At 63.6% G+C, this 55,357-nt stretch carries 57 protein-coding genes (1 of these 57 cut by a window edge); 30 read left to right on the top strand and 27 right to left on the bottom strand.

Annotated features, from left to right (window positions below):
* Positions 1–437: 437 nt before the first annotated feature.
* The 9 genes from V2I08_RS06260 to V2I08_RS06300 all read left to right on the top strand — a co-directional run bounded on the left by V2I08_RS06260 (position 438) and on the right by V2I08_RS06300 (position 9,599).
* On the top strand, positions 438–989 hold the full coding sequence (locus tag V2I08_RS06260; protein WP_349634341.1) for a tail tape measure protein: 552 nt from the start codon (positions 438–440) through the stop codon (positions 987–989).
* Positions 989–3,319: a DUF2460 domain-containing protein gene (locus V2I08_RS06265; RefSeq protein WP_349634342.1), complete on the top strand. Its 2,331-nt coding sequence runs from the start codon at positions 989–991 to the stop codon at positions 3,317–3,319. The genes V2I08_RS06260 and V2I08_RS06265 overlap by 1 nt, the downstream gene beginning before the upstream one ends.
* Positions 3,316–4,131 (top strand): DUF2163 domain-containing protein, encoded by an 816-nt coding sequence (locus V2I08_RS06270; RefSeq protein ID WP_349634343.1) that lies wholly within the window; start codon positions 3,316–3,318, stop codon positions 4,129–4,131. The genes V2I08_RS06265 and V2I08_RS06270 overlap by 4 nt, the downstream gene beginning before the upstream one ends.
* Positions 4,128–4,532 carry a peptidoglycan endopeptidase gene (locus V2I08_RS06275; RefSeq protein WP_349634344.1) on the top strand — a complete coding sequence of 135 codons (405 nt, stop codon included), beginning with the start codon at positions 4,128–4,130 and terminating at the stop codon, positions 4,530–4,532. The genes V2I08_RS06270 and V2I08_RS06275 overlap by 4 nt, the downstream gene beginning before the upstream one ends.
* A gap of 67 nt (positions 4,533–4,599) precedes the next feature.
* Positions 4,600–6,798, top strand: coding sequence for a phage tail protein (locus tag V2I08_RS06280; RefSeq protein WP_349634345.1), 2,199 nt, complete (start codon positions 4,600–4,602; stop codon positions 6,796–6,798).
* A 35-nt stretch (positions 6,799–6,833) separates the two neighbouring features.
* Positions 6,834–7,331 carry a DUF2793 domain-containing protein gene (locus V2I08_RS06285; protein ID WP_349634346.1) on the top strand — a complete coding sequence of 166 codons (498 nt, stop codon included), beginning with the start codon at positions 6,834–6,836 and terminating at the stop codon, positions 7,329–7,331.
* 200 nt (positions 7,332–7,531) lie between these two features.
* The gene (locus tag V2I08_RS06290) at positions 7,532–8,617 is read left to right on the top strand and encodes an OmpA family protein (RefSeq protein ID WP_349634347.1); all 1,086 of its coding nucleotides are present in this window, start codon (positions 7,532–7,534) and stop codon (positions 8,615–8,617) included.
* Between the two features lie 221 nt (positions 8,618–8,838).
* Positions 8,839–8,979, top strand: coding sequence for a hypothetical protein (locus tag V2I08_RS06295; RefSeq protein WP_349634348.1), 141 nt, complete (start codon positions 8,839–8,841; stop codon positions 8,977–8,979).
* Between the two features lie 77 nt (positions 8,980–9,056).
* The gene (locus V2I08_RS06300) at positions 9,057–9,599 is read left to right on the top strand and encodes a superoxide dismutase family protein (RefSeq protein ID WP_349634349.1); all 543 of its coding nucleotides are present in this window, start codon (positions 9,057–9,059) and stop codon (positions 9,597–9,599) included.
* 20 nt (positions 9,600–9,619) lie between these two features.
* Here V2I08_RS06300 and thpR read toward each other — a convergent pair whose 3' ends face one another.
* Positions 9,620–10,159: an RNA 2',3'-cyclic phosphodiesterase gene (thpR, locus tag V2I08_RS06305; RefSeq protein WP_349634350.1), complete on the bottom strand. Its 540-nt coding sequence runs from the start codon at positions 10,157–10,159 to the stop codon at positions 9,620–9,622.
* Between the two features lie 139 nt (positions 10,160–10,298).
* Here thpR and V2I08_RS06310 point away from each other — a divergent pair, with 139 nt between their 5' ends.
* On the top strand, positions 10,299–11,048 hold the full coding sequence (locus V2I08_RS06310; protein ID WP_349634351.1) for a Bax inhibitor-1/YccA family protein: 750 nt from the start codon (positions 10,299–10,301) through the stop codon (positions 11,046–11,048).
* Between the two features lie 115 nt (positions 11,049–11,163).
* Here the strand turns inward: V2I08_RS06310 and V2I08_RS06315 are convergent, their stop codons facing one another.
* Complete coding sequence (locus tag V2I08_RS06315) at positions 11,164–11,790, bottom strand: glutathione S-transferase family protein (RefSeq protein WP_349634352.1); 627 nt, start codon at positions 11,788–11,790, stop codon at positions 11,164–11,166.
* 224 nt (positions 11,791–12,014) lie between these two features.
* On the opposite strand from V2I08_RS06315, the gene V2I08_RS06320 reads away from it, so the two are divergent.
* The 5 genes from V2I08_RS06320 to V2I08_RS06340 all read left to right on the top strand — a co-directional run bounded on the left by V2I08_RS06320 (position 12,015) and on the right by V2I08_RS06340 (position 14,838).
* Complete coding sequence (locus V2I08_RS06320; protein WP_349634353.1) at positions 12,015–12,473, top strand: helix-turn-helix transcriptional regulator; 459 nt, start codon at positions 12,015–12,017, stop codon at positions 12,471–12,473.
* Between the two features lie 79 nt (positions 12,474–12,552).
* Positions 12,553–12,900: a hypothetical protein gene (locus V2I08_RS06325; RefSeq protein WP_349634354.1), complete on the top strand. Its 348-nt coding sequence runs from the start codon at positions 12,553–12,555 to the stop codon at positions 12,898–12,900.
* A 50-nt stretch (positions 12,901–12,950) separates the two neighbouring features.
* The gene (locus tag V2I08_RS06330) at positions 12,951–13,379 is read left to right on the top strand and encodes a hypothetical protein (protein ID WP_349634355.1); all 429 of its coding nucleotides are present in this window, start codon (positions 12,951–12,953) and stop codon (positions 13,377–13,379) included.
* Positions 13,376–13,813 (top strand): response regulator, encoded by a 438-nt coding sequence (locus tag V2I08_RS06335; RefSeq protein WP_349634356.1) that lies wholly within the window; start codon positions 13,376–13,378, stop codon positions 13,811–13,813. Before V2I08_RS06330 ends, V2I08_RS06335 begins: the two co-directional genes overlap by 4 nt.
* A 35-nt stretch (positions 13,814–13,848) precedes the next feature.
* Positions 13,849–14,838 (top strand): threonine/serine dehydratase, encoded by a 990-nt coding sequence (locus tag V2I08_RS06340; protein WP_349634357.1) that lies wholly within the window; start codon positions 13,849–13,851, stop codon positions 14,836–14,838.
* 14 nt (positions 14,839–14,852) lie between these two features.
* On the opposite strand, the gene V2I08_RS06345 is transcribed toward V2I08_RS06340, so the two are convergent.
* From V2I08_RS06345 to V2I08_RS06370, 6 genes are all read right to left on the bottom strand, one after another.
* A complete protein-coding gene (locus V2I08_RS06345) occupies positions 14,853–15,548 on the bottom strand; it encodes a tRNA (guanine(46)-N(7))-methyltransferase TrmB (protein WP_349634358.1) in 696 nt (231 codons plus the stop codon).
* Between the two features lie 40 nt (positions 15,549–15,588).
* Complete coding sequence (locus V2I08_RS06350) at positions 15,589–15,984, bottom strand: MAPEG family protein (protein ID WP_349634359.1); 396 nt, start codon at positions 15,982–15,984, stop codon at positions 15,589–15,591.
* Positions 15,985–16,062: 78 nt separating this feature from the next.
* A complete protein-coding gene (locus V2I08_RS06355) occupies positions 16,063–16,776 on the bottom strand; it encodes a TorF family putative porin (protein ID WP_349634360.1) in 714 nt (237 codons plus the stop codon).
* 7 nt (positions 16,777–16,783) lie between these two features.
* Positions 16,784–17,194, bottom strand: coding sequence for a hypothetical protein (locus V2I08_RS06360; RefSeq protein ID WP_096061985.1), 411 nt, complete (start codon positions 17,192–17,194; stop codon positions 16,784–16,786).
* Between the two features lie 110 nt (positions 17,195–17,304).
* The gene (gene mfd, locus V2I08_RS06365; RefSeq protein WP_349634361.1) at positions 17,305–20,781 is read right to left on the bottom strand and encodes a transcription-repair coupling factor; all 3,477 of its coding nucleotides are present in this window, start codon (positions 20,779–20,781) and stop codon (positions 17,305–17,307) included.
* Between the two features lie 110 nt (positions 20,782–20,891).
* Positions 20,892–21,158: a succinate dehydrogenase assembly factor 2 gene (locus V2I08_RS06370; RefSeq protein WP_349634362.1), complete on the bottom strand. Its 267-nt coding sequence runs from the start codon at positions 21,156–21,158 to the stop codon at positions 20,892–20,894.
* An 86-nt stretch (positions 21,159–21,244) separates the two neighbouring features.
* Between V2I08_RS06370 and recG the strand changes: the two genes are divergently transcribed.
* The 3 genes from recG to V2I08_RS06385 all read left to right on the top strand — a co-directional run bounded on the left by recG (position 21,245) and on the right by V2I08_RS06385 (position 24,971).
* On the top strand, positions 21,245–23,305 hold the full coding sequence (gene recG / locus V2I08_RS06375) for an ATP-dependent DNA helicase RecG (RefSeq protein WP_349634363.1): 2,061 nt from the start codon (positions 21,245–21,247) through the stop codon (positions 23,303–23,305).
* A gap of 75 nt (positions 23,306–23,380) precedes the next feature.
* Positions 23,381–23,650, top strand: coding sequence for a hypothetical protein (locus V2I08_RS06380; protein ID WP_349634364.1), 270 nt, complete (start codon positions 23,381–23,383; stop codon positions 23,648–23,650).
* Positions 23,651–23,882: 232 nt separating this feature from the next.
* Entirely contained in the window at positions 23,883–24,971 is a 1,089-nt protein-coding gene (locus V2I08_RS06385) for a mechanosensitive ion channel domain-containing protein (protein ID WP_349634365.1), read from the top strand.
* Here V2I08_RS06385 and V2I08_RS06390 read toward each other — a convergent pair.
* Complete coding sequence (locus tag V2I08_RS06390; RefSeq protein ID WP_349634366.1) at positions 24,943–25,296, bottom strand: PilZ domain-containing protein; 354 nt, start codon at positions 25,294–25,296, stop codon at positions 24,943–24,945. The genes V2I08_RS06385 and V2I08_RS06390 overlap by 29 nt on opposite strands.
* Before the next feature lie 77 nt (positions 25,297–25,373).
* Positions 25,374–26,591 (bottom strand): tyrosine--tRNA ligase, encoded by a 1,218-nt coding sequence (tyrS, locus tag V2I08_RS06395; RefSeq protein WP_349634367.1) that lies wholly within the window; start codon positions 26,589–26,591, stop codon positions 25,374–25,376.
* A 128-nt stretch (positions 26,592–26,719) separates the two neighbouring features.
* Between tyrS and V2I08_RS06400 the strand changes: the two genes are divergently transcribed.
* Positions 26,720–27,805: an anhydro-N-acetylmuramic acid kinase gene (locus V2I08_RS06400; protein WP_349634368.1), complete on the top strand. Its 1,086-nt coding sequence runs from the start codon at positions 26,720–26,722 to the stop codon at positions 27,803–27,805.
* A 41-nt stretch (positions 27,806–27,846) separates the two neighbouring features.
* Here the strand turns inward: V2I08_RS06400 and V2I08_RS06405 are convergent, their stop codons facing one another.
* The gene (locus V2I08_RS06405; protein ID WP_349634369.1) at positions 27,847–28,815 is read right to left on the bottom strand and encodes a hypothetical protein; all 969 of its coding nucleotides are present in this window, start codon (positions 28,813–28,815) and stop codon (positions 27,847–27,849) included.
* Between the two features lie 125 nt (positions 28,816–28,940).
* Complete coding sequence (locus V2I08_RS06410) at positions 28,941–30,116, bottom strand: VWA domain-containing protein (protein WP_349634370.1); 1,176 nt, start codon at positions 30,114–30,116, stop codon at positions 28,941–28,943.
* Positions 30,117–30,275: 159 nt separating this feature from the next.
* Here V2I08_RS06410 and V2I08_RS06415 point away from each other — a divergent pair, with 159 nt between their 5' ends.
* On the top strand, positions 30,276–31,640 hold the full coding sequence (locus V2I08_RS06415; protein WP_349634453.1) for a methyl-accepting chemotaxis protein: 1,365 nt from the start codon (positions 30,276–30,278) through the stop codon (positions 31,638–31,640).
* On the opposite strand, the gene V2I08_RS06420 is transcribed toward V2I08_RS06415, so the two are convergent.
* The 8 genes from V2I08_RS06420 to V2I08_RS06455 all read right to left on the bottom strand — a co-directional run bounded on the left by V2I08_RS06420 (position 31,628) and on the right by V2I08_RS06455 (position 40,483).
* A complete protein-coding gene (locus tag V2I08_RS06420) occupies positions 31,628–32,485 on the bottom strand; it encodes a DUF817 domain-containing protein (RefSeq protein ID WP_349634371.1) in 858 nt (285 codons plus the stop codon). The two genes, V2I08_RS06415 and V2I08_RS06420, sit on opposite strands and share 13 nt — an antisense overlap.
* A 41-nt stretch (positions 32,486–32,526) precedes the next feature.
* A complete protein-coding gene (locus tag V2I08_RS06425; protein WP_349634372.1) occupies positions 32,527–33,561 on the bottom strand; it encodes a hypothetical protein in 1,035 nt (344 codons plus the stop codon).
* 128 nt (positions 33,562–33,689) lie between these two features.
* A complete protein-coding gene (locus tag V2I08_RS06430; protein WP_037477788.1) occupies positions 33,690–34,535 on the bottom strand; it encodes a MoxR family ATPase in 846 nt (281 codons plus the stop codon).
* Positions 34,536–34,622: 87 nt separating this feature from the next.
* Positions 34,623–35,303, bottom strand: coding sequence for a DUF6975 family protein (locus V2I08_RS06435; RefSeq protein WP_349634373.1), 681 nt, complete (start codon positions 35,301–35,303; stop codon positions 34,623–34,625).
* A 141-nt stretch (positions 35,304–35,444) separates the two neighbouring features.
* Positions 35,445–37,502, bottom strand: coding sequence for an RNA polymerase sigma factor RpoD (gene rpoD / locus V2I08_RS06440; protein WP_037473480.1), 2,058 nt, complete (start codon positions 37,500–37,502; stop codon positions 35,445–35,447).
* A gap of 112 nt (positions 37,503–37,614) precedes the next feature.
* Positions 37,615–39,519, bottom strand: coding sequence for a DNA primase (gene dnaG, locus V2I08_RS06445; protein WP_349634374.1), 1,905 nt, complete (start codon positions 39,517–39,519; stop codon positions 37,615–37,617).
* A 64-nt stretch (positions 39,520–39,583) separates the two neighbouring features.
* Complete coding sequence (locus V2I08_RS06450; protein WP_349634375.1) at positions 39,584–39,985, bottom strand: endonuclease domain-containing protein; 402 nt, start codon at positions 39,983–39,985, stop codon at positions 39,584–39,586.
* 45 nt (positions 39,986–40,030) lie between these two features.
* Positions 40,031–40,483 carry a GatB/YqeY domain-containing protein gene (locus V2I08_RS06455; RefSeq protein WP_349634376.1) on the bottom strand — a complete coding sequence of 151 codons (453 nt, stop codon included), beginning with the start codon at positions 40,481–40,483 and terminating at the stop codon, positions 40,031–40,033.
* Positions 40,484–40,643: 160 nt separating this feature from the next.
* Between V2I08_RS06455 and carA the strand changes: the two genes are divergently transcribed.
* The 3 genes from carA to V2I08_RS06470 are packed head-to-tail and all read left to right on the top strand — an operon-like array spanning position 40,644 to position 42,960.
* Positions 40,644–41,822 carry a glutamine-hydrolyzing carbamoyl-phosphate synthase small subunit gene (gene carA / locus V2I08_RS06460; protein WP_349634377.1) on the top strand — a complete coding sequence of 393 codons (1,179 nt, stop codon included), beginning with the start codon at positions 40,644–40,646 and terminating at the stop codon, positions 41,820–41,822.
* Entirely contained in the window at positions 41,819–42,187 is a 369-nt protein-coding gene (locus V2I08_RS06465) for a ribonuclease E inhibitor RraB (protein ID WP_349634378.1), read from the top strand. The genes carA and V2I08_RS06465 overlap by 4 nt, the downstream gene beginning before the upstream one ends.
* A complete protein-coding gene (locus V2I08_RS06470) occupies positions 42,184–42,960 on the top strand; it encodes a hypothetical protein (protein ID WP_349634379.1) in 777 nt (258 codons plus the stop codon). The genes V2I08_RS06465 and V2I08_RS06470 overlap by 4 nt, the downstream gene beginning before the upstream one ends.
* A gap of 187 nt (positions 42,961–43,147) precedes the next feature.
* Here V2I08_RS06470 and V2I08_RS06475 read toward each other — a convergent pair whose 3' ends face one another.
* Entirely contained in the window at positions 43,148–43,501 is a 354-nt protein-coding gene (locus V2I08_RS06475; protein ID WP_349634380.1) for an endonuclease domain-containing protein, read from the bottom strand.
* Between the two features lie 64 nt (positions 43,502–43,565).
* On the opposite strand from V2I08_RS06475, the gene carB reads away from it, so the two are divergent.
* The 3 genes from carB to V2I08_RS06490 all read left to right on the top strand — a co-directional run bounded on the left by carB (position 43,566) and on the right by V2I08_RS06490 (position 48,121).
* Positions 43,566–46,901 carry a carbamoyl-phosphate synthase large subunit gene (gene carB / locus V2I08_RS06480; protein WP_349634381.1) on the top strand — a complete coding sequence of 1,112 codons (3,336 nt, stop codon included), beginning with the start codon at positions 43,566–43,568 and terminating at the stop codon, positions 46,899–46,901.
* 79 nt (positions 46,902–46,980) lie between these two features.
* Positions 46,981–47,457 carry a transcription elongation factor GreA gene (greA, locus tag V2I08_RS06485; RefSeq protein WP_349634382.1) on the top strand — a complete coding sequence of 159 codons (477 nt, stop codon included), beginning with the start codon at positions 46,981–46,983 and terminating at the stop codon, positions 47,455–47,457.
* A gap of 25 nt (positions 47,458–47,482) precedes the next feature.
* Positions 47,483–48,121: a rhomboid family intramembrane serine protease gene (locus tag V2I08_RS06490; protein ID WP_349634383.1), complete on the top strand. Its 639-nt coding sequence runs from the start codon at positions 47,483–47,485 to the stop codon at positions 48,119–48,121.
* A gap of 55 nt (positions 48,122–48,176) precedes the next feature.
* Here V2I08_RS06490 and V2I08_RS06495 read toward each other — a convergent pair whose 3' ends face one another.
* The 5 genes from V2I08_RS06495 to V2I08_RS06515 all read right to left on the bottom strand — a co-directional run bounded on the left by V2I08_RS06495 (position 48,177) and on the right by V2I08_RS06515 (position 50,465).
* Positions 48,177–48,401: a DUF4170 domain-containing protein gene (locus V2I08_RS06495; RefSeq protein ID WP_349634384.1), complete on the bottom strand. Its 225-nt coding sequence runs from the start codon at positions 48,399–48,401 to the stop codon at positions 48,177–48,179.
* 103 nt (positions 48,402–48,504) lie between these two features.
* Complete coding sequence (locus tag V2I08_RS06500; RefSeq protein WP_349634385.1) at positions 48,505–49,080, bottom strand: hypothetical protein; 576 nt, start codon at positions 49,078–49,080, stop codon at positions 48,505–48,507.
* A complete protein-coding gene (locus V2I08_RS06505; protein ID WP_349634386.1) occupies positions 49,073–49,396 on the bottom strand; it encodes a hypothetical protein in 324 nt (107 codons plus the stop codon). Before V2I08_RS06505 ends, V2I08_RS06500 begins: the two co-directional genes overlap by 8 nt.
* Positions 49,393–49,797: a hypothetical protein gene (locus V2I08_RS06510; protein ID WP_349634387.1), complete on the bottom strand. Its 405-nt coding sequence runs from the start codon at positions 49,795–49,797 to the stop codon at positions 49,393–49,395. Before V2I08_RS06510 ends, V2I08_RS06505 begins: the two co-directional genes overlap by 4 nt.
* Positions 49,798–49,862: 65 nt before the next feature.
* On the bottom strand, positions 49,863–50,465 hold the full coding sequence (locus tag V2I08_RS06515) for a hypothetical protein (RefSeq protein WP_349634388.1): 603 nt from the start codon (positions 50,463–50,465) through the stop codon (positions 49,863–49,865).
* A gap of 242 nt (positions 50,466–50,707) precedes the next feature.
* Here V2I08_RS06515 and eno point away from each other — a divergent pair, with 242 nt between their 5' ends.
* From eno to V2I08_RS06535, 4 genes are all read left to right on the top strand, one after another.
* Positions 50,708–51,982 (top strand): phosphopyruvate hydratase, encoded by a 1,275-nt coding sequence (eno, locus tag V2I08_RS06520; protein WP_349634389.1) that lies wholly within the window; start codon positions 50,708–50,710, stop codon positions 51,980–51,982.
* 76 nt (positions 51,983–52,058) lie between these two features.
* Complete coding sequence (locus V2I08_RS06525) at positions 52,059–52,370, top strand: septum formation initiator family protein (RefSeq protein ID WP_349634390.1); 312 nt, start codon at positions 52,059–52,061, stop codon at positions 52,368–52,370.
* 136 nt (positions 52,371–52,506) lie between these two features.
* A complete protein-coding gene (gene pdhA, locus V2I08_RS06530) occupies positions 52,507–53,580 on the top strand; it encodes a pyruvate dehydrogenase (acetyl-transferring) E1 component subunit alpha (RefSeq protein ID WP_349634391.1) in 1,074 nt (357 codons plus the stop codon).
* The gene (locus V2I08_RS06535) at positions 53,580–54,950 is read left to right on the top strand and encodes a pyruvate dehydrogenase complex E1 component subunit beta (RefSeq protein WP_349634392.1); all 1,371 of its coding nucleotides are present in this window, start codon (positions 53,580–53,582) and stop codon (positions 54,948–54,950) included. The genes pdhA and V2I08_RS06535 overlap by 1 nt, the downstream gene beginning before the upstream one ends.
* Before the next feature lie 37 nt (positions 54,951–54,987).
* Here V2I08_RS06535 and V2I08_RS06540 read toward each other — a convergent pair whose 3' ends face one another.
* On the bottom strand, positions 54,988–55,357 hold the 3' portion of the coding sequence (locus V2I08_RS06540) for a TadE/TadG family type IV pilus assembly protein (protein WP_349634393.1). Its footprint extends 296 nt past the window's final position; the window shows 370 of its 666 coding nt (coding positions 297–666); its start codon lies off the right edge, out of view — the gene reads right to left on this strand; it ends in the stop codon at positions 54,988–54,990.

Raw genomic sequence — 55,357 nt, forward strand, 5'->3', positions numbered from 1 at the left:
GGCGGCACGTCCTTATGGCCGCTGCACAGCGAGCAGGAACACGGGCGGCAATGCGTCGAGGCATTGCGCCCGACCGCGCGCGGAGAGTGCTCCGGCGCGGTGAGACCGCGCGACCACAGCCCCATGATCCGGCGCGCCTGCGCCTTCATGCGTTCTTCGTCCTGTCTGCGCCGTGCCCGCATGGTGTCCGTCCTATGGCTTCCGTTCTCGCCCGTTCGCTCGCCTTGTAGCGCCATGCCGAGTCGCCGCAACCGCATTTGCGGCGACTCGGCATTTCGGCCACTATGACTCAGGAAATGATCTGTTTGGGTAGAATCTCCTGCACAGTTCCTGCACAGGTAAAAACAGCCTATTTTCCTGATTGTATATCAATGTCTTAGGAATATACCTCTATCCCCGCCGGGGAGAAGGTTTTATTTTTTTAATGGGAGGCGCTGGTGGACGAGGAAATCGAGACGCTGGTGGTGCGGGTTCGGGCGGATAGGCAGGGGTTGATCCGCGATGTCGAGGCGATGCGGGCGGGGTTGGAGGGGCCGCTGGGCGAGGGGGCCGAGCGGGCCGGGCGGCGGATCGAGCAGGGGCTGATGCGGGCGGTGCGGACCGGCAAGTTCGGGTTCGAGGATTTGCGGCGGATCGCGCTGTCGGTGCTGGACGAGATTGCGGCGGGTGCGGTGCGTGGCGCGGTCGGCGGCGGTAGTAGCGGCGGCGGACTGGTGAGCCTGGGCGCGTCGCTGCTGACGGCGGCGCTGGGGTTGCCGGGGCGGGCGATGGGCGGGCCGGTGGCGCCGGGGCGGGCCTATATGGTGGGCGAGCGCGGGCCGGAAATGTTCGTGCCGACGAGCAGCGGGCAGGTGGTTGCGGGCGGCGGCGGCGCGCGTGACGTGCGGGTGAGCATCGCGGTCAATGGGCGCGGCGGCGAGAGCGAGCCGCGCTTGCTGGCGCGCAGCGCGCGGCAGGTGGCGCGGGCGGTGAAGGGGGTGCTGGGCTGATGGCGGGACTTGATTATTGGCTGGCGGACGCGCAGCGGGGGCAGGAGACGCGCTGGATCAAGCGGTTCGCGCCGACGCATTGGACCGTCAACTTTCCGCGGCCGATGATGGCGAGCGTCGTCACGACTGCGGCGGATGCCGTGCGGGTGGATGTGGTTTTCTATGGGTCGGGCGATCTGGCGGGGTTGATCTGGGACGCGGTGGATGGGTGGAGCCATCCGCTGTTGGCCTATGAGACGGCGCGCGATTTTCGCGACTGCGTGTTGCGGTTCCGCTGGCGCAGCGGGGGCGTGCGCAAGCTGGACGAGACGCATGGGCCGACGCTGACGATCGAGGGGCGGGACGCAAGCGGGGTGGCGCGGGCCTGGTATGTGCGTTTGTGGAATTATGCGAATGGCGGGCCGGAAGATGCGGAAATACTGCTGGATTTTGCCGCGTTGGAGGGTGGCTATCTGTTGCCGGACGAAAGCGATCCGGTGTGGGCTGGGGATATCGACCGGATGTTTATCTCGCTGGTGCCGCCCGATTATGATGCGGGGGCGACGCCCTTTGCCGGGGCGCAGGAGGGTTGGGCCGAACTGACCGGGATGCATTGCGACGGGGCGGGGTCGGTGCTGGTGGTGGGCGATGTCATGCTGCCCGAACATGGGCTGTCCATGGCGACAGGCTATGACGATTGTTTCAACCAGACGCCGCAGCGGGTGGTCGAGGCGATCCATGCGCTGGGCTATCGCGGGGCGATCAACCATTATGTGGGGATGAGCCATTATTTCCGGCTCGAACGGGTGGGCGAGGGGCTATATGTCAGCCTGACCGGGGGCGCGCTGAATGCGCCCTGCGCGGCGTGGCACCGGGACTTTGCGGCGCAGGCGAAGCGGCTGGGCTTCGATGTGATCTGGTCGCTATCCTATGAATTGTTCGATGCGCATTGCTGGAACGACTGGAAGCAGCGGGCGGGCAATGGCGACCCGGCGCTGACCGGATGGGAGCCGCCATCGACCTTGCTGTCGCCCGCGCATGGCGGGGCGATGTCTTATCTGCAGGCGGTGGCGCTGGCCTTTATTTCCATAGGGTTGGCGGCGGAATTGCCGATCCTGTTTCAGGTGGGGGAGCCATGGTGGTGGGTGATGCCTGCCGATGGGCGGATATGCCTGTATGACGACGCGGCGCGGACGGCCTTTGGCGGCGATCCGGTGGCGATTGCCGATGTGCGGGGGGAATTGGATGCCGCTCAATGCGCGTTGCTGGATCAGGCGGGCGCGGTGCTGGCGGCATCGACGGCGGCGCTGTGCGCGGCGGTGAAGGCGGCGGTGCCAGGGGCGGTGACGCATTTGTTGGCCTATCTGCCGACGATCCTCGACCCGCAGGCGCCGGAGGCCAAGCGGGCGAACATGCCGCTGGGCTGGGCCGCGCCCGCGTTCGATGTGCTGCAACTGGAAGATTATGACTGGGTGACCGAAGGGCGGCCCGCGCGGACGGCGCAGGGGGTGGCGCTGGCGACGGCGCGGCTGGGCTATCCGGTGGAGGAGCAGCATTATCTGTCGGGCTTCGTGCTGATGCCGGAACAGGCGGGGCAATGGCGGGAGATCGTGGCGGCGGCGCAGGCGTCGGTGGCGCGGGGGAGCGCGGCGACCTTTATCTGGGCGCTGCCGCAGGTGTGCCGCGATGGCCTGACGCTTTTCAGGCAGGACGGGGAGGATGCGATGCAAGCCTTTGACGATGTGGTCTTTCCTTTGGGGATAGGGCGGGAGGCGAGCGTGTCGCCTGCCTTTTCGACGCAGATCGTGGAAAGCCCGTCGGGGCATGAGCGGCGCAGCAGCGATTGGGCCGATGCGCGCCTGTCCTTCGATGCGGGGCCGGGGGTGCGGAGCGAGGCGGATATTGCCACGCTGATCGCCTTCTTTCGCGCGCGGCGTGGTGCGGCGCGAGGGTTCCGCTTTGCCGATCCCTATGATGACCGCAGCGGCGCGCCGGGGAGCGTGCCGGGGCCGCTGGACCAGAGGTTGGGGATGGGCGACGGGGTGCGGACGAGCTTCCAACTCATGCGCTATTATGGCGTGGGTGACGAGGCGCAGGGGCGGATCATCACCCGGCCGGTGGCAGGGACGATCCGGGTGGCGGCCGATGGGGTCGAGATGAGCAGCGGGTGGAGCCATGCCGGGCTGGGGGTGATCGCGTTCGACGAGGCACCGGCGGACGGCGTGCTGCTGACCGCCGGGTTCCGCTTCGATGTGCCGGTGCGCTTTGCCGAGGACCGGATCGACATCAACCGCGCGACCTTTGCGGCGGGGGAAGCGCCGTCGGTGCCGTTGGTGGAGATACGCGAATGAGCGTGGGAGAGATGTTGGGGCAACCGCTTTGCACCCTGGCCTTTTGCTGGCGGGTCGAGCGGCGCGACGGGGTGACGATCGGGCTGACCAGCCATGATCGCGACCTTATTATCGGCGGGCTGCTGTACCGCGCCGCGCCGGGGATGACGCCATCGGCGATCCGCAGCGGCATCGGGCTGGACGGCGAGGATAGCGATGTCGGCGGGGCGCTGACGAGCGAGGCGATCAGCGAGGCGGACCTGATGGCGGGGCGCTGGGACGGGGCGGCGCTGGAGTTGCGGCTGACGCAATGGGAGGAACCGGGCGCGCTGTGGCTGTTGCTGGCATCGGGCGAGATGGGCGCAGTGGCGCGCAAAGGGGCGGCTTTTACCGCCGAACTGGTCGGTGCGGCGGCGGTGCTGGGGGCGGCGGTGGTGCCATCGACCGCGCCCGATTGCCGGGCGCGGCTGGGCGACCGGGCGTGCCGGGTGGATATGGCCGGGCGGCGACGGGTGGTGACGGTTGCGGGTGTGGCGGATGCTGTGGTGGCGATCGGCGGGCTGGCGGCGGGGGACTATGGTTTTGGCACGTTGCGCTGGCTGGGCGGGGCCAATGCCGGGCTGACGCAGGGGGTGGCGGATAATGATGCGGCGGGGGTGACGCTGACCGATCCGCCTGCCTTTGGCGTAGAGCCTGGGACACTGGCGCTGCTGACGCAGGGGTGTGATCGGCAATTAGCGACCTGTGCCGGGCGCTTTGGCAATGCGGTCAATTTTCGCGGCGAGCCTTATTTGCCGGGGATGGACCTGTTGACGCGCTATCCCGGCGCATGAGTGGGGCTGACCGGATCGTCGCGGCGGCGCGGGCGATGGTGGGGGTGCCGTTCCGGCTGCATGGGCGCAGCGACGCGGGGGTGGATTGCGTCGGGCTGGCGGTATTGGCGCTGGGACAGGATGGGGCTGGGCCGGTCGCTTATGGGTTGCGAAGCGGGGATGTCGGGCTGGCCGAGCGCTGGCTGGGTGCGGCGGGGCTGGTCCGGGTGGACAAGGGCGCGCCAGGCGACCTGGCGCTGGTGCGACCGGGGCCGTTGCAACTGCATCTGATGATTTTGGTGCCGGGCGGTTTTGTCCATGCGCATGCGGGGTTGCGGCGGGTGGTGGAGATGCCGGGGGCTTCGCCCTGGCCGGTGATGGGCTGGTGGCGGGCCGATGTGGGGCGCGCAACGATAGGGTGACACCCCTCCGTCTGGCCTGCGGCCAGCCACCTCCCCTGCCAGGGGAGGATTTTTAAGGGAAATCATTATGGCGACGGTGGTGCTGACGGCGGTGGGGACAGCGTTGGGCGGGCCGATCGGGGCGGCGATCGGCGCGGTGCTGGGCAATGTGATCGACCGGGAAATATTGTTCAAGCCCAAGGGGCGCGAGGGGCCGCGCCTGTCCGATTTGCAGATCCAGACATCGACCTATGGCGCGCAAATCCCGCGCCTGTTCGGGACGATGCGGGTGGCGGGGACGGTGATCTGGGCCACCGATCTGAAGGAAGTGCGCAGCAAGAGCGGCGGCGGCAAGGGGCGGTCGAGCGTGGCCAGCTATAGCTATAGCGCGAGTTTCGCGGTGGCCTTGTCGGCGCGGGCGATCGGGTCGATCGGGCGGATCTGGGCCGATGGCAATTTGCTGCGCGGGGTGGCGGGGGATTTCAAGACCGAGCTGTCGGCCTTTCGCGTGCATGGGGGCGGCGAGGATCAGGCGGTCGATCCGCTGATCGCGTCAGCGCAAGGGGTGGCGATGACGCCCGCGCATCGGGGGATGGCCTATGTGCTGTTCGAGGATCTGGCGCTGGCCGATTATGGCAATCGCATTCCGTCGCTGACGTTCGAGGTGGTGGCGGAAGCCGGGCCGGTGTCGGTGGGGGCGATTGCCTCCGATTTGAGCGACGGGGCGCTGGGCGGTGAGGGTCTGCCGGAGGTGGCGGGCTTTGCGGCGAGCGGCGGGGATGTGCGCGAGGCGATTGCGACGCTGGCCGAGGTGCATGGGCTGGCGTTGCAGAGCGATGCGGGCGGATTACGGCTGACGGCGGCGGGCAGCTTGGCGAGTGGGCATGTCGATGCGACAATGCTGGCGCGGCGGGTCAATGGACGGGCGATGGACGCGATCGAGCGGTCGGCGGCGGCGGCCGAGACGGTGCCGGTGGCGCTGTCGTTGCGCCATTATGATGGTGCGCGCGATTATCAGGCCGGGGTGCAGCGGGTGATGCGGCCGGGGCCGGGGCGGGTCGAGCGCGGCGTCGAACTGCCGGCCGTGCTGGAGGCGGGCGCGGCGCGGGCGCTGGCGGGCGCGCGGTTGCAGGCGGGATGGGCCGGGCGGGCGACGATGACATTGCGGTGCGACTGGTCGGCGCTGGGGCTGGCGGTGGGCGCGGTGGTCAGTGTGGACGATGCGCCGGGACTGTGGCGAATCGAGGAGCGGGAATGGGAGGGCATGGCGGTGCGGCTGGCGCTGCGCCGGGTGCCGGGGGCCGGGCCAGTGATGCCGGGCGCGGCGTCGTCCGGCGCGATCGTGCGGCAGGTGGATGCGCCGCATGGGGCCACGCACTTGGTTCTCGCTGAATTGCCGCCGGTGCGCGAGGGGCTGGCCGACGGGCCGTTGATCGTGGCGGCGGCGAGCGGGGGCGCGGGGTGGCGCAGCGCGGCGCTGTTCGTGATGAGCGGGACGGGGGAGGCGGTGCCGATCGGGCCGAGTGCGCCGCGCGCGGTGGTCGGCGTGGCGGAGACGGCCTTGCCGGTCGGAAGTGCGACATTGGTGGATGCGCGCCATGCGCTGACGGTGGCGTTGCTGGCCGATGATATGGATGTGTTTCCGACCGATGAGGCCGGGTTGGCGCAGGGGCGGAACCTGTGCCTGGTCGGGCGGGAGTTGATGCAGTTTGCGGGCGTCGAGGCGCTGGGGGCTGGGCGGTTCGTGCTGAGGGGGTTGCGGCGGGGGCTGCGCGGGACCGAATGGGCGATGGCGGTGCATGAGGCGGGCGAGCCTTTCCTGCTGATCGAGGAGGATCGGCTGGTCGAGCCGCTGACGGCGCTGGGCGGGCAGGGCGAGATCGGCGCGATGGTCGAGATGCGCGCGGTGGGGCGCGGTGATGCGGTGCCGGTGGCGGCGGCGCTGACGATCGGCGGTGATGCGGTGATGCCGCCGTCGCCGGTGCATCTGGCCGCGCGAGCGACGGTGGACGGCTGGGCGTTTGGCTGGACACGGCGGAGCCGCAACGGGTGGCGCTGGGTGAGTGGGGGCGACGTGCCGCTGGGCGAGGAGAGTGAGCGCTATGCGGTGACGGTGCTGGACGGCGGGGCAGTGGTGCGCGCGGCGGAAAGCGCGACGCCGCAATGGCAGTATGCGGCGGCGATGATCGCGACGGACGGGGTGGCAAGCCGCGCGTTGGTGCTGGAGGTGCGGCAGGTGGGGACGCTGGCGACCGGGCGGGCGGCGCGGGTCGATTTTACCGCCTGATTAGAGATGGTTGTTAGTGTATCGGGAGACGGGATATGGACGGGACGCCGCGATGGGCCTTGCCCTTTTTGTTCGCCGGGCAGGCGCAGAAGGAAATGTTCCACAATGAGGCGCTGGTGCGGATCGACGCGCTGGTTCACGGGGTGGCGCAGAGCGCGGACCTGGCCAGCCCGCCGGTTGCGCCGGAGATCGGCCAATGCTGGATCGTTCCCGACGGGGCGACGGGGGCGTGGGACGGGAATGACGGGGCGGTGGCGTTATGGACCGACGGCGGATGGCGCTTCATCGCGGCAAAGGCGGGATTGCGGATGCTGGTGGCGGATCGCGATCATGCACTGCAACATGATGGCAGCGTCTGGCGCGGCAGTGCCGAGCGTAGCGATGGCCTCTATATTGACGATGTAAAAGTCGTCGGCGCGCGGCAGCCGGGAATCGCTGCGCCGACCGGAGGCGTAACGATTGACAGCGAAGCGCGTAATAGCATCGCGCTGATGCTGACTGCTTTGCGGGCACATGGCCTCATTCTTTCGTAATTCTGTCATAATTGTATTTTTATGTTGGGCCGCCCCGCTATTAGCAGTAGGGGAGTGATGAATAGCCTGAATCGCGAACGAAGAGCGTGCTACTGCGCTATTTTTGCAACGGTTTCTCTATTTGTGGACTTGCCATGAAACCTTCTTCCCGATACAGGGTTTCAGCAGTCCTTCGTGACACTTTTGAAAGGGGAATTCAGATGCGGAAGCTTGCCCTCGCGGCTGCTCTTGCTACCACTGTCCTGGCCACCCCGGCCATGGCACGTGATAATAGCTGGTATATTGGCGTGGACGCCGGTGTGCTGCTGGTCGAAGACCAGAACATGACCTTCTCGGCTGTACCTCCCGGCGGTCGCGCCGGTCCGTCGATCGACTATCATAAGGGTTATGACGTCGACGCCAACATCGGTTACGACTTTGGTGGTTTCCGCCTGGAGGCCGAAGCGGCCTACAAGCGCGCCAAGATCGATCTCGACAAGATGGGCCCGGTTGGCCAGCGTTTCGGCGGTGCCACTTCGGCTCTGTCGTTCATGCTGAACGGCTTGCTGGACTTTGGTCCCGATGATGGCCTGCAGGGCTTCGTCGGCGGTGGTGTTGGCGTTTCGCGCGCCAAGGTTGCCTCGGACATCGTCAATGACAGCGACACGGGTTTTGCATGGCAGGCTCTGGCCGGCGTGCGTTACCCCGTCACCAACAATGTCGACGTTTCGCTGAAATATCGTTTCTTCAACCAGGACGATATCAAGCTGATCCCGGCATATCAGAGCGTGTACGGCCAGGCCGGTTCGACCGCAGACACCAAGCTGCGTACGCACAGCCTGCTGCTCGGCCTGACCTACAACTTCGGTTCGCCGGCTGAAGCGGCTCCTCCGCCGCCCCCGCCGCCGCCCCCGCCGCCCCCGCCGCCGCCTCCTCCGCCGCCTCCGGTCGCGGAATGCAGCCCCGGACCGTACATCGTGTTCTTCGAATGGGACAAGTCGGACGTCACGCCTGACGCCGCCACCATTCTGGACAACGCGGTTTCGGCCTACAGCAACTGCGGCAGCGCCCAGGTCATGCTGGCCGGTTATGCGGATAAGTCGGGTTCGGCCGCTTACAACGTTGGTCTGTCGCAGCGTCGCGCTGACAGCGTGAAGGCTTATATGGCTTCGAAGGGTATCCCTGACGGCGTCATGATGACCCAGGCGTTCGGTGAAACGAACCCCCGCGTCGAAACCGCCGACGGCGTTCGCGAACTGCAGAACCGTCGCGTGGAAATCACCTACGGTCCCGGTTCGGGCATGTAAGATTTTCCGTCCTTCGGGATGGAGAATGGATGAGGGGCTGGTCGCAAGACCAGCCCCTTTTTCTTTGTGCTTGTGGCAGGACCGGGTGACGATCTTCGGAGGAGGGCGGATGCCGCGCACTCTGTAAGGCTCGATGACATGCGATCCCTTCCCCCGGTCCCGCGTCCGCGATCACGAGCCGAGTTCAATCCAACCCGCTTGAGCAGCGGACGCACGCCGATGTGCTGGCGATACCGGACCAGCTTGCGGGCGCTGTCGTCCATCCGGTGGTCGATGGCCAGGGAGCGGCCGACGTGGATGTGCCTGTTGCGCGCCTGATCGCGCGATCATGCGGGAAAGTCGTGATTATTGCGGGTGCGTGATGATAGGACGATACGGATCGGCAACAAAAGCCCGTCTGTCGCGTTGCCTGTTCATTCATGTCCTTTAGGAGTCCGCTATGCGCTTTTCCCCGCTTCTTGCCGCCCTGCCTTTAGCCCTGGCCGTCAGTGCCTGCGCCACCACTGGCTCCAATACTGCCTCGACGGCCGCATCGATGGCGGGTGCCAAGCTGATGGCTGGCGATGGCGCGGCGCGGGGCGAGGCACGGATCACCGAAGCGGCCGATGGCCTGCATGTGGTGGTCAAGGCGATGGGCGTGACGCCGGGCCTGCATGCCGTGCATGTTCACACAACAGGGCTTTGTACCGGACCGGACTTTACCAGCGCGGGCGGGCATTGGAACCCGACAGGCCGCCAGCATGGCATGGATAATCCGGCCGGGATGCATATGGGTGACATGCCCAATATGCTGGTCGGACCAGACGGCACGGGGGAAATCGAATATCATATCGCGGGTGGGACGATCCGCAGCGGCGCGACGCCCTTGCTGGACGCCGATGGCGCGGCCGTGGTCATCCACGCCCAGGCTGACGACAATAAGAGCGACCCGGCCGGCAATGCCGGCGGGCGCATCGCCTGTGGCGTGATCGCCGCGAAGTGACATTGGGTGGGCGGCCCAGTTTAATCGGGGTCGCCCCCATAATGATCGATGGCATGATAGCTCGCGCCGCCATGGCCGAGACGGCTTTCGAACAGCGTAAAGCCGTCGACGGTGAAGGATGGACTGGCGAGGGCGGCGTGGCGGGCTAGAAACGGCTCGACAGCGCCGCCGCTGCGGCCAAAGCGCGCCAAGGTGACGTGCGGGAGATAGGCCCGCTCTTCAGGGGCCAGGCCGACCGCGACGCAGGCGCGGTCGATCTTGCGATGGAGGCTGGCGAGCGGCTCGCGCGGCTGGACCCCGGCCCAAAGCGTATCGACGATGCCCTTGCGATCGAAGGTGCCGACACCCGATAGGCGGACGGCGAAAGATGCAAAGCGGATGGCTTGCAGCGCATCGGCCAGATCATTGGCGCGATGTCGATCGATTTCGCCGACAAAGCGCAGGGTCAGATGCAACTGGGCGTCGCTTTGCCATCGCGCGCCCGCGATGCCGCCCATGATCGCAAGCAGCGCGGCCCGATGGCCGGCGGGAGGGCGAATGGCGACGAACAGGCGATGCATGGGGTGGGGATAGCCGCTTGCGCCCGGCCGCGCCAATTGTAACGTAAGAATGCTGGACCATAGCAGACTTGAATCCGGCGGCCAAAATGCCGATAATGGAGGTGTCGGCATTGGATGACCGACAAAGGAGACGATTTTCATGGCCAACTGGTCCGACCCCCGTTCCGACACCCGTTCGAATATGGCGGGCTTTGGCGGCGCGACCGCTGATCGCAGCGCGGCTTTCGACGCCGGTCTGCGCGCCTATATGCTGTCGGTGTATAATTATATGGCAAGCGGCGTGCTGCTGACGGGCATCGTCGCCATGCTGTTCGCGTCGAGCGGCATGGCCGCGCAGGTGCTGGGCGGCCCCGGCATTCTGAAATATGTCATCATGTTCGCGCCGCTGGCTTTCGTGATGGTGCTGAGCTTTGGCATCAACAAGCTGTCGACGGCGGCCGCGCAAGGTCTGTTCTGGGCTTATGCCGCGGTGATGGGCCTGTCGCTCTCGTCAATCTTCCTGGTCTATACCGGCACGTCGATCGCGCAGACCTTCTTCGCGACGGCGGCGGCGTTCGCAGGCCTCAGCCTGTTCGGCTACACCACCAAGAAGGATCTGTCGGGTTTCGGCACCTTCCTGATCATGGGTGTGGTCGGCCTGATCGTCGCGATGCTGATCAACCTGTTCCTCCGCTCCAGCGTGATGGATCTGGTCATCAGCGGCGTTGGCGTGCTGTTGTTCGCCGGGCTGACGGCCTATGACACGCAGAAGATCAAGAGCATCTATGCCCATGTTGCGGGCACGGACATGATGGGCAAGACGGTCATCATGGGGGCGCTGAACCTCTATCTCGACTTCATCAACATGTTCCTGTTCCTGCTGCGCTTCATGGGCGGCAGCCGCGACTGATCTCGCAGAATGACGGCATGAAAAAAGGCCCGGCGGAGCGATCCGCCGGGCCTTTTTGGTTTTGCGTGTCCGCGACATGCCGTGTTTCGACCTTGCGCGCCACGAACGGCGTGGATCAGTCCGGCTTCTTCATCTCGGCGATGAGGGCGTTGTCGATCGCCTTCTGCCGCTGATAGGCCGGACGCGCGCGCAGGCGATCGGCATAGGCGGTGAAGGCGGGCGAGGCCGATATGGTGCCGAAGGCGAGCCCCCAGTCAATTTGCGACCCCACATAGACATCGGCGGCGGTAAACTGATCGCCACAAATCCATTGCGGCCCCGACACCGCCTGTTCGAGCGCATGCAACACATCGTCGAGCGAGCCATAGCCTGCCGAGCGCTCGCGGCCTTCGGGGACGACGAAGCCCATCGCCTTGTTGGTGATGGCAGCTTCGAGCGGCCCGGCGGCGAAAAAAAGCCAGCGATAATAGGCGCCGCGCGCATCGGTGGGCGGCGCAAGATTGGCGGCCGGGAAGGCGTCGGCGAGATAGGCGCAGATGGCGGCGCATTCGGTGACCACCGTGTCGCCGTGGCGAATCGCGGGCACCTTGCCCATCGGGTTGATGGCGAGATAGTCGGGTGCCTTCATGGTCGTGCCATAGTCGAGAATCACGGTTTCATAGGGAACGCCGGTTTCCTCCAGCATCCAGCGGGCGATCTGCCCGCGCGACATGGGGTTGGTGTATAGGGTTAGGCTGGTCATGCGCTGGGACTCCTGCAGGATGGGCGCGATTATGCGACAGGACCGGCGGCGGGGCCAGTGGGCTGTACGCCAGATCAGATATGTCCGAAATTTCCGATTTTTCTAAACAAGATTCAGGGATAGGAAACAGCTTCACATTAATAAGAGGCAATTCTGCCCCCGTTTCATGGTATCCGTTTATGACTAAGGCCAGGCCCATATCGTCGCAGAGGCAGGGAAGACGCATGTTGGAAGACCGGATTGCCAAGCTGTCCGACGTGCAGAAACAATGTCTGCGCCTTGCCGCGAGCGGACGCAGCTCCAAGGAAATCGCGCCTGAAGTGGGCCTGTCGCACCAGACGGTCGACCAATATATCCACCGTGCCCGCGTCACGCTGGGCGCGGAAAACCGGCGCGATGCGGCCCGCATTCTGATGGATGCGGAGAGTGCGCAGCCGTTCAAACAATTTGAATTAAAGCCGTCACGCCTTGATGACCCGCAGGATTCCACCATTATGGACCTACCGGCTGCCGAGCCAGTGACGTTAGTCGAACGGATCGGCCTGCCGCCCATCGGAGGCAAGACGAATGACCTGACCGTTCAGCAAAGGCTATATGCGATAGCCCGGATTGCCTTTTTCCTGATGATCACCGCGACGGCGATCATCATCATCAGCAAGGGTGCGTTCGTCGTCCTGTCCTGACCCTGACGACGCCGCCCGACCTTTCCATCTTTTTAACCGTAGCAACGTGGAGCCATGCGGTTCCGCGAGGGGATATGCCATGCCTGATTATAATCCGATGCTCGCCCGCCGTGTCGTGACCGATATCGGCCGTACGCATAATGCGATCGACGGGGCGCTCAAGAAGCTGTCGATGCTGACGACCGATGTGCTGGAAGCCTTTGGCGACGCGCAGTTGAACGATGCGATGACGCAGCCGGTGCTGGAAGATATCGCCAATGGCTTTTCGACGATCGTGGCGGGGCGCGGCGCATTTGTCAGCGCGCATCAGAAGCTCATCGAGATGAAGATGGACTCCAACCTGCGCAAGGTCGAGATTGGGTGTTCGATCGGGCCGATCTGTCCGCTGCCTTTCGTCGAAGAAGCGCAACTGCGTGAGGTTGCGTAACCAGATCCGCAATGATGCGGTGCCTGCGATCTTGAAGTGACCCCACGGCCATGCTGCTTCTGACCTATTGGATCATGACCCTTTGCTGCTGCATTTATGCAGCGGCGAAGGGCGGCGCGACCGGACGGGTGGGTGCGGCCATCGTCCTGTTCAAGACGGTGGCCATCGCGCTCGTCACCTATGTCGAGCGTGACTGGCAGATGACGTCCTATTCGCTGTTGCAGGTGGATGCGGCGTGTCTGGTCGCCTTTTTGTGGCTGAGTTTGCGAAGCGACGAGTATTGGCCGCTCTGGTCGACCGCCTGCCAGTTTCTGGCGGTGGCGATCCATGTGACGACGCTGGTGCAGCCTGAACTGACTCCCAAAGTCTATCAGGGGCTGCATAGCCTGTGGGCGATTCCGATGCAGTTGTTCATGGTGCGAGGGATCGCGCTCGATCGCCGCTTCCTGCGGTGGCGGAAGGGGATGATCACGACATGAGCCAGCCCCATCGTATAGCAGGAAAGCCAGTGGCGATGAGCCAGAACTATCGAATATTGCATGTCGATAATGACAGCGACATGCGACTGGTGGTCGAGATGGCGACACTGTTGGACACCGACATGACCATTCGCAGCGTGGCGAGCGGCGCGGCGGCACTCGACCTGTGCCTGGAGCAGCAGGCGCGGCCGGACATTTTGATGCTCGACTATCGTTTGCCCGATATGAGCGGGGCAGACCTGTTGCGGCGGCTGCGCCGAGACCCTGCTTTTGCAAAGATGCCGGTCATTTTCCTGACCGACAGTGCCGGCCATGAGGCGGAGGAGGAAATGCGGGTGCTCGATCCCGCCGGGATATTGAACAAGCCGTTCAATCCGCTGTCGCTCGCCATCGACATTCGCCTGATGGCCGATCGCTGGAGCGCGATGCACTGATTGCGCGCGGATCGGTCATGACGCTAGGATGCGGCATGCCCGATCCGTTTGCCATCACCCCATCCGACATTTCCGACGCTGCCTGGATCATCGCGGCCGCGGCCGTCCGTACCCCGCTGATCGAAAATGATCGGCTCAACGCTCTGTGCGGGCGGCGGGTGTTGCTCAAGTTCGAGGGCGCGCAGCGGACCGGGTCGTTCAAATTTCGCGGGGCCTATAACCGGCTGGCGCGGCTGAATGCGGCGGAGCGGGCGGCGGGCGTGGTCGCCTGGTCATCGGGCAATCATGCCCAGGGCGTCGCCGACGCCGCACGGCTGCTGGGGATCGCGGCAACGATCGTGATGCCCGCCGATGCGCCCGCGATCAAGCTCGCCAATACGCGCGCGCTGGGGGCGGAGGTCGTGACGTACGACCGGCTGCGCGAGAGTCGCGAGGCGATTGCGACCACATTGGCGGAGCAGCGCGGCGCGACGCTGGTGCCCTCGTTCGACGATCCGTTCATCATCGCCGGGCAGGGGACGGTGGGGCTGGAGATTGTCGAGCAGGTGAAGGAACGGGACGCGACGCTGGGGCAAGTGCTGGTGTGTTGCGGTGGCGGTGGGCTGACGGCGGGGATCGCGACGGCGGTGAAGGCGCAGGTGCCCGATGCCGCAATCTATACGGTCGAACCGGCGGGGTTTGACGATACCGCCCGGTCGCTGCGCAGCGGGGTGCGCGAGGCTGTGGCGGCGGATGCGCGGTCGATTTGCGATGCGTTGCAGGCCCCGATGCCGGGTGCGATGACTTTTCTCATCAACAAGGCGCTGGTTACGGGTGGGCTGGTGGTGACTGATCGGCAGGTGCGCGAGGCGATGCGCTTTGCCTTTTCGACGCTCAAGCTGGTGGTCGAGCCGGGCGGGGCGGTGGCGCTGGCGGCGATGATGCAAGGGCTTGCGCCGCCGCAGGACGGGGTCAGCGTGGTGGTGCTGTCTGGTAGCAATGTCGACCCGCTTGACTATGCCGCGATGCTGACCGGCGCGGATTAGGGCAGCCGCGCCGTTCAGATGCGCCGGTAACGGAAGTACCAGACTTCATGGCCGAGCCGCCGGGCTTTCGCCTCATAACGGGTTTCGGGCCAGCCGCCGGGGCGGGTGAGGAAATCCTTGGGGTCGCTGGCTAGCCAGTCGAAATCGGGATGGCCGTTCATCACCATGAGCGCCCAGCGCAGATAGACGGGATGATCGGTGCCGAAGCGAAATTCCCCGCCCGGCTTGAGTTTGCGCGCGATCATCGCGACCGGGCCGGGGTTCATCATCCGACGCTTGGCGTGGCGCGCCTTGGGCCAGGGGTCGGGATGGAGCAGATAGACGAAGCTGAGCGATCCGTCGGGGATGCGGTTCAGCACGGTCAGGGCATCGCCCATATGGACGCGGACATTGCCGAGCGCGCCGTCGCGGATATGGCCAAGCGCGGTGACGACGCCGTTGAGGAACGGCTCGCAGCCGATAAAGCCATGGTCGGGCAGCAGGTCGGCGCGCCAGGCCATATGCTCGCCACCGCCAAAGCCGATCTCGAAATGGAGCGGGCGGTCATAGCCGAAGAGGTCGGCGGCTGTGATCGGGCCTTCGTCCGGCACCGACACGGCGGGCAATAGGGTATCGACCAGTTCCTGCTGCGCCTGGCGCAGCTTGTGCCCCGACTGGCGGCCATAGAGGCGGTTGAGCGTGGTCGGATCGCCGGGTTTATGCGCTGTCATGGGGCGGCCGCTTAGCGGGCGCGGGCGCGCGGGGCAAGGGTCAGAGGCCGAGCAGGGGCCAGAGGACCATGCCGAGGCCGATCAGGCTGACGAGGAAGATCAGCGTGCGGATCATCGGGATGCCAAGCGCGTAGACGGGGAGATAGGCGAGGCGCGCGCCGAGCCAGATCCAGGCGCCGAGCGCGGTGGTGTCGCTGGTGCGGCCCGCCAGCACCACGCCGATCAGCGCGACGATGGCGATCGGCAGGGTTTCCTGAAAATTGGCCTGGGCGCGGGTGAGGCGTCCGGCGAGGGGATGGAGCGGCGGGAGTTTTTCGTCGCGCGCGCCCATGTTCCAGCGCGGGCCATATTGTTTGGTCTTGAAATGCGCGGCGGCAAAGATGTGGACGAACAGCAGGACCATCGACCATGCCAGTATCGTCAGTTCGACAGCCATAGCGCGCGCCTCCATTGGGATAAGACGCGCACGCTATGGCATTGCGGCGGGCGCGACAAGCGCTGGATGGGTGTGCGCTTAGAGGCTGATGCCGACGCGCGCGATCAGGCGGTCGCCGGCATGGGTACGGGCGGGGCCGTCGATGCTGCTGCCGGCATAGCGGATGCCGGCGAACCATTGGCCGCGATACCAGTCGAGCGCGACGCCATGGTCCCAATAGCTGCCATCGGGGCGCAGGCGGGCGGCGGCGAGAGGGTCGCGCACGCTGCCCGACGAGCGGCCGACATGGCCCGACACGGTAAAGGGCGTGCCGGGGACCGCGACGGCGGCGGCGGCCGAGACATAGAGATTGTCGCCGCCGATCGCCGATTGGCGCGGGGCATAATGAGCGGCGATGTCGACGCTGGCCGGGCCGATGAGGAAGCCCGCCTGTGCGCCGACTTCGCCATAGCCCTGATCCGAGGCACCGGGGAAAAGATGGTAGCGGCCCTGCGCGGTCAGCCGCCAGCCGCCGATCTGCTGCGACCAGCTTGGGCCGATGTCGATCGCCGCGTCGGCGCCGCCATGGCGGGTGCTGCCCCACAGGGTGGTGGCTGCGCCATCGAGGCTGAGGCCGGAGGCGACGGGGACGGACAAGGTGCCGCGCAGCACCGGATCGCCATCGCTCCAGCTCAGGCCCCGGCGGCGTTCGTCACTGGCGGCTTCGATCGTGGCGGCAAGGCCGCGATCCTGCGCGACCGCGGGAATGGCATGGGCTGCGACGCCCAGCGCCGCCGCCCATGCCAGCCGCATGGCGAAATCAGTTCGACGCAAGCGCGCGCACCGAATCCAGTTCCGCCATCAAGGGCGCGCGATCGCGCTCGGCCATCGCCATCAAGGTCGAATGGATGCGATCGCCATGCTGGGCCAGCACCCGCTGTTCGAGATTTTTGCCACGCGAGCAGGCCCCAGACTCGCTGCCCGAAAAGCGGGTATCGCTGGCGATGGTGCGGGCCAGCGCGGGGCCGTGATCCAGCTTGCGGTCGACGACGACCGTGGCGGTCCAGTTGCAGCGTTGCATGTCCATGCGATTGGGCGTCTTGGCACCCACGGTTCGTGTCTGGACGTCGGCACGGGCGGTGTAGATCGCCTGAACCGGCGTGCCCTGATGCGTGAGTGGAACGGTGTGGGTGGCGGCCGCGGCCGCCAGGGCGATAAGGGTCAAACTCATGTCATTCTCCTGCTTGTTGGCGTCAGGCTATGTTGCCCGATCACCTGAGCTAGATGTAGGTATCCACTGTTGCCAGATCATTGCTGACAAGCGACAAAGTCCTGCCCCGGTCAGGCCGCAGCCTTGGCCAGCCCCTTCGACAATTGCAGGGCGCCGTTGAGCCGCGCGGCGGGATCGGCCCAGGCGCGGTTGACGACGATCTTGCTGTCCGGGCGCAGGCGCGCGACGCCGTCGAGCCGCTGGACATAGGCGATGAGGCCCGCCGGATTGGGGAAACTGTCTTCGAAGAAGCTGACCAGTGCGCCCTTTTGCCCCACGTCGATCTTGGCGATATTGGCCTTCATGCAATTCTGCTTGATCTCGATGATCTTGAGCAGATTCTGCGTAGGGGCCGGCAGTTTGCCGAAACGGTCGATCAGTTCGGCGGCGAAGGATTCGAGCGCCTGGCGGTCCTCCAGTTCGTTGAGGCGACGGTAGAGGCCCATGCGCAGGTCAAGGTCAGGGACATAATCGTCGGGGATCATGATCGGCGCATCGACGCTGATTTGTGGCGAGAAGCTGTCGCGGCGGATTTCGAGGCCGACGCCGCCCGCCTTGGCATCCATGATCGCTTCTTCCAGCATCGATTGGTAAAGTTCGAAGCCGACTTCGCGGATATGGCCCGATTGTTCGTCGCCGACGAGATTGCCCGCGCCGCGAATGTCGAGATCGTGCGATGCGAGCTGGAAGCCTGCGCCGAGCGTGTCGAGGTCCGACAAGACCTTCAAACGCTTTTCCGCGGTTTCGGTGATGATGCGGTTGGCGGGCGTCGTCATATAGGCATAGGCGCGCGTCTTCGACCGGCCGACGCGGCCGCGCAGCTGATAGAGTTGGGCGAGGCCGAAGCGGTCGGCGCGGTGGATGATGAGCGTGTTGGCGCTGGGGATATCCAGGCCGGATTCGACGATGGTGGTCGAGAGCAGCACGTCATAGCGCTTGTCGTAGAAGGAGGACATGCGTTCCTCCACTTCGGTCGCCGACATCTGGCCATGGGCGACGACGGAGCGGATTTCGGGGACGTCCGTGCGGAGGAATTCCTCGATTTCGGCGAGATCGGCGATGCGGGGCACGACGAAGAAGCTCTGCCCGCCGCGATAATGTTCGCGCAGCAACGCTTCGCGGATGACGATGCCGTCCCAGGGCATGATATAGGTGCGGACCGCCAGGCGATCGACCGGCGGCGTCTGAATGACCGACAGTTCGCGCAGGCCCGACATGGCCATTTGCAGCGTGCGCGGGATGGGCGTGGCGGTGAGCGTCAGGACATGGACGTCGGTTTTAAGCGACTTCAGCCGTTCCTTGTGGGTGACGCCGAAACGCTGTTCCTCATCGACGATGACGAGGCCGAGCCGCTTGAAGTCGATGCCCTTGGTCAGCAGCGCATGGGTGCCGACAACGATATCGACGGTGCCATCGGCGAGGCCCGCCTTGACCGCCTTCGCCTCCTTGTCGGGGACGAGGCGGGAGAGGCGGCCGATATTGACCGGGAAGCCGCGGAAGCGCTCTTCGAACTGCATATGATGCTGGCGCGCGAGCAGGGTGGTGGGGCAGATGAGGACGACCTGCATCCCCGCCATCGCCGCGACGAAGGCGGCGCGCAGGGCGACTTCTGTCTTGCCGAAGCCGACATCGCCGCAGACGAGGCGATCCATCGGCTTGCCCGACCCCAGATCCTCGATCACGTCGCTGATCGCGCGGTCCTGATCCTCGGTTTCCTGATAGGGGAAGCGATCGACAAAGGCGGGGTAGCCCGCGACATCGGGTTCGGCGACGGTGGCGGCGCGCAGCGCGCGTTCGGCGGCGGTCTTGAGCAATTCACCCGCGATTTCGCGGATGCGCTCCTTCATCTTGGCCTTGCGCCGCTGCCAGGCTTCGCCGCCCAGCTTGTCGAGGCCGACGCCATCGCTGTCCGATCCGTAGCGGGAGAGGACTTCGAGATTTTCGACCGGCACGAACAGCTTGTCGCCGCCCGCATAGCTCAAGGCGACGCAATCATGCGCCGTCTTGCTGACCGGAATCTGGGTCAGCCCTTCATAGCGGCCAATGCCATGGTCCATGTGGACGACGAGGTCGCCGGGCGACAGGGTGGCGAGTTCCGCAAGGAAGGCGTCGGTATTCTTCTTGCGCTTGGCGCGGCGGACGAGGCGGTCGCCCAGCATATCCTGTTCGGTCAGGACCGCGACATCGGGGGCGGCAAAGCCATGGTCGAGCGGCAGGACGGTCAGCGTTACACTGCCATTGGCGGCTAGCCCAAGCGCTTCCTGCCAGCCATCGGCGGCGGCGAGGCGCTTGACGCCATGGTCGAGCAGCAGGCCGGACAATCGTTCGCGCGCGCCGCCCGAATAGCTGGCGATCACCACTTTTTTCTTGGCGCGTTGCAGCGCGGCGATATGTTTGCCGACCGCTTCGTAGATGTTGATATTTTGCGCGCGTTCCGGCGCGAAGTCGCGCGGGCCATCGACCGCGAAGTCCAGCACATCGGCGCTGGCGGGTTCGTGGAAGGGGGTGGTGGCGTGCATCGGCCAGGTGGCGACGGCGGCATTCCATTCGGCGGTGTCGAGATAGAGCAGGTCGGGCTTGAGCGGGCGATAGGCGCCGGGGTCTGAGGTTTTGGCCTGCACCCGGTTGGCATGATAGTCGCGGATCGCTTCGAACCGGGCATCGGCGGCTCCGGCGACGCCATGGTCGCGGATGATGACGGTATCCGCGCCGATATGGTCCGCGAGCGGCACCAGCTTCTCCTCGAACAAGGGCAGCCAATGTTCCATGCCCGCGAGGCGGCGGCCTTCGCTGACCGCCTGATAGAGCGGATCGCCGGTTGCGGTCGCGCCGAAGGTTTCGCGATAGCGGCTGCGGAACCGCTTGATCGTCTCTTCGTCCAGCAACGCTTCGGAGGCGGGGAGCAGGGTGAAGCCATCGACGCTGCCGGTGGTGCGCTGGTCGGCCGGGTCGAAGCGGCGGACGGTTTCGATCTCGTCGCCGAAAAAGTCGAGGCGGAGTGGCTGGTCCTCGCCGCCGGGGAAGAGGTCGACAATGCCGCCGCGAATGGCGAACTCGCCACGATCATGCACGGTGTCGGTACGGACATAGCCATTGCCTTGGAGCATGGCGGCGAGGCGCGTGATCGCGATCCGCTCCTTGGGCGCGAGATGCGCGACGAGTTGCCGCACGCGGAAGGGGGTGAGCGTCCGCTGCGTCATGGCGGCGAGCGTGGTGACGACCAGTTGCGGTGCCTTGGGCGCGGCTTGTAGCGCGTGGAGGCCCGCCAGACGCGCCGAGGCGGCGCGCAGCGAGGGGCTGGCCCGGTCATAGGGCAGGCAATCCCAGGCGGGGATTTCGATGATGCCGATCTCTGGCGCGAAATAATGGGCGGTGTCGGCGATGGCGCGCATCTGCTGCTCATCGGCGGCGATGAACAGCGCGCGCGCCTGACCCGACCCATAGGCCGCGCGGGCGATGTCAGCGAGCAGCCAGGGCTGGAACCCGGCAGGCACGCCCGACAGGGTCAGCGGGGCTTTGGCGCGGAGGATGGTTTGGAGATCGGTCATTGTCACTACTCGTCCCCCTCCCGCAAGCGGGAGGGGTTAGGGGTGGGCTGGTCGAACAGAGGTAGCGCAGGCCCACCCCCGGCCCCTCCCGCAAGCGGGAGGGGAGCAGATCAGTTCTCGATCTTCACGAAATCGAGTTTCAGGAATTTGTCCATCATCGGGCCTTTCCATTCGTCGGGCACGGGGATGGTGCCCAAGGCCCAGCCGATGATGTCGGCATCCTGTTCGTCCATGAAGCGTTCGAACCAGGCGATGTCGGCTTCATTCCATTCGGCATGATAGCGTTCGAAATAGCCGCCCACGGTATAGTCCGCTTCGCGCGTGCCACGGTGCCAGGCGCGGAATTTCATGCGGCGCATCTGGGGATTGTCGTTCACAATTTGTTCCTTTGGCGGGCACGCGGAAAAAGCCGATGGGGTGTTTGTATGACCGACCCGGCTAAGCTAGAGCGCAGCAGATAGACATGCGACCCGATATTCTCAATCCGCTCTTTGCCGAAATCTCTGTCCTTAAGGGCATTGGCCCGGCGCTGGCCCGCCCGCTGGAGCGGTTGGGGCTGGCGCGTGCGGTCGATATCGCCTTTCATTTGCCGGTCAGTTGGGTCGACCGGCACCTGACCGACGAACTGGACATGGCCGATGCGGGGCGGGTGATCGGCATCGAACTGACGCCGGTGGACTATAAGGCCAGCGGCGGCGCGCGGACGCCGTTTCGGGTGCAGGCGACCGATCGCTACGGCAATTATGTGTCGCTCGTCTATTTCGGCAAGAATAGCGGTTGGCCGCGCAAGCTGTTGCCGCTGAACGAGGCGAAATTCGTGTCGGGCAAGCTGGAAAGCTATGGCGAGACGCTCCAGATCGTGCATCCCGATGTGCTGCCACCGGACGAGGCGGGCAGCGTTCCTGCGCGCGAATCGGTCTATGGCCTGTCCGACGGGCTGACCAACAACCGGATGCGCGATCTGGTGGCGCAGGTGCTGGCTCGCGCGCCCGACCTGCCCGAATGGATCGAACCCAGCCTGCTGGCGCAAAAGGGCTGGCCGGGGTGGCGCGCGGCGCTCACGCGCATTCATGCCGATCCGTCCGATGCCCAGGCGCGCGAGCGGCTGGCCTATGACGAGATTCTGGCGGGGCAACTGGCGTTGATGCTGGTGCGGCAATCGTCGCGGCGGCGGCGAGGCGTGCCGATCGCGGGCGACGGGCGGTTGCGGGCGATGTTGAAGCTGCCCTTCGCGCCGACCGGGGCGCAACGGCGCGCATTCGGCGAGATCGAGGGTGACATGGCGCAGGCGACGCCGATGCTGCGGCTGCTGCAGGGGGATGTGGGGTCTGGCAAGACGCTGGTGGCGCTGATGGCGCTGCTCAATGCGGTCGAAGCGGGGATGCAGGGGGCGATGCTGGCCCCGACCGAGATATTGGCGCGGCAACATTATGAGACGCTGCGCAAGATGGCGTCCGGGCTGCCGGTCGAGATCGCCATCCTGACCGGGCGCGACAAGGGCAAGGTGCGCGAGGCGACGTTGATGGGGCTGGCCGATGGCAGCATCGACATATTGGTCGGCACCCATGCGATCTTTCAGGAAAAGGTGCAGTATAAGGCGCTGGGGCTGGCGGTGATCGACGAGCAGCATCGCTTTGGCGTCGCGCAGCGGATGATGCTGGCCAACAAGGCGGCGCAGGCGCCGCATCTGCTGGTGATGACGGCGACGCCGATCCCGCGCACGCTGACGCTGACCTATTATGGCGAGATGGAAGTGTCCAAGCTGGACGAAATGCCACCGGGGCGGCAGCCGATCCAGACGGTGGTGATGGCCGCGACGCGACTGGACGAGGTGGTCGATGCGCTGGCCCGCCATGTGGGGAGCGGGGGGCAGGCCTATTGGGTGTGCCCGCTGGTCGAGGAAAGTGAGACGAGCGATCAGGCCGCGGCCGAGGCGCGGGCGGAATCGCTGCGGCTGCGATTTGGCGAGGCGGTCGGCTTGGTCCATGGCCGGATGAAGGGGCCGGACAAGGATGCGGCGATGGAGGCCTTTGCCGCCAACCGCACGCAGATATTAGTCGCGACCACGGTGATCGAGGTGGGCGTCGATGTGCCCAATAGCAGCCTGATCATCATCGAGGGGGCCGAACGCTTCGGCCTGGCGCAGTTGCACCAGTTGCGCGGGCGGGTGGGGCGCGGCGACAAGCCGTCGGTGTGCCTGCTGATCCGGGGCGGCGCGCTGGGCGAGACATCACGCGCGCGGCTGGCGCTGATGCGCGAGACCAATGACGGGTTTCTGATCGCCGAGGAAGATTTGCGGCTGCGCGGCGCGGGCGAAGTGCTGGGCACGCGGCAATCGGGCGAGGCGGCGCTCAAGCTGGCGACGCCTGAACATATGGCGGCGCTGATCGACCCGGCACGCGATGACGCACGGTTGCTGATTGAGCGCGACGGCGGGCTGGACAGCGCGCGGGGGCAGGCGGCGCGGGTGTGCTTGTATCTGTTCGAGAAGGATGCGGCTGTGGGGTTGCTGAGGGGAGGGTGAGTTTGTTGTGGCTGTCGTTCGAAAATATCGTGATTACGAACTGCGGATATCCTGTCCGCAGGTCAGCATGACGCGATGACCATTACGCCATCCATTCTCGCTCAATTGCCGCTACCCGATATTGATGCGGTCGTTTTCTACAAACGGGATGAGATTATTACCGATCTGATCTGCTGCGATGTAAAAGCGGCTGGTCGTGTTTGGACGTTCCATGAGGAAGAAAAGGGCTGGGAAGATCTCATTACTTATCTTGCGGTGCTTCCCGATTTTCGCACTGATTGGTATGAAGCCGTCGTCAAGCCTCCCTTTGCAGCAAGTGAGACAATCGCGTTCAATCGACGCTGATCATTAAGAATGCTTGTTATTCCCCCTCCCGCTGGCGGGAGGGGGTTAGGGGGTGGGCAGACGCGACGGTGCGTTGACCCGCCCCGCTGCGACTAAATTCCCCCGGCGAAGGGCCGGGGTCATTAAGTCTCGCTGCCCCTCCCGCAAGCGGGCGGGGAGGAAAGAAGCCCAAACCCTCGGAAGTTATGCTGCACCTGCGAAACAAATGCCCGCTTGGTCGCGTTGCCCCTGCATGACCGACATCAGCTTGACCCATATCACATCGACCGCCGCCTTCTCGATCATGGCGGCGGTGGTGTCCGCGTTTCTGATCCATTGGGCGCTCTACGCGATCGCGTTGCGGCTTGTGCGGCAGCGGATGGACCCGGTGCTGCTGCCCGCGCTGTTTCAGCCGACGCGGTGGCTGGTGGTGTTGCTGGCGCTGGGCGCGGGGGTGCAGCCGCTGGATCTGGGGCCGCGCGTCGAGGGGCTTTGGTCGATCGGGTCGAAGATGGTGTTCGCGCTGCTGGTCGGCTGGATGTTGTTGCGGCTGATGCGCGCCATCCGGGTGATGATCGAGCGCGGGTCGGACATTAATGTCGAAGATAATCTGAAAGCGCGCCAGCGGCATACCCGCGTTCGCATCCTCTATCGCATTGCCCAGAGCATCGTCGCGGTACTGGTGATCGCGATGATCCTGATGGCGATCCCCGGCGTGCGGACGATCGGCGTGACGCTCGCGGCGTCGGCGGGTCTGGTGGGCCTGGCAGTGGGCGCGGCAGCCCAGCCTGCGCTCAAGAACCTCATCGCGGGCATCCAGATGGCCTTTTCCGAACCGATCCGGCTGGACGATGTGGTGATTGTGGAAGGCGAATGGGGGCGGATCGAGGATATCACGCTGACCTTCGTCGTGGTCCGCATCTGGGACGATCGACGGATGGTTGTGCCGGTGTCCTATTTTCTGGAAAAGCCGTTCCAGAACTGGACGACCAAGACGTCGGACCTGCTCGGCACAGTGTTCCTCTATGTCGATCCGACCGCCGATGTGGCGCGCATCCGCGACAAGCTGGTCGAGGTCACGAAGGCGAACCCGCGTTGGGACGGGCGCGTCGCGCTGTTGCAGGTGACCGACCATCGCGCCGATGCGCTGGAACTGCGCTGCCTGTTGTCGGCGCGCAATGCCGGGGTGGCGTTCGACCTGCGCTGTGATGTGCGCGAGGCGATGCTGGACTTTTTGCGGACCGAAATGCCCGAAGCGCTGGTACGCGGGCGCCAGCGGATCGAGACGGCGGAGGGGGCGGCGATGGCGCCTTTTACCAGGCCGTCTGCCGCGGGGGAATGAGCGTCATCAGCGCGTCGTAAATGCGCGGCTTGATCGGCTCGATAAACTCCATGCCGATCCGGCCATCTTCGACCCAGCGTATGTCGGCAGGCATATCCTGCACCAGCGGGAGCCACACGGTGATGCGCTCGCCAACCCCCAAGGCTTCATCGCTGCGGCACATGAGGCCGAGCGGCGACAGGTTGATGATGCGCACACTATGGGCGCGGTGGCGCGCCGTGACATGGCTGAGCAAATCAACCAGATCGCGCGGCGCGCGCCGCTGATCGACGGCGGGGTCACGCGAGCGCAGGACATGGTCGAGATTGGCGAATAAGGAGGACATGGCAGCAGCGTGCGCAGCCGCCAGTGAACATAAACCTGCCAGAGACGGTTAATTTCCGGCTTAGACTCTATTCCCCGTCAGGCGATGATCATTCCATGCTTTTTCGCGCCGAAACTCAATTTATCGCCTGCGTTCAACATCATGGCCGGATCGGTCACGACCTGACCATTCACGCGAATTGCGCCTTCAGCCAGTTTGCGCCGGACTTCCTTGTTCGATGGCGCAAAGCCAAGGCCAGCGGTCGCCTGAACGACGGTCAGGCCGTCGGTGCCCAAGCTGACGGTCGGCAGGTTGGCGTCGGATGCGCCTTCCTCGAACGTCTTGCGCGCCGTTTCGGCGGCGGCGGCGGCGGCGTCCGTGCCATGGGCCATGGCAGTGGCGGCATCGGCCAGCAGTTTTTTGGCATGATTGATCTCCGCGCCGCCAAGCTGTTCGAGTTCGGCAATCTCCTCCAGCGGCAGGTCGGTGAACAAGCGCATGAAGCGGCCGACATCGGCATCCTGCGTGTTGCGCCAGAATTGCCAATAATCATAGGGCGAGAGCGCGTCGGCATTGAGCCACACCGCGCCTTTGGCGGTCTTGCCCATCTTGCCGCCGTCCGCTGTGGTGATGAGCGGGGAGGTGAGGCCGAAGACCTGGGTGCCATCGACCCGGCGGGCGAGTTCGATGCCGTTAACGATATTGCCCCATTGGTCCGATCCGCCCATTTGCAGGCGGCAGGATGCACGGCGCGACAATTCCAGAAAATCGTAGGCCTGCAGGATCATATAGTTGAATTCGAGGAAGCTGAGCGATTGTTCGCGGTCGAGCCGCAGCTTGACCGAATCAAAGCTGAGCATCCGGTTGACCGAGAAATGCTGGCCGATGTCGCGCAGGAAGGGGATATATTCGAGCTTGTCGAGCCAGTCGGCATTGTCGACCATCACCGCGTCGGTCGGCCCATCGCCAAAGGTCAGGAAGCGCTCGAATACACGCTTGATGCTCGCGACATTGTCCGCGATCTTGTCGACCGTCAGCAGCGAGCGGGCCTCGTCGCGCAGCGAGGGATCGCCGATCTTGCCCGTGCCGCCGCCCATCAGCACGATCGGCTTGTGCCCGGCCTGCTGCATCCGCCGCAGCATCATGATCTGCACCAGGCTGCCGACATGGAGCGACGGGGCGGTGGGATCGAAGCCGATATAGCCCGGCACCACTTGGCTTGTGGCCATGGCGTCGAGGCCGGCCGCGTCGGTAAGCTGGTGGATGTAGCCGCGCGCTTCGAGCAGGCGCAGAAGATCGGACTGATAGTTGCTCATGGGCCGCGCCTGTAGCATTGGCGATGCGTGGCGAAAAGTCCCTCATCCGTTCGGGCTGAACTTGTCGAAGCCTCTTTCTTGTTTCAGAACGGCCCTTCGACAGGCTCAGGGCGAACGGAGTTCAATGAATGCTGGCAATTGGCCTGATGTCCGGGACGTCGCGCGATGGCATCGACGCGGCGCTGATCGAGACCGACGGAGAGGGGGCGGTGACGCCGGTCGCTTTTCACGCCAAAGCCTATGAGGACGGGTTTCGCGTGCGGCTGGCGGAAAGCTGTACGAGGGCGATGGCGATGGACGCGCCGGGGTTCGAGCCGCTGATCGCGTCGGTCGAGAGCGAGCTAACCGCATTGCATGTCGAGGCGGTCGCGGACCTGTTGGGGCGTAGCGGGCATGTGGCACAGGATATCGGCGTGATCGGCTTTCACGGCCATACCGTGGCGCATCGGCCCGACCGGGGCTGGACCTGGCAGATTGGGGACGGCGCAGCGCTGGCGGGAGCGTTTGGCATTACGGTGGTTGGCGACTTGCGCAGCGCCGATGTGGCGGTGGGCGGGCAGGGCGCGCCGCTGATGCCGGTCTATCATCGCGCGCTCGCCGATGGGCTGGCGAAGCCCGCCGCGATCCTGAACCTGGGCGGCGTGGCCAATATCACCGCGATCGGGACTGAGGGCGATCTGGTCGCGTTCGACACCGGCATGGCGAGCGGGCTGATCGACAATTGGATGCAGGCGCAGGGCGATGCGGCCTATGATGAAGGCGGCGCGGCGGCGGGGCGGGGGCGCGTCGATGAAGCGCGGTTGGCGGCGATGCTGGCCGATCCTTGGTTCGATTTGCCGCCGCCCAAGAGCATCGACCGGGAAGCGTTTACCATTGAAGCGGTAATGGGCCTGAGCCTGGAGGATGGCGCGGCGACGCTGACCGCCTTTTCCGCCGCGACCGTGGCGCGCGCGATCGACCACCTGGCGGTACGCCCCGCCTGCATCCATGTCGCGGGCGGGGGGCGGCATAATGCGACCTTGATGGCGATGCTGCGGGCGCAGACGGGGTTGAACGTGGTGCCGGTCGATGGCCTGGGCTGGGACGGCGATGCGCTGGAGGCGCAGGGCTTTGCCTATATGGCGGTGCGGGCGCTGCTGGGGCTGCCGATCAGCTTTCCGGGCACGACGGGCGTGCCGCAGCCGATGACGGGCGGGGTGGTGTTCAAGGTGTGAAGGCGCGGCCTTGCCCCTGATGAGCAAGGCCGCGCTTTGTGTCACGCGATCGTCTTTTCAACCTGAAGCACCTGATCCTTTTGCAATATGTTCAGGGCCTCGTCGATCTGCTTCAGCGCGAGATCGCGCTGGGCAATCAGTTCCAGCCGCTGCGCCAGCAAATTGGTAGGCGGCCCGCCAGCGTCCGTGACAAGACTGCTCGGATTGCCGCCATTTTTCTGGATCATGTCGATCGCGCCGTCGATGCTGCCCAGCGCTGTTTCGAACTGGGTGGCAACATCCGTCCGTTTGGCTTGCAGGCTGGTGATGTGGCATAGGAACAGGGCGGCCGTGCGCTCTGCCGCGACCTCTTTCTGGCGGGAGGCCAAGGCCATGGCATCCGCGCCCAGGGCGTCGCCGCGCGATTTGAGCTTTTCGGCTTCGACGACGACATTGACAAGCGTGACTTCGGGCACTTTGACGAACCATTCTTTGCGATCCGAATGAATTTCGGGAATGTCCATCTTGAAATCAGTGCGCGCCATCTTCGTTTCAGGAATGTGCATTTTGATTTCTTTCCGCCGCATTTCGGTGACGGGGACATGGGTGATGATGTCCTTCCATTTAACCGTGCATTTGGGAATCCAGCCGCCCTTGCAATAAAATTCGGGATAGCGCCCCATCGGCTTTGGCTGCATCACGATGGTGGGGTTGTCCCAAGACAAGGTGCGTAAATTCATGGTGACTTGCGGCAGATCGAGCGCCATCGCCTTGGTCTTCATCACCACGGTCGGGATATCGAAAATCCATTTCTGCTCGACCATCTTGAGGTCCACGGAGCCAGATATGCCGACCTTGTCCGCGTCATCCTGAATGCTTTTCGACCGACTGTTCAAATCATTCTGATCTTTGAGAAACAGGCCGGTGATTTCGTTCACGGCCTTTTCCTGGGCCGTGCATTCTTCATCCTGCGCCAGCAAAGGCGCTGGCAAAGACAGAGCAAGTACAGGAATAATATAGATGACGCGCATGAGCCTTCTCCCACCTGTTTGGCGAAGAGAAGGCTGATCCTATACCGGAGGCGTAACAACGGGAGTTTGGACCGTTTCGACGCCATATGGCATCAGGAAGGGCCATCCATCCGAAATGGACCAATTTACCGCTTCCGGGTCAATTCCCGCATCGCCTCGTCTATCCCCTCGATCGTCAGCGGATACATGCGGTCGTTCATCAGGTCGCGGATAAGGCGGGTGGACTGGCTATAGCCCCAATGGGCCTGCGGTGTTGGGTTGAGCCAGACGGTGGCGGGGTAGGTGTGGGCGACCCGTTCGAGCCAGACCGCACCTGCTTCCTCGTTCATATGTTCGACCGATCCGCCCGGATGGCTGATCTCATAGGGGCTCATCGCCGCGTCGCCGACGAAGATCACCTTATAGTCATGGCCATATTTGTGGAGAATGTCCCAGGTCGGCGTGCGCTCGGCGAAGCGGCGGCGGTTGTCCTTCCACACACCTTCATAGAGGCAGTTATGGAAGTAGAAAAATTCCAGATTTTTAAATTCGCCGGTCGCGGCCGAGAATAATTCTTCGCAGAGCGTGATGAACGGGTCCATCGATCCGCCGACGTCGAGGAAGAGCAGCAGCTTGACCGCATTATGCCGTTCGGGGCGCATGCGGATGTCGAGCCAGCCCTGGCGCGCGGTGCCGCGGATGGTCTCGTCGAGGTCAAGTTCATCGGCTGCGCCTTCGCGGGCGAAACGGCGCAGGCGGCGCAGCGCGACCTTGATGTTGCGGGTGCCCAGTTCGCGCGTGTTGTCGAGATTGGCGAAGTCGCGCTTTTCCCAGACTTTGATCGCGCGCTTGTGGCGCGATTCGCCGCCGATGCGCACGCCTTCGGGATTATAGCCGCCATGGCCGAAGGGCGAGGTGCCGCCGGTGCCGACCCATTTATTGCCGCCCTGATGCCGCCCCTTCTGCTCCTCCAGCCGCTTTTTGAGCGTCTCCATAATCTCGTCCCAGTCACCCAGCGACTTGATCTTCTCCATCTCTTCCGCGCTCAGATATTTCTCCGCGACGAGGCGGAGCCATTCTTCGGGGATGTCGGCCTCGACGCCTTCCGCGCTGAACACGCCCTTGAAGACTTGCGCGAAGACCTGATCGAAGCGGTCGAGCAGGCCCTCATCCTTCACATAGGTCGCGCGGGCGAGATAATAGAAATCCTCCGGGCGGCGGGCGATGACGTCGCGGTCGAGCGCTTCGAGGAGCAGCAGATGCTCCTTGATGCTGGCGGGAATGCCGGCCGCACGCAGGGCGTCGAGAAAGTTGAGCAACATGGGAAGGCTTGTCGGACAGTGCGCGCGCCGATGCAAGCCGGTCGCCAGCTATTCAGCGCGACGACAAGGACAGCACAATATTAAGTGTTGCAGTGCAAGGTTAATCCGTCACTATCCAGACATACATCAAGCTGCGGGGCGCATTTGAAAAACGGGGATTTGCTGGCCGATCTGGGTGAACAATCGGGTGACATTGCATTGCAATGCAGCGAGACAGCCGGGTTTCTGAGCGCGCTCAACAATCGGATTCAGGCTGAGTCCGCGCGATTGGCGGATTTGCAGACGAATATGAATGCGCTGGCGGCGAGTCAGGGCGAAAGCGTGACGGCAGCGCAGGAATTGCGCCTGACCGCGCGGCGCGCCGGTCAGATTATTGCCGAGGGGCATGACGTCATCACCCTCTCGATCGACGAACTGACCGGCCTGGTCGAGCATGTCACCGGGTTGGAGGGGCATTTGCGCCAGTTTCTGCGCGTGATCGAAGCGGTCGGCGATGTGTCCGATGAGTTGGGGGCGATCGCGCGGCAGACGCGGTTGCTCGGCGTCAATGCCGCGATTGAGGCGGCGCGGGGCGGTGCGGCGACTCAGGGCTTTGCCGTGGTCGCTGACGAAATCCGGCGGCTGGCGGGACAGGCGGGAGAGTCAGCCGCGTCGGTCGGTGAAAAGCTGGGCCAGTTGGATCGCGATGCGCGCCAGCTTATCGATGGCGTCGAAGCCAATATCATGCGCGGGCGCGGGGTGGGTACGCACATCGATAGGCTAAGGCTGAGCATGGCCGAAATCGCGTCGCTGGTGACGCAATTTGGCGAGCGGTCCGAGACGATCGTCGCCTGCACCGATGCGGCGGATGGCGATGTCGCGGCGCTGCGCCATGGTCTCGCGGCGTTCAGTCAGTCGGCGAGTGAAAGCGCGGTGCGGGCCGACGAGGCGCGGGTGCAGCTCGAAGGACTGGAGGGCATGGCCAATGCGATGCTCAACAGCGCCGCGCATGGGCCGCAACGCACACGCAACAGCCGCTATATCGCGCTGGCCGAGGAAGGCGCAGACGAGATCGGGGCGCTGATCGAGCAGGGGTTGGAGGACGGCCACATTGGCACGGCACAACTGTTCGACGTCGATTATCGCCGCGTCGCTGGGTCTGACCCGGCGCAATATCAGACCGGCTTCACCGCCTTTGCCGACGCGATGCTGCGCCCGGCGCTGGATCGGCATACGGCGCAGGACAGCGCGATCGTGGGCTGCTGCCTGATCGACATGAACGGCTATCTGCCCACCCATATCAGCGCCCGATCCCAGCCGCAGCGGCCCGGCGCGCATCACTGGAACATGGAGCATGCGCGCAACCGCCAGATCTTCATGGACAGCCAGACCCGCCGCGCGCTGGACGGAGAGGGGGACTTCTTCCTCTACACCTATCGCCAGGATCTTGGCGAAGGCCGCTATCGCGCACTGCGCAGCGTGTTCGTACCGCTGGTTTTCGGCGGGCGGCGCTGGGGCCTGTATGAGGTCGGCTATCTGATCTGAGCGGGGCTGCGGTTTATGCCGTGGATCAGCGAAACAAGCACGAAGCTGATGATCATCAGCAGGTACCAGCTACCGAGTTTTGCCAAGCTGACCATGTGCCAGCCATCGCGCTGGTCGGGATAGGTCCAGGCGTTGGCGAAAGTGGCGATATTTTCCGCCAGCCAGATGAACAGCGCGACGAGGAAGAAGCCCAGCAGCAGCGGCATACGGCGTGACGTGCGCCAAGGGGTGAAGACGACCCAGCTTCGTCCGAAGAGCAGGATGGCGGCGGCGAACAGGACCAGGCGAACATCGGGCAGCCAGTGATGGGCAAAGAAGTTGATATAGATCGCCATCGCAAGCAGTAAGGTCGCCCAGGCGGGGGGATAGTGGGTGAAGGAGAAGTCGAAGATACGCCACACGCGCGCGATGTAGCTGCCGACGGCGGCATACATGAAGCCGGAGAAGAGCGGCACCGCGCCGATGTGAAGGACGCTCGCTTCGGGATAGATCCATGACCCGGCCTGCGTCTTGAACAATTCCATGACCGTGCCGATGACGTGGAAAGCGGCAATGACTTTCGCCTCCCGCCAGCTTTCCAGCCGGAAGACCAGCATCATGCCCTGAATCGTCAGCGCGGCGAGGGTGAGGAAGTCATAGCGGTGGAGAGCGGCATCGGCGGGATAGAAGAGATGCGTTGCCAGCAACAGCGCCAGCATCAGCCCGCCGAACAGGCAGGCCCAGCCCTGTTTGAAACCGAAGAGCAGAAATTCATAGGCCCAGGCCTGCGGCCCGTCGGCGACGCGCAGCGTTTCGAGGTGAGCGCGGATGCGGGCGAAACGGGTGGCACCGGACGGAAGGGTCATCCCCTCGCCCTAACCGTCGATAGCATCCGACGAAAGGGGGGTCAGCGGGCGGTCGTCGCTTGCACCAGCGTCACGTCGCCTGTCGCGGTGTAGGCGGCGGTGGCGCTGGCCTTGGCGGTGTTTGGGTCTTTGCCGTCGAGGATGGCGGCGACCTGTCTGTGGCTAGGGACGCGGTCGTAGGTGCCGTAGAGGTCGGTCTGACCGACCATGTGGATCGACAGCTTATAGCCTGTGCCGCTGGCGGCGGGATCGAAGGCGAGGACGGTGCCGTTGTCATCGACGGGCACGATGATCGCGCCGTCGGTGCGGCCGACTTGCTGGAGCATGTCGTAGCTGCCCTGCGCAGTCGCAACGGTGCCGCGCACGCAGAGCGCGTCCTTGCCCTCGCGCGGCATCCGGACCTCTTGCGGCACGGCTTCGCTGCTCCCGGTCGTGCGGGTAAGGCGCGCGTCCTTGTTGGCGGCTACTGGGCAGGCGTCGAACCGCGCAGGGGCGGTGGCGTGAAGCGAGGCCGGATCGTCCAGCGTCATCTGCGCGAGCATGGCGTCCAGCCCGGCCAGCACTTCGGCACGGCGTTCGGTCGGGCCGGTGACGCGGATCTTGGCGATCCATCGGCCCGCATGGACGAAGCCCGCCGCCGTGGTCAGCGCGCCATCGGCCGCATCGTCATAGACGGCACGGATCGCGCGATCCGCCTGTCCCGCGACGGGCGCGCTGGCATAGGCGGTGCGACGGGTCTTGGGGCCGAAACGCTCCATCACCGCCTTGTCGGTCATATAAGCGGCGAGCGAGGCGTCGGCATAGGTGGGCAGATAGACGTAGAGCGTCGCCTGCACCGCGCCGTCCTGCGAGACATATTGCGCATAATTGTCGACGCCGCGGCCGCCGTTCGAGGCCTCGCCGCTCTTGGTGAGCGAGAGGGTGGCGATGCTGTGCGGCAGGCTGATCCCGGCGGCGGTCGCGCGGATGCTGCTATCGGTCGGCGTCCAGGCTTCGGGCGCGTCTTCGGCCTGCGCGGCAAAGGGTGCGGCCAGACAGAGGGCGGCGGTAAAGAGAAAAAGGGCGCGCTTTGGCATTGGCATCCAGCTCCTGATCCAGACCGTCTTGGCGCGGCGTTGAATAGTTACAGGAAGGCTACAGACAATGCGCGCGGGTGCAAGGGGCTTTTTGAACGGATGCGCGGGATTTGCGCTGGGCCGAACCCCTAGCGGCCCTGACGACGCGCCATGAAGGCCAGGCGTTCGAACAGCATGATGTCCTGCTCATTCTTGAGCAGCGCGCCGTGGAGCGGGGGGATCGCCTTGGTGGGATCGCTATTCTGGAGGACGTCGAGCGGCATATCCTCGTTCAGCAACAGCTTGAGCCAGTCGAGCAGTTCGCTGGTCGAGGGCTTTTTCTTGAGGCCTGGCACGTCGCGAATCTCGTAGAAAATATCCATCGCCTTGCTGACCAGGATTTTCTGGATGCCGGGAAAATGGACATCGACGATCGCCTGCATCGTCTGGCGGTCGGGGAATTTGATATAATGGAAGAAGCAGCGGCGCAGGAAGGCGTCGGGCAATTCCTTCTCGTTATTCGAGGTGATGATGACCACAGGGCGATCGGCCGCCGCGATCGTCTCGCCGGTTTCATAGACGTGGAAGGCCATGCGATCGAGTTCCTGCAACAGGTCGTTGGGAAATTCGATGTCGGCCTTGTCGATCTCGTCGATCAGCAGCACGGGCAGGGTAGGCGAGGTGAACGCCTCCCACAGCTTGCCCTTGCGGATGTAATTGGAGATTTCATGGACGCGCGGGTCGCCAAGCTGGCCATCGCGCAGGCGGGCGACGGCATCATATTCATACAGGCCCTGATGCGCCTTGGTCGTGGATTTGACGTTCCATTCGATCAGCGGTGCGCCGAGCGCCGTCGCGATTTCCTGCGCCAGCACGGTCTTGCCGGTGCCCGGCTCCCCCTTCACCAGCAACGGGCGGCGCAGCAGTACTGCGGCGTTGACCGCGACCTTCAGGTCGTCGGTGGCGACATAATCCTGGGTGCCTTCAAAACGCATCATTGTCCGCCTGCTTAGCCTGTCACTATGGCGGAACTAGGCAATGCAGCGGGCAGGCGCAAGCCGTGTGGGCGGTATCGGCGCGGTTCAGCCCTGCCGTGCGCGCACATCGGCGCGGGCTGCGAGCAGGTCCCACAGCCCGCGATGCTGGTTGAGCAATTGGCGCGCGCCGAACTGGATCGCCCGGTCGACGCCATCGTCGCCGCCGATCGCGCGGGCGACATCGAGCGTGGCGGCGCGGTCGGGTAGGGTGCAGGCATGGGGTTCGATACCCGCGCGCAGGGCGGCGATATCAAGCACCTGGCGGACGGCGCGCCAGTCGAGCACCAGCGCCATCGCCGCGCCCATGGCACAGCCGCGCCGGTCGGATTGGGCGAGCATATCGAGCGCGTGGCGTTGCTGGCTGACGGCGGTTTCGCAATCGGCCTGGCCAGCGGTGCTGGGCACCGGGCCGGCGGCGACGGTCACCTGGGTAATATAAGCGCGTTCGGCGGCGAAGGCGTCGGCAGCTCCGATCAGCCAGATGCGCGCGGCATTATCGGCCGAACGGGTTGCGGCATGATCGATGACGCCGGGATGGCGGCCGTGGAGCAGGCAGAGATAATAGGCTGCGTCCGCAAGGTCGCCGAGCGACAGCAGCGTGTCACGGGCAATGCCAGTCCCCGCGCGCATCGCATAGCTGTGGGCGCTGGTGCCATCGGCGGCGACCAACGCCTCCAATATCCGCGCGATATCGCCAAATTGGTAGCGGGGTGCCGCTTCACTCATGCCAGGATTCCTGTCTTGCCCGATCCGCCGACGGGCTTCGCAACGCAGGTTAAGCAAAAGGGGGTAAAGAAGCGGTTTACACCGACATAAAAAAGGGCGACCCGCAGGCCGCCCTTTCTCATGTCGCTGAAAAGCGGCAGATTATTGGTCGAGGAAACTGCGCATCTTGCGGCTGCGCGAAGGGTGTTTGAGCTTGCGCAGCGCCTTCGCCTCGATCTGACGGATGCGTTCGCGGGTCACGCTGAACTGCTGCCCGACTTCCTCCAGCGTATGATCGGTGTTCATGCCGATACCGAAACGCATGCGCAGCACGCGCTCTTCGCGGGGCGTGAGGCTGGCGAGGACGCGGGTGACCGTTTCCTTGAGGTTCGCCTGAATGGCAGCATCCACCGGGATGATGGCATTCTTGTCCTCGATGAAATCGCCGAGATGCGAATCTTCCTCGTCGCCGATCGGCGTTTCGAGGGAGATCGGCTCCTTGGCGATCTTCATCACCTTGCGCACCTTCTCCAGCGGCATGGAGAGGCGCTCGGCCATCTCCTCCGGGGTCGGTTCGCGGCCCTGCTCGTGCAGGAACTGGCGGCTGGTGCGCACCAGCTTGTTGATCGTTTCGATCATATGCACCGGGATGCGGATGGTCCGCGCCTGGTCGGCGATCGAGCGGGTGATCGCTTGCCTGATCCACCAGGTCGCATAGGTACTGAACTTGTAGCCACGGCGATATTCGAACTTATCCACCGCCTTCATCAGGCCGATATTGCCTTCCTGAATGAGATCCAGGAATTGCAGACCGCGATTGGTATATTTTTTGGCGATGGAGATGACGAGGCGTAGATTGGCTTCGACCATTTCCTTCTTCGCGATGCGCGCCTCGCGCTCGCCCTTTTGCACCATGTTGACGATGCGGCGGAATTCGCCGAGCGACATGCCGGTGGCCTGCGCGATTTCGCTGACTTCGTTGCGGATGCGTTCGACCGCGCGCGCTTCGGCGGCGGCGAAGGCGGCCCATTTCTTGTCGATACCGCTGACCCGGTCGAGCCAGGCGTCGTCCAGTTCGAAATTGACGTAGCGGTCGAGGAAATCCTTGCGGCTGACCTTGTGCCGCTCGGCGAGACGCAGCATCTGGCCGCCCAGCGCGGTCAGGCGCCGGTTATAGGCATAAAGCTGATCGACCAGATATTCGATCTTCTGCTGATGGAACTGGACGCTTTCGACCTGCGCGGTCAGGCTTTCGCGCAATTCCTGATAATCATCCTCATCCTTCTGGCTGAGCACTTCGCCGGTGCCCATGGCGAGCATGCGCGAGGATTGAATGGCCGAGAAGGCGCGGAAGATTTCGGTGATGGTGGCGAACTTTTCCAGCGCGATCGGCTTGAGCGTTTCTTCCATCTGGGCCAGGGAGAGAGTGTTGTCCTCCTCCTCTTCCTCTTCGACGCGGCGGGTGCGGCGTTCGGTGCCGTCCTCATCCTCATCGGCGTCGGCGGATTCCTCCTCCGGCTCTTCTTCTTCCTTGAAGCTCGGACCAGCGGTCTTCTCGCTGATCTCGCCATCATCATCCTCGGCGCCTTCCTCCAGGCTTTCCGGGGCAGGGTCTTTGGAGAGCATCGCGTCGAGATCGAGGATCTCGCGCAGTTGCATTTCGCCATTGTTGAGGGCGGTGGACCATTCGATGATCGCGTTGAAGGTGGTCGGGCTTTCGCACAGACCCAGGATCATGGTGTCGCGGCCGGCCTCGATCCGCTTGGCGATGGCGATTTCGCCCTCACGGCTGAGCAACTCCACCGCGCCCATTTCGCGCAGATACATGCGAACGGGATCGTCGGTGCGATCGACCGTTTCCTTCTTCTTTTCGGTGACCAGGCGCGGCGAGCCATCGTCATCGTCCGCCGCCTCATTGGCGTCGTCGTTATCGTCCTCGCGCTGCTGGTCCTCGCCATCCTCGCTGGCTTCTTCATTTTCGACGATGTTGACGCCCATGTCGTTGAGCGCAGACATGACATCCTCGATCTGCTCGGAGGACATCTGGTCCTGCGGCAGGGCGTTGTTCAGCTCGTCATAGGTGATGTAGCCACGCTTTTTGGCGCGGGCGAGCAGCTTCTTGACCGAGGCTTCGTTGAGGTCGAGCAGGGGCGCATCGCCACCTTCATCCCCACCATCGCCTGCACCCGCCGCATTCTTGCTGTTCGCCTTGGTCGCCATCTATTCGCCTTAACTCCGCCGCTCCCTCTGGCGGGAGCGATCAATTCCAATGCATCGTCCGCCAAAGGGACGTTTCGTTCAAACCCTGCCGCCCCGCATTGGGCCGGCCCGTTCAAACAATGTCTTCGGGCTGCGCCAGTTCCGCCAGTCGACGGTCATGGTCGGCCTTGAGCGCCAGCAAGCGCTGTTGCTCAGCGAGATTTTCCTCGCTGACGTCGCTCTTGAACCGCCGTGTCGCCTCCGCCAGCGCTGCCTCAAGCTCCGGTCCCTGCGCCATCACCCGAATGGCCTCCTCCAGATCGCGCGCAAGGCGATCCGGGTCAGCGGTCATCTTGTGAGGGGTGAGTGTGAACGTGTCGGCCCGGAGCATCCCTTTAGCCATATTATACACTTCACCTGCCCCCAATATGGTAAGGAGGCCCTGTGTTTCAACAGTTTCTTTGCGTAGCGATGCACTAATCATCGAATCGGCCAGCCGGGCGAGGATGGGATCGCCGATCGGCAGGCCCGCCAGCGTCTCGCGATGCAGCGCAATCTGGTCGGGATGGCGCAAGAGACCCGCCAGAATCGCGCGCAAAAGCCGCTGTTCCATGCCGCTGGCACCAATGGCGCGGACCTCATGGCCCGCCGGGCCGATCGGCGCTTTCCAGTTGCCGCGTTTGTCGCGTTGCCAGCGGGCGGTGCCATTGCCGCCGCCGGAGCCGCGCGCCGTGGGGGTGAAAGCGGGGCGGGCGAAGAAGAGCGCGTCATAGCGTTCGCGAAAGGCGTGGGCATAATGCGCGCGGACATCGGGGTCCGCGATCGCATCAGTCAGGGCGCGCAGGCGCTGCTTGAGCGCGGCTTTCTGTTCCGGCGTGTCGAGCGGGGCTGACCCGTGCTCATGGCTCCACAGGCGCTCGACCAGCGGCTGTGCGGCGTCCAGCACCGCCTCCATCGCCGTCGGGCCACTGGCGCGCAGCAGGTCGTCGGGGTCTTGCCCCTGGGGCAGGGAGGCGAAGGCGAGGCTATGGCCGGGGCGCAGCAGCGGCAGGGCGCGGGTGGCGGCGCGGATCGCGGCCTTCTGCCCCGCCGAATCGCCATCGAAGCAGAGGATCGGCACCTCGACCATTTTCCACAGCCGCTCGATCTGATGCTCGGTCAGCGCGGTGCCGAGTGGGGCGACGGCATCGCCGAACCCGGCCTGCGCGAGCGCGATCACGTCCATATAGCCTTCGACCACGATCACCCGGCCGGTCTGGCGACTGGCGGGGGAGGCGCGGTCGATATTGTAGAGGGTGCGGCCCTTGTCGAAGAGGGGGGTGTCGGGGGAGTTGAGATATTTGGGCTCGCCTTGGCCCAATATCCGTCCGCCAAAGGCGATCGTCCGCCCGCGAATGTCGCGGATCGGCAGCATCAGGCGGCCGCGGAACCGATCATAGGGATCGCGCTTCTTGGCCCGGTCGCTGTCCGGTTCAGCCGCGTCGGGATCGATCAGCAGGCCCGCCTCGACCAGCATCGGATCGCCAAAATCCTTGAGCGCGGTGCGCAGCCGCCCGCGACTATCGGGCGAATAGCCAAAGCCGAAGGCGCGGCGGGTGGCGTCGCTGATGCCGCGCTTGCTGAGGTAAGCGCGCGCCTCCGCCCCCTCGATCGCGTCGAGTTGGGCGGCGAAGAAATCCTGCGCAGCGGCCATCGCATCGTGCAGACCCTTGGCCGCTTCGGCGCGTTTGGCGGCGCGCGGATCGGGCGCGGGCACGTCCATCCCCGCCGCCTGCGCCAGTTCCTTCACCGCTTCCATGAAGGGCAGGCCGCGCTGATCGGTCATCCATCGGATCGCATCGCCATGCGCCCCGCAGCCGAAGCAGTGGTAGAAGCCCTTCTCATCGTTGATCGTGAAACTGGGCGTCTTTTCATTATGGAACGGACAGCAGGCCTTATACTCGCGCCCGGCCTTCTGCACCTTGATGGTGCGGCCAATGAGCGTGGACAGCGACGTGCGCATGCGCAGTTCGTCGAGAAAGGCGGGGGTTAGACTCAAAATTGCCCCTCCCGCGAAGGCGCACCACATCCGTTCGTGTCGAGCGAAGTCGAGACACGAGGCATTAAAGCCCCTCCCTACTTAGGGAGGGGTTGGGGTGGGTGATCTTCTGCCTTGGCGGCAAGGCATTCGCCCGATCGAGAATGACGCTCAGCACCCCTTCCATATTGTCGCGCACATCCGCATTGGAAAAGCGCAACACCAGATAGCCTTGATGGGCAAGATCGAAATCGCGGTCTCTGTCCTTGATTGGATCGTGCCGATCATCGTCGACTTCGACGATCAGGCCGATCGACGGGCAAAGGAAGTCGCAAATATAAGGCTCTATCACCGCTTGACGTCGAAACTTGAAGCCGCCCAGTTGGGAAGCGCGCAGGGCGCTCCAGAGGCGGCGTTCATATTCGGTGGGTTCGCGGCGCATGTCGCGGGCATATTGGCCTAGTCTGGCATTGATGCGTAGCGCCATCACCCACCCCAACCCCTCCCTAAGTAGGGAGGGGCTTTTACCGTGTCACGAAAGCGCCGCCTTCACCATGCCGCTGGCCTTGCTCATGTCGATCACGCTGCCGTGGCGTTCCTTCAGCACGGCCATGACCTTGCCCATATCCTTGAGGCTCGCTGCCCCCACTTCCGCCTTGATCGCGTCGATCGCTGTCTTGGTCTCGTCCTCGCTTAATTGCGTCGGCAGGAAGCTTTCGATGACGTCCAGTTCGACCTGTTCCTTGGCCGCCAGTTCGTCGCGGCCGCCGCTGGTGAACATCTCGATCGATTCGCGGCGCTGCTTGACCATCTTCTGCAGCACTTCGACCACGGTGGCGTCATCATCCGGCACGGTCGATGCGGTGCGCAGTTCGATGTCGCGGTCCTTGAGCTTGGCCAGGATGAGGCGCACGGCGGCGAGGCGTTCCTTGTCGCCTGCTTTCATGGCGGTGATCTGGGCGCTCTTTATCTGCTCGCGAATCATGGCGAAGCGAATCCTCGTGTCTTTGCGGAAAGCGACAGATATAATGCGAAAAGAGATTTTTAACAGACGTTGACCCCAAGCGCGCACAGGCATAGGTGACCGGCCGTTTAACCCGCATCAGACGGGTTCCAAAGCCAACGCAAAAAAGGACGCTGATCTCATGGCTGACGCCAAGACCCTTACCGTGCCCAAAGGAGCGACCGGGGTCGTGGTTTTTGCCGATGGCAGTGCCGTGTTCGGGCGCGGTTTCGGCGCTGTCGGCGATGCGGTCGGCGAACTCTGCTTCAACACCGCGATCACCGGCTATCAGGAGATCATGACCGACCCCAGCTATGCGGGCCAGGTCATTACCTTCACCTTCCCCCATATCGGCAATGTCGGCACCAATCTGGACGATGTCGAGGCGACCAGTCCCTATGCGCTGGGCTGCGTCGTGCGGGAGGATGTGACCGCGCCGTCCAACTTCCGCAACGTCATGGCGTTCGACCAGTGGATGGCGGATAATGGCCGCATCGGCCTCGCCGGGGTCGATACACGCGCGCTGACCCGGATGATCCGCGAGAAGGGCGCGCCCAATGTCGTGATCGCGCATGATCCCGATGGCGCGTTCGACCTTGCCGCGCTGACGGCGAAGGCGGCGGGCTGGCCGGGGCTGGAGGGCATGGACCTCGCCATCGAAGTCACGGGCCAGGAAACGCGGCTGTGGCAGGATGGCGGCTGGACGCTGGGCAAGGGCTATGGCCTGAACGCCGTGGGCGAAGGCGCGCCGCATGTGGTGGCGATCGATTATGGCGCGAAGAACAACATCTTCCGCAATCTGGTAGAGGCCGGCGCGCGCGTGACTGTGTTGCCCGCTACGGCGACGGTCGAGCAGATCATGGACTTGTCGCCCGATGGCGTGTTCCTCTCCAATGGCCCTGGCGATCCGGCCGCAACCGGCAGCTATGCCGTGCCGGTGATCGCGGCGCTGCTGGCGCGCAACGTGCCGATCTTCGGCATCTGCCTTGGCCATCAATTGCTGGGGCTGGCGGTGGGTGCCAAGACCATCAAGATGCATCAGGGGCATCGTGGTGCCAACCATCCGGTCAAGCGGCTGAGCGATGGCCTGGTGGAGATCACGTCGATGAACCACGGCTTTGCGGTCGATGCGGAAACGCTGCCCGCCAATGTGCGCACGACCCATGTGTCGCTGTTCGACGGCAGCAATTGCGGTATCGAACTGACCGACAAGAACGCCTTTTCGGTGCAATATCACCCCGAAGCCTCGCCGGGGCCGCAGGACAGCTTCTATCTGTTCAAGCGGTTCGTCGATGGCCTGAAAAAGCCGGTGGCGGCATGAGCATCAAGCTGCCCCCCGTCGATGAAGCCCGCCTTGCCGCCGAATGGGAAGCGGACAAGGAAGTCCTCGCCAACCTCGCCGCCAATGGCGACAAGCCGATGATCCCGCGCGCCGTGGATGTCAGCTTCAAGGGCAATGACAAGGATTTCGACCGCGTCCTCGAAATCGCCAGCCAGTTCGGCATGGTCGAACTCGACCGCGAAGAGGATGAGGAGGGCGACCTGTTCCTGTTCCTCGAATGCGAACAGGCGGTGGATGAAGCGTCGGTCAAGGCGTTGACGAAGAAGTGCCTGCAGATCGAGATATTGTGCGGCGTTGAATATGACGGCTGGGGGTGCGAGGCCCGGACGGGGGCGGTGCATTGAGCGGCGGGGATGCGTTAAAAATCTCTAAGCGAGCGCAGTATATTGCGGCTGCACTTATCCATGTTTCAGGCCGTGACGGTGTTTCTGTTCGTCGCAAAGACGTTTCGGAATTAATAACATCAACATGGAAGGTCGATGTTACAGATAATGATATATCTTCTGCGCTTCGAATTTTGAATCGCTGCGATATAGCCTACTCCGAAGACGACGAGTTTGCTGGTTCTTTTGTTACAATTAGTTTGCGGCGATTTGAGAAATTTATGGATCGCGTCGATTCCGATAGGCGTCGGTACGAAGAGATCGCGAATTCTGACATTGATCAAAATGCAGCAATAAATCGTGCGGAAAGTCTAAATTATCAATTTTTAGATGTGCTCAATGAATTTCCCGTTTTGAGAAGGTACGGAGCTTTCGGAGGCGAATGGTTGCATGAAGCCATGGCCAAGCTAAACAATCGCGAGTTAATTCCGTTAGACAGCGGTTCTACAAATATTGATAGTTCGAACTGGACAGGCCGAAAAATTATTAAAGGTCGGCACGAAGAGCTTGTTGAAATGCTCGAAAATGCTGCAAAGAAAATCGATGATATTCCTTTGCCAAACAGTGAAAAGGCTACAGTCCGATCTTACATAGTTGCGGCTGGATTATTGGCGGAGTCGCCCGATCCTCCGGATGAAATAATATGGGAATTGATAAGCCGAGCTAACAATATTTGTGGTGTGGCTTCTTTGTTTGTTTCAATTTTGGCGCTTTTTTCAGCGGTACGACACTAATGCCCAAACGCACCGACATTTCGGCAATCCGCATCATCGGTGCTGGACACGCCCGGACTCCCTCTCCCCGGCGGGGAGAGGGTTGGGGTGAGGGGGATCGGCGTTGATGGGATATTCGACAGTCGCCCTACACCCTCATCCAACTTCGCCTAGCCAGCAAGCTGGCAAGGCTTCGTATCCTTCTCCCTCAAGGGAGAAGGTTGCGCGCCAGCATCAATTCGGCACGGATGCTTTCCAGCACGCCGTCTATATTTGCCAGGACATCATGGTTCCAGAAGCGGATGACGCGATAGCCATGGGCGTCGATAAGCGCGGTGCGCGCGGCGTCGCTGTCGCTGGTCGCATGCTGTCCGCCGTCCAGTTCGATCACCAGCCTTGCACTGCGGCAAGCGAAGTCCGCGACATGCGCCCCGACCGGGAACTGGCGGACGAATTTGAAGCCGTCGACCTGCCCCGCGCGCAGTCGCGTCCACAGCGCCTTTTCCGCATCGGTCGGGTCGCCGCGCAGTTTGCGCGCGGTGCCGGTCAAGCGTTTCTCCACCACCGTCTCACACCCTCACCCAACCTTCTCCCTCAAGGGAGAGGGCTTTGGAGCGTATCAGTCAATGCCTAAAAGAACCGACATCTCCTCCATCCTCATCATCGGCGCTGGCCCGATCATTATCGGCCAGGCGTGCGAGTTCGATTATTCGGGCACGCAGGCGGTCAAGGCGTTGAAGGAGGAGGGCTATCGCATCATCCTCGTCAATTCCAATCCGGCCACGATCATGACCGACCCGGAATTTGCCGACGCGACCTATGTCGAGCCGATCACGCCCGAAATCGTGGCGAAGATCATCGAGAAGGAGCGGCCGGACGCGGTGCTGCCGACCATGGGCGGGCAGACGGCGCTGAACACGGCGCTGGCGCTGTTCAATGACGGCACGCTGGCGAAATATGGCGTCCAGATGATCGGCGCCGATGCCGAGGCGATCGACAAGGCCGAGGACCGGATCAAGTTCCGCGATGCCATGGACAAGATCGGGCTGGAATCGGCGCGCTCGCGCATTGCCCATACGATGGAAGAGGCGCTGGAAGGGCTGGAGTTTACCGGCCTGCCGTCGATCATCCGGCCGAGCTTCACCATGGGCGGCACCGGCGGGGGCATCGCCTATAATCGCGACGAGTTCATGACCATCGTGCGCGGCGGACTGGATGCGTCGCCGACGACCGAAGTGCTGATCGAGGAGTCGCTGCTCGGTTGGAAAGAATATGAGATGGAGGTCGTGCGCGACCGCAACGACAATTGCATCATCATCTGTTCGATCGAGAATGTGGACCCGATGGGCGTCCATACCGGGGACAGCATCACCGTCGCGCCGGCGCTGACGCTGACCGACAAGGAATATCAGATCATGCGCAACGCATCCATTGCGGTGCTGCGTGAAATCGGCGTGGAAACAGGCGGTTCGAACGTACAGTTCGCGGTCAATCCCAAGGATGGCCGCCTGGTGGTGATCGAGATGAACCCGCGCGTGTCACGCTCGTCCGCGTTGGCGTCGAAGGCCACCGGCTTCCCGATTGCCAAGGTCGCGGCGAAGCTGGCGGTGGGCTATACCCTCGACGAGATCGAGAATGACATTACCGGCGCGACCCCGGCCTCGTTCGAACCGACGATCGACTATGTCGTGACCAAGATCCCCCGCTTCGCCTTCGAGAAGTTCAAGGGTGCCGAACCGCTGCTGGGCACGGCGATGAAGTCGGTCGGCGAAGTCATGGCGATCGGCCGCAACATCCATGAATCGATGCAGAAGGCGCTGCGCGGCCTGGAAACCGGGCTGTGCGGCTTCAACGATGTCGATCATCTGGCGGGCGCGCCCAAGGACGACATCGTCGCGGCCCTGGCGCAGCCGACGCCCGACCGGCTGCTGGTCGCGGCGCAGGCGCTGCGCGAAGGGCTGACCGTCGCGGAGATCCATAACATCGCCAAATTCGATCCCTGGTTCCTGGAGCGGATCAAGGAGATCGTCGAGGCGGAGGCGCAGGTTCTGGAAAATGGCCTGCCGCGCGATGCCGATGGCATGCGGCACCTCAAGTCGATGGGCTTTTCCGACAAGCGGCTCGCCTATCTGGCGCTCAAATCCGCCAATCTGCGCGGCATGGAGCGGGGCATTGCGCGCGGGTCGGGTCTGATCCACGAAGCGGTCAAGGCGATGACCGGCGGCGTGACCGAAGCGGAGGTGCGCAAGTTGCGCCATAAGCTGGGCGTGCGGCCGGTGTTCAAGCGGATCGACACCTGCGCCGCCGAGTTCGCGGCCAAGACGCCGTACATGTATTCGACCTATGAAGCGCCGATCTTTGGGGAAGCGGAGAATGAATCCGCGCCGACCGATCGGGAAAAGGTCGTGATCCTGGGCGGCGGACCGAACCGGATCGGGCAGGGGATCGAGTTCGACTATTGCTGCGTCCATGCCTGTTTCGCACTGTCGGAGGCGGGTTATGAAACGATCATGGTCAACTGCAACCCGGAAACGGTGTCGACCGACTATGACACGTCGGACCGCCTCTATTTCGAGCCGCTGACCGCCGAGGATGTGCTGGAAATCCTGGCCATCGAAATGACCAACGGGACGCTCAAGGGCGTGATCGTGCAATTTGGCGGGCAGACCCCGCTCAAACTGGCGCAGGCGCTGGAGGATGCGGGCATCCCGATCCTGGGCACCTCGCCCGACGCGATCGACCTGGCCGAGGATCGCGAGCGGTTCGCCGCGCTGATCGACAAGCTCAAGCTGCGCCAGCCCGCCAACGGCATTGCGCGCAGCCGCGAAGAGGCGATCGCGGTCGCCAACCGCATTGGCTATCCCGTGCTGATGCGGCCCAGCTATGTACTGGGCGGCCGCGCGATGGAGATTGTCGACGGGCAGGCGCAGTTGGAGGAATATATCACCACTGCCGTCCAGGTGTCGGGCGAATCGCCGGTGCTGATCGACCAATATCTGCGCGACGCGATCGAGGTCGATGTCGATGCGCTGTGCGATGGCGAGGATGTCGTGGTCGCGGGCGTGCTGCAGCATATCGAGGAGGCCGGGGTTCATTCGGGCGACAGCGCCTGCTCGCTGCCGCCCTACAGCCTGTCCGACGAGATCATTGCCGAGATCGAGCGGCAGACAGAGGTATTGGCCCATGCGCTGTCGGTGCGCGGCCTCATGAACATCCAGTTCGCGGTGAAGGATGGCATGGTCTATCTGATCGAGGTAAACCCGCGCGCCAGCCGCACCGTGCCCTTCGTCGCCAAGGCGATCGGCACGCCGATCGCCAAGATCGCCGCGCGCGTGATGGCGGGGGAGATGATCCGCGACCTGCCCAAGATCGACCGCAATGCGATCGACCATGTCGCGGTCAAGGAAGCGGTATTCCCGTTCGGGCGCTTCCCCGGTGTCGACCCCGTTCTGTCGCCGGAAATGAAGAGCACCGGCGAAGTCATGGGAATCGATAGCAATTTCGCCACTGCCTTTGCCAAGGCGCAGATCGGTGCGGGCACGTTGCTGCCGACCAGCGGCACGGTGTTCATCTCGCTCAAGGATAGCGACAAGCCGGTGATCCTGCCCGCCGCGCGCAAGCTGATCGATATGGGCTTCACGCTCATCGCGACGGGCGGCACCGCCCAATATCTCGAAGATCAGGGCATCGCCGTGCAACGGGTCAACAAGGTGGCCGAGGGGCGTCCGCACATCGTGGACAAGATCACCGACGGCGACGTGCAGTTGATCTTCAACACGACCGAGGGCTGGCAGTCGTTGAAGGACAGCAAGGCGATCCGTACCAGCGCGCTGCGTGCCAAGGTCGCCAGCTTCACCACGGCGGCCGCCAGCGTCGCTGCGGCCGATGCGATCGAGGCTTTACGGGGACATCCCCTTGAAGTGCGCTCGCTCCAGTCCTATTATCCCCTGTCGCACGCCTGATCCCCTGCACAAGGAAGCATGCTGCGGGCGGCCCGCTGTTCGGGCCGCCAAAGGGAAGTTTTGACGAAGGATTTGCAAAATGGCGACCGTTGAGAAGATGCCGATGCTGCAGATGGGCTATGACAAGCTCAATGCACAGTTGCGCGAACTCAAGGCCGAACGGCCCCTGATCGTGGACGCCATCGAGGAAGCGCGCGCCCATGGCGACCTGTCCGAGAATGCGGAATATCACGCCGCCAAGGAACGGCAGGGCCAGGTAGAGGCCACGATCAACGATCTGGAAGACAAGCTGTCGCGCGCGCAGATCATCGATCCCGCGACCCTGTCGGGCAACAAGATCGTGTTCGGCGCGACCGTGACCTTGCTCGATGAAGATGACAAGCCGGTGAAATATCAGATCGTCGGCCAGGCCGAGGCGGATGCCAAGGCCGGTATGATCTCGTACAACAGCCCGTTGGGGCGCGCGCTGATCGGTCGCACGGTCGGCGAGGATGTCGAGGTGTCGGTGCCATCGGGCGACAAATTCTACTCGGTCGAGAAAATCGAGTTTATCTGATCCCGTGAAATTGCCCGCTGGCCCCATGACGAACGGGATCGCGGCGATCAGCTTCGCCGTGTTCCTGATCCTGTATCTGACGGGTCATATCGACAATGCCGCGGTGCTGGGCGGGTTCATCCCCGCGCGCGTGGGCGATCCCGACCTGCTGGCGGGGCTGGCGGCGGTGCCCTGGTGGCTGACGCCGCTCACTTGCACGCTGATCCATGCCGGTTGGCTGCATGTCGGCTTCAATATGTTGATGCTGGTCTTTTGCGGGCGGCATGTCGAACATGTGCTGGGCAAGGGGCCGACGCTGCTGCTCTATGGCGTGGGTGCTTATGCGGCTTGCGGCGCGCAATGGCTCATTGATCCGGGCTCGACCGGGCCTATGGTCGGGGCGAGCGGGGCGATTTCTGCCATTATTGCGACCTATGCTCTGCTTTATAGCCAGCAGCAGGTGCGAAAGGTCGGGCCATTTTCGGCAAATGTGGTGCGCTTGGCCTGGCTGGCTGGCGGCTGGATCGCGCTACAACTGATGATCGGATTGGCCACGGCCGGGGGCATGGGCGATCTTGGGCAGATCGCGATTGCCGCGCATATTGGGGGGTTCCTGGCCGGGCTGGCCATTACTCGTCCCCTGTTGCGCTGGCGTTTTCGCAAACGGCCACAGGCAATAAACTGATATATTGGTAAAGACTGTTCCCCGGCTTGGGCCGGGGAACAGGGATAGCAGCGGCTTACTCCGCCTTGGGCAGTTCGGGTTCCAGCAGGCGGTGGAGATGCACGATCACATAGCGCATTTCGGCGTCATCCACCGTGCGCTGCGCGGCACCGCGCCAGGCCTTTTCGGCCGAGGCATAGTCGGGAAATACGCCGACCAGGTCGACTTTGCTGAGGTCTTGAAATTCGAGCGTCTGCGGATCGGTAACACGACCGCCCAGCACCAGATGCATTTTGCTCATGGCGTCTATTATCTCCCTTGGGTGGGCGACGACCCTAGCAGCGCCGCACGGCCCATCCAAGGGGGACTAAAGAGCTGTTCGCGTGCGTTTGACGCCGACGCAATTAGTTTTTGGGCAACCGTGCCTTGATCGCATCGCCCAGCGCTTCGATGCGGTGCGCGACCAGCGACGTCACATCGTCGGCGAGCTTCGACGCCTTGGCCGACAGATCGGCAGCGGCGATATTGTCGCGCGCGTGCGATGCGGCGTCGCCTGCGCTATGCAGCGCATGGGCAGCGTTGGTCTTCACCGTTTCAGCGCCTTCCGCCGCAGCGGCACGCGCCGCTACTGCGGCTTCGACGACACGCGAACCGGCTGTGACCGCAAGGCCCGGCAACGCCTTCATCATTGCGCGGCTCTTGGGGAACATCCAGGCGACGACGGCACCGACGGCGATCGCGCCGGCGACAGCCGCGACTGGATGGTCCTGCACGATCTGGTTGGCGCGGGTTGCGGCACGCTGCGTCTTGTCGCGGGCGTCGCCATAGGCCATGCCTGCCTTGTCGCGACCTGTCTGCACCAGTTCGCCCGCGCCTTCGCGTGCCTTGGCGGTGGTTTCACGAATACGGTCAGAGGCGGTGGTCGCCGCATCATTGGCCGCTTCACGGACACGATTAACTTGGGCACGAATGTCAGCCATGGTCATTCTCCGGCAATTGCGTTGGGGTGCTCCTTAACCGAACGTATAAACGTCTGAAAAGTGCCGCCAGCGGTCGTCGCGCGAGAAAAAGCGTAAAGGCTGTAGCGGCCGCACCGACGGCGATCGGGCGTTGCTGCGCCTTGGCCGCGCCCTTTGCCACCACATCCAATATCGCACCTGTCGCTTTGGTCTTTGCATCCTGAGCCAGACGCGCCGGTGCTATACGGGCCTTGGCTTCGCTCGCACTGGCTTGCAATTGGGCGCGTGCCTGATCCGCCCGTATGCAGGCTTCCCGATAGGCCAATTCCCGGCTCATGGCGTGATAGCCTTTTTCATGCGCGTGATGCAGCCCTTCGCCAACAGCAGCAGCAGGACTGTCACGAATAATCCGCCCCCCGCGACGATCAGCGTCGCCCAAAGCGGCTCCAAATGACGGGACAAGGCGATAATCAAGCCCACCAACAAGGCGACGATAGAGGCAAAGGCGAGCATCAACGCCACCGATCCCAATATCGCCGCATTGCGGACGCCGACACCAACAATGCTCAGCCGCAGCTTCTGCTTGTCGGCTTCAGCCGCCGCATAGGCGCGCCCGTCGGCATATAGGCGGGACAAAATGTCACGGACGCTTTCTGCGTCTGCGCCCTTGTCCTGATCACCCGTTGCCGATCCTTCGGCATGCGGCGTCATCGCCGTTTCCGCTGGCTCTTGGGTCAATAGATCCTCCGCTCCACAGTCGGAGCCTTTAGTGTCAGTGACGGGAAAGCCAGAATGCCAGTCCCTCAGGCCTTGTCATCCGACCCTTTGGCAAGCCGCATCAGCACGAAACCGACAACCGCCGCCGCACCAATGGCCACGGCCGGGCTTTTACGCACAAAGTCGCGCGCTTCGGCCATAAGCTGGTCGACATCCTTGCTGTCGAGGCTGTCGGCCGCACCGGCGACCTGTTCGGCGGCCTGACGAGCATAGTCGCCATATTGCGGGCCTAGCTTGGCATCGACCGTACCCGCCGTTTCGGAAATCAGCTTGGCCAGGCTTTGCATGGCGGTGCCGGTCTTGTCCTTGGCAACGCCAGCGGCGGACTTGGCCGTCTTTCCAGCCTGCTCCTTGATGGGATCAATATGCGCTTTCCAATCGACTGAGTTCAGTTTCTCGGCAGCCGCCTTCGCGGCTTTTTCCGCCTGTTCCTTGATCGGGGCAATCTGGGCGGCCAATGTCTTGCTCTTTTTGTCCTCGACAGGCTTTGCCGTCTTGGCGGGCTTGGCAATGGCCGCAGCCTTGACCGGCGCAGCCTTCACCGCGGTTTTGGCAGTGCTGGTGTCCAAAGTCTTGGCCTTGGGCGGCCGTCCGCGCTTGGCGGGCGGGGTTGCCGGGGTGTCGACCATCGTCCTCAATCTCCCTCTTGATGCAGCATGGCGCGCCGCATGAAGCGGCAGGTGCTTATATTCCTAATGCTCCGCAACGGCTTGCAGTTCCGTTGCCGTTACATTTTCGAGCATCGGCATTTTTCCGATCCATGCAAGCCCTGCATTGCCAATAGCCGGGCTGCTGGCTAAGCGGATCGCGGAAAAACAGGGGAGGGGCTGCCATCAGGGTTGTCCGCCCATCGCCAGTGCAGGGAGCGATCATGACCGCCATTCTCGACATTCACGCCCGCCAGATTTTCGATAGCCGGGGCAACCCCACCGTCGAAGTCGACGTCATGCTCGAAGATGGCAGCTTTGGCCGCGCGGCCGTGCCATCGGGCGCATCGACGGGTGCCTATGAGGCCGTGGAAAAGCGCGACGGCGACAAGAGCCGCTATATGGGCAAGGGCGTGCTTAAAGCGGTCGATACCGTCAATGACGAGATTGCCGGCGAACTGATCGGCTTCGATGCCGAGGATCAGGGCGAAGTCGATGCCGCGATGATCGCGCTCGACGGCACCGATAACAAGTCGAACCTGGGTGCCAATGCGATCCTGGGCGTCAGCCTGGCGGTTGCCAAAGCTGCTGCCGATGCGCGCGGCCTGCCGCTCTATCGCTATGTCGGCGGCGTGTCGGCGCATGTGCTGCCGGTGCCGATGATGAACATCATCAATGGCGGCGAACATGCCGACAACCCGATCGACTTTCAGGAATTCATGATCATGCCGGTCGGCGCCGAAAGCATCGCCGATGCTGTGCGGATCGGGTCCGAAATCTTCCACACCTTGAAGAAGGGCCTGCACGACAAGGGGCTGGCGACGTCGGTCGGCGATGAAGGCGGCTTTGCACCCAACATCGCCTCGACCCGCGATGCGCTCGACTTCATCATGTTGTCGGTCGAGAAGGCGGGCTATAAGCCGGGCGACGATGTCGTGCTGGCGCTGGACTGCGCGGCGACCGAGTTTTTCAAGAACGGCAAATATGAGATTTCGGGCGAAGGCCTGTCGCTCAGCCCCGTTGAAATGGCCGACTATCTCGCCGCCTTGTGTGCCGACTATCCGATCAAGTCGATCGAGGACGGCATGAGCGAAGATGATTTCGAGGGCTGGAAGGCGCTGACCGACAAGATTGGCGGTTCGGTTCAACTGGTCGGCGACGACCTGTTCGTCACCAACCCCAAGCGCCTGTCGATGGGTATCGACATGGGCCTGGCCAACTCGCTGCTGGTCAAGGTCAACCAGATCGGCACGCTGACCGAGACGTTGGCGGCGGTCGATATGGCGCAACGCGCGCGCTACACCGCCGTGATGTCGCATCGGTCGGGCGAGACCGAGGATGCGACCATCGCCGACCTCGCCGTCGCCACCAACTGCGGCCAGATCAAGACCGGGTCGCTGGCGCGGTCCGACCGGCTCGCCAAATATAACCAGCTCATCCGCATCGAGGAAGAACTGGGCGATGTCGCCGTCTATGCCGGGCGCTCCATCTTCCGCTGATCGGCTTTCCTTCGATTGGCCGCAAGTTCGATAAAATTCGCTTGCGGCCGACCTTTTCTTGTGATTCTTGTGGGCGATGGCGCACATCGCGAAGCTACGTCTCCTTTTATTCTCGGCCCTTGGCCCGGCGATCGCGCTGCTCTTGCTGCTGTCGTTCGCGGGCTATGTCGTCGTGGGGTCGAACGGCATCCTCGCCTGGGGCGATTATTCGCGGCAGCTTGGCGAGGCCAAGGCGGAACTCAAGCGGGTGCAGGAAGCGCGTGCCGATCTGCGCAACCGGGTCGATCTGCTTGACCCGCGCCGGGTCGATCCCGACCTGTCCGACGAACTGATCCGCCGTCAATTGGGCGTCATCCATCATGATGAAGTGATCGTTCCGCTCAACTGAGCCTTCATCGCGATCAATCTTAGTCCAAGGTTATGGTTTCCGCCCCGATTCCGTTGGGTCCGCCGTTGCAATATATGCAACTCTGCCGCTATATCGGGCTTCCTTCCATCCTACCCCACGCAAAAGGATAAGAGCCTTGGCGAAACCAACGACGCCGCGCCCGACCCGCGCAAAGGCCGAGGCGAAAAGCCCGGTCGGCGCGGACCATAACCGGCCTCGCCCCGACACTCCGACCGATTATAAAGCCAGCAAGGAAGAATTGCTGGAATTTTACCGGCAGATGGTCCTCATCCGCCGCTTCGAAGAAAAAGCGGGCCAGCTTTACGGTCTGGGCCTGATCGGCGGCTTCTGTCACCTGTATATCGGCCAGGAAGCGGTTGCGGTCGGCATCCAGTCGGCGCTCGTGCCCGGCAAAGACAGCGTTATCACCGGCTATCGCGACCATGGCCACATGCTGGCCTATGGCATCGATCCCAACGTCATCATGGCCGAACTGACCGGCCGTGGCGCGGGCATTTCGCGCGGCAAGGGCGGTTCGATGCATATGTTCAGCGTCGAACATAAATTTTTCGGCGGTCATGGCATCGTCGGCGCGCAGGTGTCGCTCGGCGCGGGCCTGGGCTTCGCGCATAAATATAATGGCGATGGCGGGGTGTGCGTCGCCTATTTCGGCGATGGCGCGGCCAACCAGGGGCAGGTCTATGAATCTTTCAACATGGCCGAACTGTGGAAGCTGCCGATCATCTTCGTGATCGAAAATAACCAATATGCCATGGGCACCAGCGTCAACCGTTCTTCGGCGGAAGACCAGCTCTATCGCCGGGGCGAAAGTTTCCGCATCCCCGGTATCCAGGTCAACGGCATGGACGTGCTGGCCGTGCGCGGCGCGACCGAGGAAGCGTTGAAGTGGGTGCAGGGCGGCAATGGCCCGATCCTGCTGGAAATGAAGACCTACCGTTATCGCGGTCACTCCATGTCCGATCCGGCGAAATATCGCTCGCGCGAAGAAGTCCAGGCGATGCGCGACAAGTCCGACCCGATCGAGGGTGCCAAGGCCTATCTCGCCGAACATGGCGTGGGCGAGGACGAACTCAAGAAGATCGATCAGGATATCCGCAAGATCGTCAGCGAAGCGGCTGATTTTGCCGAAACTTCGCCTGAGCCGGACATGGCCGAACTCTATACCGACGTGCTGGTGGAGCAATATTGATGGGTATCGAAATCAAGATGCCGGCCCTCTCGCCGACGATGGAAGAGGGCACGCTGGCCAAGTGGCTGGTGAAGGAAGGCGACGATGTCAAATCCGGCGACATTTTGGCCGAGATCGAAACCGACAAGGCGACGATGGAATTCGAAGCCGTCGATGAAGGCAAGATCGGCAAGATCATGATCGCCGAAGGGTCCGAAGGCGTGAAGGTCGGCACCGTCATCGCGACGATGGCCGGTGAAGAGGGCGAGGACGCCGCGCCCGCGCCCAAGGCGGCAGCGCCCGCCAAGGCGCAAGCCGAAGCGCCCAAAAAGGCCGAAAGCGGCACGTCCAAGCTGGCGTCGGAAGCCAAGGCAACCGTTGCCGACCCGGACCTACCCGAAGGCACCGAGTTCGTCAAAACGACGGTCCGCGAAGCGCTGCGCGACGCCATGGCCGAAGAAATGCGCGCCGACGAGCGCGTGTTCGTGATCGGCGAGGAAGTGGCCGAATATCAGGGTGCCTATAAGGTCACCCAGGGCCTGCTGGACGAATTTGGCGGCAAGCGCGTCATCGACACGCCGATCACCGAATATGGCTTTGCCGGCATCGGCACGGGCGCGGCGATGGGCGGCCTGCGCCCGATCGTCGAGTTCATGACGTTCAACTTCGCCATGCAAGCGATTGACCACATCATCAACTCGGCGGCCAAGACCAACTACATGTCCGGTGGCCAGATGCGCTGCCCGATCGTGTTCCGTGGTCCCAACGGGGCGGCCAGCCGCGTCGGCGCGCAGCATAGCCAGAATTATGCACCCTGGTATGCCGCCGTCCCCGGCCTGATCGTCATCGCCCCCTATGATTCGGCTGATGCCAAGGGCCTGCTGAAAGCCGCGATCCGCAGCCAGGACCCGGTCGTTTTCCTCGAAAACGAACTTCTCTATGGCCGCAGCTTCGACGTGCCCAAGGTCGATGACTATGTCCTGCCGATCGGCAAGGCGCGGATCATGCGGCCGGGCAAGGATGTGACGCTGGTCAGCTACTCGATCGGCGTAGGCCTTGCGCTCGACGCGGCGGAAACGCTGGCGGGTGAGGGTATCGACGCGGAGGTCATCGACCTGCGCACGCTGCGTCCGCTCGACACCGCGACCGTGCTGGAAAGCCTCAAGAAGACCAACCGGCTGGTCGTGGTCGAAGAAGGCTGGCCGACCTGCTCGATCGCGTCGGAAATTGCCGCCGTGGTTATGGAAAAGGGCTTCGACGATCTCGATGCCCCAGTGCTGCGCGTCACCAACGAAGACGTGCCGCTGCCCTATGCCGCAAATCTGGAAAAGGCAGCGCTGATCGACGCCGCCCGCGTGGTGGAAGCCGCGAAGAAGGTTTGCTACAAATAATGAGGAAAGGGCGGCTCACGGGCCGCCCTTTTTTTCGTCAGGTGCAGCGAGCCGTGGCCGATGCCGCCAGATTGCCCGCATTCTTGATCGCCTGGTCGGTGCGTTCCCGCACGTTGAAGGCGCTGGTATAGCGAATGACCTTAGGGCCAAAGAGCGCGTCCGTGACCAGCGGCTGATATCGGTAGGCGACTTCCACGAACATGACGGCCGTGCCGGTTCCGGCCTTGATCTTTTTGTCAGCCGTGGTGCCCGGCCCCATCCCGTCTTTCAAGCTGGCATTGGTCTTGCCATCGCCCGCTACGCCATAGCTGGACGGGAAAGCGCCATTGCCCCAGCAACGCTGCCAACGAATGGTCTGGCCTTCATTGGGTGCGGTCAATCCATTGGGTTCCAGGCTGGACAATATG

It is taken from the genome of Sphingobium sp. MK2, assembly GCF_040170545.1.
In the GTDB taxonomy this organism is placed as follows: Bacteria; Pseudomonadota; Alphaproteobacteria; order Sphingomonadales; family Sphingomonadaceae; genus Sphingobium.

Bases quoted from the DNA above. Each gene is read 5' to 3' on its own strand.
- V2I08_RS06265 (WP_349634342.1), top strand. From the start codon at position 989: ATGGCGGGACTTGATTATTGGCTGGCGGACGCGCAGCGGGGGCAGGAG.
- V2I08_RS06270 (WP_349634343.1), top strand. From the start codon at position 3,316: ATGAGCGTGGGAGAGATGTTGGGGCAACCGCTTTGCACCCTGGCCTTT.
- V2I08_RS06275 (WP_349634344.1), top strand. From the start codon at position 4,128: ATGAGTGGGGCTGACCGGATCGTCGCGGCGGCGCGGGCGATGGTGGGG.
- V2I08_RS06280 (WP_349634345.1), top strand. From the start codon at position 4,600: ATGGCGACGGTGGTGCTGACGGCGGTGGGGACAGCGTTGGGCGGGCCG.
- V2I08_RS06285 (WP_349634346.1), top strand. From the start codon at position 6,834: ATGGACGGGACGCCGCGATGGGCCTTGCCCTTTTTGTTCGCCGGGCAG.
- V2I08_RS06290 (WP_349634347.1), top strand. From the start codon at position 7,532: ATGCGGAAGCTTGCCCTCGCGGCTGCTCTTGCTACCACTGTCCTGGCC.
- V2I08_RS06300 (WP_349634349.1), top strand. From the start codon at position 9,057: ATGCGCTTTTCCCCGCTTCTTGCCGCCCTGCCTTTAGCCCTGGCCGTC.
- thpR (WP_349634350.1), bottom strand. From the start codon at position 10,159: ATGCATCGCCTGTTCGTCGCCATTCGCCCTCCCGCCGGCCATCGGGCC.
- V2I08_RS06310 (WP_349634351.1), top strand. From the start codon at position 10,299: ATGGCCAACTGGTCCGACCCCCGTTCCGACACCCGTTCGAATATGGCG.
- V2I08_RS06315 (WP_349634352.1), bottom strand. From the start codon at position 11,790: ATGACCAGCCTAACCCTATACACCAACCCCATGTCGCGCGGGCAGATC.
- V2I08_RS06320 (WP_349634353.1), top strand. From the start codon at position 12,015: ATGTTGGAAGACCGGATTGCCAAGCTGTCCGACGTGCAGAAACAATGT.
- V2I08_RS06325 (WP_349634354.1), top strand. From the start codon at position 12,553: ATGCCTGATTATAATCCGATGCTCGCCCGCCGTGTCGTGACCGATATC.
- V2I08_RS06330 (WP_349634355.1), top strand. From the start codon at position 12,951: ATGCTGCTTCTGACCTATTGGATCATGACCCTTTGCTGCTGCATTTAT.
- V2I08_RS06335 (WP_349634356.1), top strand. From the start codon at position 13,376: ATGAGCCAGCCCCATCGTATAGCAGGAAAGCCAGTGGCGATGAGCCAG.
- V2I08_RS06340 (WP_349634357.1), top strand. From the start codon at position 13,849: ATGCCCGATCCGTTTGCCATCACCCCATCCGACATTTCCGACGCTGCC.
- V2I08_RS06345 (WP_349634358.1), bottom strand. From the start codon at position 15,548: ATGACAGCGCATAAACCCGGCGATCCGACCACGCTCAACCGCCTCTAT.
- V2I08_RS06350 (WP_349634359.1), bottom strand. From the start codon at position 15,984: ATGGCTGTCGAACTGACGATACTGGCATGGTCGATGGTCCTGCTGTTC.
- V2I08_RS06355 (WP_349634360.1), bottom strand. From the start codon at position 16,776: ATGCGGCTGGCATGGGCGGCGGCGCTGGGCGTCGCAGCCCATGCCATT.
- V2I08_RS06360 (WP_096061985.1), bottom strand. From the start codon at position 17,194: ATGAGTTTGACCCTTATCGCCCTGGCGGCCGCGGCCGCCACCCACACC.
- mfd (WP_349634361.1), bottom strand. From the start codon at position 20,781: ATGACCGATCTCCAAACCATCCTCCGCGCCAAAGCCCCGCTGACCCTG.
- recG (WP_349634363.1), top strand. From the start codon at position 21,245: ATGCGACCCGATATTCTCAATCCGCTCTTTGCCGAAATCTCTGTCCTT.
- V2I08_RS06380 (WP_349634364.1), top strand. From the start codon at position 23,381: ATGACCATTACGCCATCCATTCTCGCTCAATTGCCGCTACCCGATATT.
- V2I08_RS06385 (WP_349634365.1), top strand. From the start codon at position 23,883: ATGACCGACATCAGCTTGACCCATATCACATCGACCGCCGCCTTCTCG.
- V2I08_RS06390 (WP_349634366.1), bottom strand. From the start codon at position 25,296: ATGTCCTCCTTATTCGCCAATCTCGACCATGTCCTGCGCTCGCGTGAC.
- tyrS (WP_349634367.1), bottom strand. From the start codon at position 26,591: ATGAGCAACTATCAGTCCGATCTTCTGCGCCTGCTCGAAGCGCGCGGC.
- V2I08_RS06400 (WP_349634368.1), top strand. From the start codon at position 26,720: ATGCTGGCAATTGGCCTGATGTCCGGGACGTCGCGCGATGGCATCGAC.
- V2I08_RS06405 (WP_349634369.1), bottom strand. From the start codon at position 28,815: ATGCGCGTCATCTATATTATTCCTGTACTTGCTCTGTCTTTGCCAGCG.
- V2I08_RS06410 (WP_349634370.1), bottom strand. From the start codon at position 30,116: ATGTTGCTCAACTTTCTCGACGCCCTGCGTGCGGCCGGCATTCCCGCC.
- V2I08_RS06420 (WP_349634371.1), bottom strand. From the start codon at position 32,485: ATGACCCTTCCGTCCGGTGCCACCCGTTTCGCCCGCATCCGCGCTCAC.
- V2I08_RS06425 (WP_349634372.1), bottom strand. From the start codon at position 33,561: ATGCCAAAGCGCGCCCTTTTTCTCTTTACCGCCGCCCTCTGTCTGGCC.
- V2I08_RS06430 (WP_037477788.1), bottom strand. From the start codon at position 34,535: ATGCGTTTTGAAGGCACCCAGGATTATGTCGCCACCGACGACCTGAAG.
- V2I08_RS06435 (WP_349634373.1), bottom strand. From the start codon at position 35,303: ATGAGTGAAGCGGCACCCCGCTACCAATTTGGCGATATCGCGCGGATA.
- rpoD (WP_037473480.1), bottom strand. From the start codon at position 37,502: ATGGCGACCAAGGCGAACAGCAAGAATGCGGCGGGTGCAGGCGATGGT.
- V2I08_RS06450 (WP_349634375.1), bottom strand. From the start codon at position 39,985: ATGGCGCTACGCATCAATGCCAGACTAGGCCAATATGCCCGCGACATG.
- V2I08_RS06455 (WP_349634376.1), bottom strand. From the start codon at position 40,483: ATGATTCGCGAGCAGATAAAGAGCGCCCAGATCACCGCCATGAAAGCA.
- carA (WP_349634377.1), top strand. From the start codon at position 40,644: ATGGCTGACGCCAAGACCCTTACCGTGCCCAAAGGAGCGACCGGGGTC.
- V2I08_RS06465 (WP_349634378.1), top strand. From the start codon at position 41,819: ATGAGCATCAAGCTGCCCCCCGTCGATGAAGCCCGCCTTGCCGCCGAA.
- carB (WP_349634381.1), top strand. From the start codon at position 43,566: ATGCCTAAAAGAACCGACATCTCCTCCATCCTCATCATCGGCGCTGGC.
- greA (WP_349634382.1), top strand. From the start codon at position 46,981: ATGGCGACCGTTGAGAAGATGCCGATGCTGCAGATGGGCTATGACAAG.
- V2I08_RS06490 (WP_349634383.1), top strand. From the start codon at position 47,483: ATGACGAACGGGATCGCGGCGATCAGCTTCGCCGTGTTCCTGATCCTG.
- V2I08_RS06495 (WP_349634384.1), bottom strand. From the start codon at position 48,401: ATGAGCAAAATGCATCTGGTGCTGGGCGGTCGTGTTACCGATCCGCAG.
- V2I08_RS06500 (WP_349634385.1), bottom strand. From the start codon at position 49,080: ATGGCTGACATTCGTGCCCAAGTTAATCGTGTCCGTGAAGCGGCCAAT.
- V2I08_RS06505 (WP_349634386.1), bottom strand. From the start codon at position 49,396: ATGAGCCGGGAATTGGCCTATCGGGAAGCCTGCATACGGGCGGATCAG.
- V2I08_RS06515 (WP_349634388.1), bottom strand. From the start codon at position 50,465: ATGGTCGACACCCCGGCAACCCCGCCCGCCAAGCGCGGACGGCCGCCC.
- eno (WP_349634389.1), top strand. From the start codon at position 50,708: ATGACCGCCATTCTCGACATTCACGCCCGCCAGATTTTCGATAGCCGG.
- V2I08_RS06525 (WP_349634390.1), top strand. From the start codon at position 52,059: ATGGCGCACATCGCGAAGCTACGTCTCCTTTTATTCTCGGCCCTTGGC.
- V2I08_RS06535 (WP_349634392.1), top strand. From the start codon at position 53,580: ATGGGTATCGAAATCAAGATGCCGGCCCTCTCGCCGACGATGGAAGAG.